The organism is Pseudomonas sp. B611 (genome assembly GCF_055407965.1).
In genome coordinates, this window is sequence record NZ_JBUZST010000004.1 from 402,908 (window position 1) to 460,015 (window position 57,108).

The following is a 57,108-nucleotide window of genomic DNA, read 5'->3' on the forward strand; positions in this document are numbered from 1 at the left end:
CCCAGTTGGCTGACCAGCTCGCTCTCCGACGGCACGCGGTAATGGGGCGGCCAGTTGCCGTTGAGAATCTGCTGGCTGATCATCTGTTTGACGCGGGCATACAAGGGCGCCGGACTTTCGTCCATGTGGGCAGCCAGCGAAGACTTGGCAGGCGGAGTCGGCACAGGGAATCCTTGCAGGGGGGAAAGATGCATAGATTGCCGGAGTTTACCGAGCAGGCAAACGTCTGTATATGTATATACAAATAAACACACGACCGGGGTGCCTTGATCATGTCCGCTTTCTTTGCCGAACGCGCACTGCTGCCTAATGGATGGGCCAATGATGTACGTCTTGAAGTCAGCGCCGATGGCCTGCTGACACAGGTTGCGGCCAATGCCAGTGCAGAGGGCGCCGAACGGCTGAGAGGCCCGGTGTTGGCGGGTATGCCGAATTTGCACTCCCATGCATTCCAGCGCGCCATGGCCGGTTTGGCCGAAGTGGCGGGCAACCCGAATGACAGCTTCTGGACCTGGCGCGACCTGATGTACCGCATGGTCGGCAAGATCAGCCCGGAACAATTGCAGGTGATCGCGCGCCAGCTGTATATCGAGATGCTCAAGGCCGGCTACACCTCAGTGGCCGAATTCCATTACGTGCACCACGACGTGAGCGGCCAGGCCTATGCCGATCGCACCGAGCTGTCGCGGCAGATCAGCCAGGCGGCGGCCAGCAGCGGGATCGGCTTGACGTTGTTGCCGGTGCTCTACACCCATTCAGGTTTTGGTGGGCAAGCGCCGAACGAGGGCCAGCGCCGGTTTATCAACAGCACCGAAAACTACCTGGACCTGCAAGCGCGCCTCAAGCCGATCCTCGCCGCGCAACCGGCGCAAGAACTGGGCCTGTGCTTCCACTCCCTGCGCGCCGTCACGCCGCAACAAATCAGCGCAGTGCTGGCGGCCAGCGACAAGGCTTGCCCGGTGCATATCCACATCGCCGAACAGCAAAAGGAAGTCGACGACTGCCTCGCCTGGAGCGGCAAACGCCCGCTGCAATGGCTGTATGACAATGTGGCAGTGGATGAGCGCTGGTGCCTGGTGCATGCCACCCACGCCGATGCGCATGAAGTCACGCGCATGGCCAAGAGCCGGGCGATTGCCGGCCTGTGCCTAACCACTGAAGCCAATCTGGGCGACGGGATTTTTCCGGCGGTGGATTTCCTGGCGCAGGGCGGGCGCATGGGGATTGGGTCCGACAGCCATGTGTCACTGAGCGTGGTGGAAGAATTGCGTTGGCTGGAATACGGGCAGCGCCTGCGCGATCAGCGGCGCAACCGGTTGTATCGCAGTGATCAGCCGATGGTCGGGCGGACGCTGTTTGATGCCGCGCTGGATGGTGGTGCCCAGGCGTTGGGCCAGCCGATTGGGCGCTTGGAAGTGGGCAAACGTGCAGACTGGATTGTGCTGGATGGCAATGATCCGTACCTGGCGACGGCTAGCGAGGATGGGATTCTCAACCGCTGGTTATTTGCGGGAGGGGATCGGCAGGTGCGGGATGTGCTGGTGAATGGGAAGTGGGTGGTGCGGGATGGGCATCATGCTGGCGAAGAAGACAGCAATATCGCGTTTACACAGGTACTAAAGGACTTACTCGGTTAAAACTGTGGGAGCGGGCTTGCTCGCGAAAGCGGTGTGTCAGTCACTGCATCTGGTGCTGATATACCGCTTTCGCGAGCAAGCCCGCTCCCACATTTTGATCCGCGTTGATTCAGACTTATTGCGAAGTCTTCGCCATCTGCTTGTCCGACGTACGCCAGATCAACCGCGTGGTGTCATACCCCTGCTGTCGCGCCCTGCTCAGCAGGTCTTCGCGGGTGTCCGCACTGACCGTCGGCGTACGCGACAAGATCCACATATAACGCCGGCTCGGGCTGCCAACAATGGCGGTCTTGTAGTCATCGCTGACATACAACACCCAGTAATCGCCCTTGGCGACGCCCGGCAGCAGCGACGTGAACCAGTTGTTGAATTCCACCCAAAGCTTGTCGGTCTTGCCCGGCACTTGCGGGGTGGCGGTGCCTTTGGCTTCTTCCCACTTCCATTCAGTCGTCAGGCAGCGGTTGAACACCGACATGTCGCCATCCGGCAACAGGGTGTAACGGGCTTCGGACTGCGCGCAGTTGCGCTGGAAGTACATCGGCAACCGCGCCAGCTCGTACCAGGTGCCCTGGTAACGCTTGAGGTTGACGTTGCTCGCGGTCTTGGGTTGCAGATCATCGCCAGAATGGCTGGCGCAGCCTGCCAAAAACAGGCTGGCGCAAAGGTATAAAACAAAACGCATCATTCTTCTTCTCCCGCAGGCTCGCGCCCCGGTTTACTTCAGGCCTTGCCCGGAAAACATCAGAACCTTGTCACCGGCATATTGAACGCTGATAAAGCTGGTTTTATCGCCCCAGGTGCAGCTGGACATGCCCAGTGCGCCGGAACAATCGGTCGGCTTACCCAACAGCGACTCCACCTCGGCCTTGGCCATGCCAGCCGACAGCTTTGCGTAGTTTTCTTGGTTGACCTTGCTGCAAGCGGCCAACAGCACGCAAAAAGTCAGCAGGGCGAGACGGCGTAACGACATGGAAAAACTCCTGGAGGGACGAAGCAGCATGGGGGTCTGCCAGAAGCTTAGAAGGGAAAAGGGGTTTCTGGTTCCCGATGGAGGGGGGTATTTATTTTTTCTGTGAACTGGCCCTTTTCAATGCATTTGCGAACACCTAGATATCATCCTTTCATCGGACGCCACCTATACACGACCAAATTAAGACTAAAATGAGTCTCATCGCCAAGCGAGGGCCCACCCATGAAGTTTTCATCTCAGATCAAACCGATCAGCTACCTGAAAAGTCATACCGCCGAGATCGTAAAAACACTCACTGAAAGCCGAGAACCACTGGTTATCACCCAAAACGGTGAAGCAAAACTGGTGGTGATGGATGTGAAGAGCTTTGAGGAGCAAGCAGAAACCATGGCCTTGTTGAAGCTGTTGGCTTTGGGCAATCGGCAAATTGAATTGGGGCAGTTCCAGGACATGGAGGACGTGTTCGCCGAACTGGATAGGGACGACGCTCAATGACATTCAGGGTTGTGATTCTCCACTCGGCAAAAAGCAACCTCAAAGATATCAAGTCATACGTCATTCGACAGTTCTCGACATCGACCTGGCAACACACCTATGACGCGCTTAAACAAACAATGCGTCGGCTAGAAACCCACCCCCATGCGGGCTCGATACCAGAAGAAATCGAGAAGCTGAACCTCAGCCAATATCGACAAGTCATCAGTGGGATGAACCGGATCATCTACGAAATCCGAGACCAGACTATTTACGTGCACGTCATCGCCGACACCCGGAAAAACTTGCAGGCGTTACTGCTAAAAATCCTGACTCAATAAATAAAAAAGCCCCGAAACGCGTTCAACGTTTCGGGGCTTTTTCCAGCACAAGCTCTTACTTCTTGTGATACGCCGTCACACGCTCAACTTCTTCCTTCGAACCCAGGAACACCGCCACACGCTGGTGCAGGCCTTCCGGCTGGATGTCGAGGATACGCTGGTGGCCGTCGGTGGACGCGCCGCCCGCTTGCTCAACCAGGAACGACATCGGGTTGGCTTCGTACATCAGGCGCAGCTTGCCCGGCTTGGACGGCTCGCGGCTGTCGCGTGGGTACATGAACAGGCCACCACGGGTCAGGATGCGGTGCACGTCGGCAACCATCGCAGCCACCCAGCGCATGTTGAAGTTTTTCTTCAACGGGCCTTCTTCGCCCGCCATCAGCTCGCCGACGTAGCGGGTCACCGGCTCTTCCCAGTGGCGCTGGTTGGACATGTTGATCGCGAATTCCTGGGTAGCGGCAGGAATGGTGATGTCTTCGTGGGTCAGCACGAAGCTGCCCATTTCGCGGTCCAGGGTGAAGCCCTTGACGCCGTCGCCCAGGGTCAGTACCAGCATGGTCTGTGGGCCGTAGATCGCGTAGCCGGCAGCAACCTGCTGGGTGCCTGGCTGCAGGAAGGCTTTCTCGTTCAGCGGCTCGTTCTGGCTCAGGTATTCGTTCGGGCAACGCAGTACCGAGAAGATGGTGCCAACCGGTGCGTTGATGTCGATGTTGGACGAACCGTCCAGTGGGTCGAACACCAGCAGGTACGCGCCTTTCGGGTATTTGCCCGGGATCTGGTAGGCATTGTCCATTTCTTCGGACGCCATGCCGGCCAGGTGACCGCCCCATTCGTTGGCTTCGAGCAGGATCTCGTTGGAGATCACGTCGAGTTTTTTCTGGACTTCGCCCTGCACGTTTTCAGTGCCCATGCTGCCCAGGACACCACCCAGTGCGCCTTTGGACACGGCGTGGCTGATTTCCTTGCAAGCACGCGCCACCACTTCGATAAGGAAGCGCAGATCGGCAGGCGTGTTGTTGCTGCGGGTCTGCTCGATCAAATAGCGACTCAAGGTAACGCGGGACATGTAAGGCTCCGGAGAATGGGGGGCTTAAAAACCCGCGCAGTTTAACGCGAGTCGGGGCTTATTTCCTCTAATCAGAGGATTTAACGCCAATAGAGTTCACGGTTTGGCCTGGGGCTTGCGCAACAAACTGTAGGCCATGCCTCCCAGCGCCGCCACGCCGAGCAGGAGCACGGCCCACAGACCGAGCTTCTTCCAGTCGGCAGCGGCTTCAGGCGCAGCGGCAACGGCGGCTGTTTTGACCGCCACCTCGCCGGCTACCTGAGCGTGCCCCAGCGTCTTGAAGCGCTCGGCACTGTAGTCCGGGATCAACGTGGTCAACGGCAGGTTCGCCGCCTTCACCGACGCGTTGCCCAGCGCCAGGGTAAACGGCGGCTCACCCCGCGCCAGGAACACCAACTGCGTGGCGCGCACCGCAAAGTGCAGGGCCGGCGCCTCGACGCCCAGGCCGCCGCCGCGCTCGTCCACCTGCAACTTGAGCTCAGTGACCACCTGCCCCGGCAACGGCAACTCATCCTGCACCACGTCCTGGCCGTTCTGGGTCAGGCGATAGAGCAAACCGTTGCTCAACGGTTGCCAGGCCTGCTGGCTGTCGCGACGCCCGGACAGCGTCACGGGCGCCAAGGTGTTGGACTGGTTCAATGCGACACGCAGGCGCTCGATGTTCAGCCCGGTCGGCAACTGCCAACTGTATTCGCCCGCCTTGAGCCGCGTGCCCGCCAACGGCTGCGACCACACCAGTGGCATCGGCAGGCTGCTGCTCGTGGCGCTGACCAGCTTGGCCGAGGTCAACTGCGGCGCGGCATGGCCTTGCCACACCAGGCGCAGGTAACGCGCCGACCGCCCGGGCAGGTTTACTTCACGCTGCTCGACCCGCTCGTCGGCAAACGACAGGCGCGCCACTTGCCCGTCGCCCCAAGACGCCCAGTGTTGCAAATCGTCACTGGCCTCGATGCTGAAACGCTGGAAACCCTCTTGCTCGCGGCTCCAGTCCAGACTCAGTTGCTGCAACGGCGCCTTGATCGCGCTGGCGTCCAGCACCCAACCGCGCAACACCTGCTGCGCCTGCGGCGTGGAGGGGCGGATTTCCAGCAACGTGCCCTCGCGGGTGGACTTCATCACCACGCCTGGCAAAGCCTCGTGGGTGTCGGCGGCGTACAGGGGGAACCACTTCACGTCCGCCACATTGCGGTTTTCGCTACGCTGCGCGGGTTGGCGGGACAGCGCGTAGGCCTGCGCCTCCCCGGCGGCGTTGAACACCCGCACGTCGCTGAGATCCGCCTGACGCGCACGCAATTGCACCGCCAACGGCAACTCCAGGCGATACCAAGGCCCGGCGCCGCTCACCGCCAGCGGCACCTGGACCGCGAAGTCGGCCGGCGTTTCCTGGGCGTAGGCCGCCGAACACAGCAGCCACACTGCCAACCCACTCAGACTCAGCTTGCCCATCAAGACGATGCTCCCTCAGTTTCCACACGCTTGGGCGGCAGCGGCGCGAAGTAGCCCACCACCAGCAACAAGCCGCCCACGCCGATAAACGACACGATCCGCGCCAGCCCGCCACGGTTGCTCAATTCGACAAAAAACAGCTTGGCCACCACCACGGCAATCAGCGCCGCACCGATCAGCCATACTTCGCGACGATGGCGCAGGTGGCCGCCGATCATCAGGCCGAGGGCGATCAGCGTCCATACGATCGACAGGCCGGCCTGCACCAGCATCGATTCGAGCAACGCATCCAACTGGAACGGCACACCGCCCCAATGGTGCGCAGCGCGCATGACCAACGCGGTAAAGAATGCGAACAACGAAATGCCCGCCACACCCTGGGCGATCAACTCCACACGCGGCCCACGCTCCGGCGCTGCGCTGCGCGACCACAGGTAGATGCCCAGCAGCGCGAACAGCAGGCCCAAATCCAGCGGATTGAGCAGCGGCACGTAAGGCAGCGGCTCAGCCGTGCCGTCGCTGAAGATATTTGCCAACCAGAACCAACCGAGCATCAGCACCGCCAATGGCAGCGCGGCCAGCACGCGGTATTCCCGTGGATACGCCGCCACCGGCCACGGCCAGTGGCGCGGCGCCGCGGCCAGCACCAGGTACAGGCTGGGCAGAATCGCCCAGGCGAGCCAGCGCCAGGCGTTGTACTGATCCGACAGCAGCAACAGGCCGTAACGCAGCTCCAGCGCCAGCACGCCGATCAACATCCAGCAGCCCAACACGTGGGCCGCGCTCAGCACCTTGGCAGGAACCGTCGCCGCCAAGCGCCGCAGCGAGATGAAATGCACGGCGAACACCGCCAACCACGCCAGCCAGCCAAACTGCGCCGCCGGGTGGTAATAGGCGTGGGCAGACACCAGCAACACCACGCCCGCCGCTGGCATCAACAAGGTGCACAGCATGCCCAGCGCCGCCCAGTTCAGGCGAGCGGCCAGCAGGGTCCAGATCGCCACGCTCACGGCGGCGATCGCCAACAGGAACGCGCCTTGCAGTTCGCGCGGGACAAAACGCAGCACTTCACCGACCAGCGCCAACGCCCACCACGCTGCGCCCCACACCATCAGCAGGTCGGACAAGCGTTGCAGTTTCAGCACGTCAAACACCGGCGCATGGGGTTCACGCTGCAAGCGCCAGGCGCCGACCAGTGCGGCCAGGCCCAATACCAAGGGCGTCCAGAAACCGCTGTGGGTCAACGGCCGCAAGCCTTCGCTGGTCAACGGCCCCAGCAGTTCCGGCACCGACAGCAGGAATGAACCACCGCCGATCAGTTGCAGCAGCAAGCCGAATACAAAGCTGACGCGCTGTTGCAGGTACAGGCTCAACCAGATGATCAACAGACCACTGGCCGCCCACACGCCGCTGGCGCTCTCCCACGGCAGCACAAACAGTACCGCAAGATTGATCAACACCAAGCCTGCCAGCAGCACCACCGACAGCCCACGCAGCAAACGCACATCGCCGCGCACCATGTCGTCGCGCGCCGCCAGCAGCATGCCGCCGATCAAGGCCAGGCCGATCAGCGACGCGGTGAGCAGTCCACTCCAGCCCGCACTGAACACCGCAGCGCCTTCACCGCCTTGCAAGCGCAGCAGGAACAACGCGCCGCCCAACAGTTGCACGGCGAACGCGGTGAAGAGGAAGGTACGCGAGCCGATGCGCAGGCCGACAAACAGCGTCGCCAGACCGGCGATGGCCCAACTGATGGCGGTGCCTTGGGTCTGCAACAGCAACGGCGCCAGCAAATACAAGAAGCTCAAACCCAGGCATGCCAGCACTGGTAGACCTTTGCGCTCCCAGTCTGCCGCCTGATCGGGAGAGGCTTTGCGCAGTTGATCGAAGCTGAACAGCAACGCCGCGCCCAGCAGCAGGGCGCCCAACGGTGCGCCATCGAGCAAAGTGTGTTCGCCGACGCGCAGCTCACTGAGGAAGGCCAACGCCGAGCCTAGTTGCAGCAGTAAGCCGAACGCCCGCGCCAATGGCCGCTGCTGGCGCAAGCCAAGCCAGAAGATCCCGGCGCCTTCCACGGCCCAGGCGGCAGCAGTCCAGCGTGCATCGAGCCCCAAAGGGATCGCGAGGCTGGCAAAGATCACACCCAAAGCCAGACAGGTTTCGGCCAACAACAACGCGCGGCCACCACTGAGCAGTCGCGCCAACCCCATGTAGATAATACCCAGGCCAAGCGCACTGAACGCGGCAGCAAACTCAAGATGCTGCACCAGCGCGAATTGCAAGCCAAAGCCCACCAGCGGTGGGCCGAACAGCATGCTGCCGTCGACATAATCACCCTTGGCAGCCGACCAGCGCAGCAACGCGTCACGGCCTTCAGGTGCGTCACCCCTCTCCAACAACTTACGGCGGGCGAACAACAGGCCGATGGCCAGGTACATCAGGAAAAACAGGATCAGGAACGGCTCGGTACTCCACAACAGTTCCGGCGTGTAGGAGCGCATGCCCCAGGCGAAGCCGATGCCGAAGGTGCCGACGAAGCCGATCAGATTGAGCAAGCGCCAGGCCTTGAACCAGGCGATGGCGAGGATGCCGGCGTTGAGCAAGGCGAAGTAACTGAACAACGCCACATGGTTGCCGGCGCCGGTGGACGTGAGGATCGGCGCCGCGAAACCGCCGAGCGCAGCGGCGCAGGCCAGGCCCAGGGCGTCCTGGGTAATCGCCAGGATCGCTGAGAACACCGTGACCGCCACCAGCAAACCCAGCGCCGCGCCCGGATCGATCAGCGGATGCAGGCGCATCGCCGCGAACACCGTGAGGTACAGCACCGCGATCCCGGTGCCTTGCAGCATCAAGCCGTAGTTGCTGTTGCGCAGGCGCAGCCACCAGCCCAGGCCCAACAGGGCGATGGCCGCGGCGGCAACACCGGCGTAGCGCACCTCAATCGGCACCACCATGCCTTCGGTGGCATAACGCAGCAAGAAGGCCAGGCCGAGGAACAACAGCACCACGCCGACCCGCAACACGGTGTTGCCGCCAAACAACCAATTGCGCGCGCCGCTGATAGCGCGTTCGATCAGGTTGGGGCCACGGGGGATTGCCGGCTCTTTATCCGGGCGTAGCGTTGGGGCCCAGGCGTCTTCCGGCAATGGCCGGCTCGTTTCGGCAACCACAGCGACGGGCGCCAATTCGGCCGGCAGTTCCCAGACAAGCTCGGGCGCCTTGGCTACGGGGGTTGGTTCGGGGATTGGGGGTTCGACGATGGCGCTGCTTGGTGGCGCGGGCACTTCCAATTGCCGCAAACGCTCACCGAGGGCGATCAGCGCCTTTTGCGTGGTTTCCAGCTGGCTTGCCTGCTTGTCTGCCTGGGCCGACAGCTGCGACAGGCGAATCGCCTGGCCAAGCCCCAGGCCCAGCAGCGCACCGATGCCGGCGTCACTGAACGACTCGTCGAGTGTCCAGCCGAGCGCGAGGCCAATCAGCATGAAAATCCATTGCATGGTCGATAATCCCTAGGCAAACCGGAGCCTAGTATATCGACGCGAGAGCAATGTGGGAGCAGAGCTTGTGTGGGCTTATGTGGGAGCGGGCTTGCTCGCGAAAGCGGTGGGTCAGTCACAGATGAGTTGCCTGACACGCCGTCTTCGCGAGCAAGCCCGCTCCCACACAAGCCCGCTCCCACATTTTGATATTGCGGGGTTTAGTCGAGGGCTTTCCAGATCTCGGTGGCGTATTCGCGGATGGTTCGGTCGGAACTGAACCAGCCCATCCGCGCCGTATTGAGCACCGCCGAACGCCACCACGCCTTGGAGTCGTGCCAATGCGCTTCGACCCGCGCCTGGGCGTCCCAGTAGGAATCGAAGTCGGCACACACCAGGAAACGATCGTAGTCGACCAAGCCGTCGATCAAGCCCACATAACGCCCCGGATCATCCGGCGAGAACACCCCGCCACGGATCGCTTGCAGCACATCGTTGAGGCGATGGGACGCTGCAATATCGGGCCCGGCGTTGAATTCGCCAGCATGTTTACGCGCTTCGACCTGCTGCGCGCTGAGGCCGAAGATAAACATATGCTCGGCACTGACTCGCTCGTGCATCTCCACGTTGGCGCCGTCCATGGTGCCGATGGTCAGCGCGCCGTTGAGGCCGAACTTCATGTTGCTGGTGCCTGAGGCTTCAAAGCCGGCGGTGGAGATCTGCTCCGACAAGTCCGCCGCCGGAATGATGCTTTCTGCCAGGCTGACGTTGTAGTTGGGCAGGAACACCACCTTGAGCAGGCCGCGCACGGTGGGGTCGTTGTTGACGGTGCGGGCGATGTCGTTGGTCAGCTTGATGATCAGCTTGGCCTGGTGATAGCTGGCGGCCGCCTTGCCCGAGAAGATCTTCACCCGTGGCACCCAGTCGGTGCCCGGTTCGGCGCGGATCGCCTGGTACAGCGCCACGGTGTGCAGCAGGTTGAGCAGTTGGCGCTTGTATTCGTGGATGCGCTTGACCTGCACGTCAAACATCGCCGCCGGGTTGACCGAAATGCCCAGGCGTTCGTGGATGATTTCTGCCAGTGCCCTTTTACTGTGCAGGCGTTGCTCGGCGAAGGCCTTGCGGAACGCCGGTTTGTCGGCAAACGGTTCGAGCTCGATCAGGCGCTGTTCGGGCTTGTCGAGGATGTCCGGGCCAAGGGCTTCCACCAGCATCTCGGTGAGTTTGGGGTTGGCCTGGTACAGCCAGCGGCGGAAGGTGATGCCGTTGGTTTTGTTGTTGATGCGCTCGGGGTAGAGCTTGTGCAGTTCGGAGAACACCGTGCTGCGCATCAACTGGGTGTGCAAACCCGACACGCCGTTGACGCTGTGGGAACCGAGGAATGCCAGGTTGCCCATACGCACGCGGCGGCCGTTGTCTTCTTCGATCAGCGACACGGCGCGCAGTACGTCGAAGTCGTGGATGCCTTTGGCGCGCAGCGAGTCGATGTGCTGGGCGTTGATCAGGTAGATGATTTGCATGTGCCGGGGCAGCATGCGTTCCATCAAGCCTACAGGCCAGGTTTCCAATGCTTCGGGCAACAGGGTGTGGTTCGTGTAGGAAAGGGTTTCGACGGTGACCTGCCAGGCCGCATCCCAGGCGATGTCGTGCAGGTCCACCAACTGGCGCATCAACTCGGCCACGGCGATGGACGGGTGGGTGTCGTTGAGCTGGATCGCGGCGTGTTCGCCCAGGCTGAGCACCGAGCCGCGCATGTTCTTGTGGCGGCGCAGCAGGTCTTGCAGGGAGGCGGCGACAAAGAAGTATTCCTGGCGCAGACGCAGTTCCTGCCCCGCTTCGGTGCTGTCGGCCGGGTAAAGCACCCGGGAGATGCTTTCGGCACGGGCCACTTCGGCGACGGCGCCGAGGTGGTCACCGGCGTTGAAGCGTTCCAGGTGCAGGTCTTCCACGGCGCGGGCACGCCACAGGCGCAGGGTGTTGACGCTGGCACCGCGCCAGCCGACCACCGGGGTGTCGTAGGCAATGGCGCGTACGGTTTCGTTGGGGGTCCAGATCTGGATCAGCTTACCGGCGGCATCTGGCCGGGTTTCGACGCTGCCGCCAAAGCCAATGGAATACACCACTTCAGGGCGCTCGAACTCCCAAGGGTTACCGAAATCCAGCCAGTGTTCGGTCTGCTCCTGTTGCCAGCCATCGACAATCGCCTGGCGGAACAGGCCGTGTTCATAACGGATGCCATAGCCGTGGCCGGCAATGCCCAAGGTCGACATGCTTTCCATGAAGCACGCCGCCAGACGGCCCAAGCCACCGTTGCCCAGCGCTGCGTCGGGCTCCAGCAGGCGGATGCGCTCAAGGTCCACCCCCAGCTCTGCCAGGGCTTCGCGGGCTATCTCCAGCACGCCGAGGTTGCTCAGGCTGTCGTAAAGCAAACGGCCGATGAGGAACTCCAGGGAGAGGTAATAAACGCGCTTCTGGCCTTTGCGATAAATGCGCCGCGTGTGGTCCATCCAGTGGTCGACCATCTGGTCGCGTGCAGCCAGGGCAATGGCTTCGAACCAGTCGTGGTCGAAGGCGTGATCCGGGTCCTTGCCCACCGCGTAGGTGAGTTTGGTCAAGACGGCATCGCGGAATGCGGCTACCTCTGCTTCTCGTGCAAGTGGTTCCTGAGACATCAGATGCGACCTCGGGCGAGATAGAAGGAGTTGCTAGAGCCTAGACGGTCTGACAGACGGTGACCGCTCTGGTTCGGCACTTTTTTAACGCATTTACCTTTGCTGGTTTTTGATGCATTGGCCGTGCCTGCTTTGGCTCAAGCGCGCCTTCTGGCTGAAACCCAGAAAATATTGTTCAAAAAATCACCAATCCCGGTATGATCGCGCGCCCGGATACAGCCCCACCTTTTGGAACCCTGATGAAGCCTCAACTGATCGCCGCCGCGGAACTCGACCGTCTTGAAACGTGGCAGAAATACTCCGCGCACATGTGCGGTGGCTGCGTGTCCAGCTGCTGCACGCTGCCGGTCGAAGTGAAGGTCAAAGACCTGATCCGCATTGGCCTCGTCGATGAGTTCGAACTCGGCGACCCAGCGAAGAACATCGCCAAGCGCTTGCAGAAGGAAGGCATCGTTGAGCGCTTCAATTCCAAGTCCGAGATTTTTACCCTGCAGCGCATGAGCAACAACGACTGCCTGTTCCTGGATCGTAAGACGCGCTTCTGCACTATTTATGACAAGCGCCCGGACACCTGCCGCAACCACCCGAAGATCGGGCCGCGGCCGGGGTATTGCGCGTATAAGCCGAAGGAAGTGGTGCGCGAGACCAAGTTCAAGACGCTCGATAAGTTCTGATCCGATCGTTCCCACGCTCCCGCGTGGGAATGCAGCCAGGACGCTCTGCGTCCGCCTTTAAGAGCGGGACGCGGAGCGGCCCAAGAGGCATTCCCACGCGGAGCGTGGGAACGATCATCCACAAATCACAGGCACAAAAAAACGCCCCCGGCCTTTCGACCGGGGGCGTTTTTCATTCAGCCTGAGTTAACTCAGTTCTTGGCTTTCTTGGCAGCGCGGGTACGCTCGCCTTCGTCCAGGATCTTCTTACGCAGGCGGATCGACTTAGGCGTAACTTCGCACAGCTCGTCGTCCTGGATGAATTCCAGGGCCTGTTCCAGGGTGAAGCGAACAGGTGGAACCAGAGCGATGGTTTCGTCTTTACCCGAAGCACGCATGTTGTCGAGCTTCTTGCCTTTGGTTGGGTTGACGCCCATGTCGGTGTCACGGCTGTTCAGACCAACGATCTGACCGTTGTAGATCTCTTGACCGTGTTCAACGAACAGCTTGCCACGCGCCTGGAGGGTTTCCAGGGAGTAGGTCAGTGCCTTGCCGGTTTCTACCGAAACCAGAACGCCGTTCTGACGGCCGGACATTTGACCGGACTTCATCACGTCGTAACGGTCGAAGATCGAGGTCAGGATGCCAGCACCGTTGGTCAGGGTCAGGAACTGGTTACGGAAACCAATCAGACCACGAGCAGGGATGTTGTATTCCAGACGTACACGGCCTTTGCCATCCGGCACCATGTTGGTCAGGTCGCCCTTACGCAGGCCCATCTCTTCCATGACCTTGCCCTGGGATTCTTCAGGGGTGTCGATGGTCACGTTTTCGAACGGTTCGTGCTTGTTACCGTCAACAACGCGGATGATCACTTCTGGACGACCAACGCCCATTTCGAAGCCTTCGCGACGCATGGTTTCGATCAGTACGGACAAGTGCAGCTCGCCACGGCCCGATACTTTGAACTTGTCAGCCGAGTCGCCTTCTTCAACGCGCAGTGCAACGTTGTACAGCAGCTCTTTGTCCAGACGTTCCTTGATGTTACGGGAAGTCACGAACTTGCCTTCTTTACCGCAGAATGGCGAGTCGTTTACCTGGAAGGTCATGGAAACGGTTGGCTCGTCAACGGTCAACGGCTTCATCGCTTCAACGTTCAGCGGGTCGCACAGGGTGTCGGAGATGAACAGCGAGTCCATACCGCTGATGCACACGATGTCGCCAGCAGCCGCTTCTTCAACGTCTACACGGTGCAGACCGTGGTGACCCATCAGCTTCAGGATACGACCGTTACGCTTCTTGCCGTCGGCGTCGATAGCCACAACCGGAGTGTTCGGCTTGACGCGACCACGAGCGATACGGCCAACGCCGATAATGCCCAGGAAGCTGTTGTAGTCCAGTGCCGAGATTTGCATCTGGAACGGACCGTCACGGTCAACAGCTGGCGCAGGTACGTTGTCGACGATCGACTGGTACAGCGGGGTCATGTCTTCAGCCATGTCGGTGTGGTCCAGACCGGCAATGCCGTTCAGGGCCGAGGCGTAGACGACTTTGAAGTCCAGCTGTTCTTCGGTGGCACCCAGGTTGTCGAACAGGTCGAAGATCTGGTCCAGAACCCAGTCCGGACGCGCGCCTGGACGGTCAACCTTGTTGATCACCACGATTGGACGCAGGCCGGCTTCGAAAGCCTTCTTGGTCACGAAACGGGTTTGCGGCATAGGGCCGTCTTGGGCATCAACCAGCAGCAGAACGGAGTCAACCATCGACATTACGCGTTCTACTTCGCCGCCGAAGTCGGCGTGGCCCGGGGTGTCCACGATGTTGATGTGGTAGCCGTTCCAGTTGATAGCGGTGTTTTTAGCCAGGATGGTAATACCGCGCTCTTTTTCCTGGTCGTTGGAGTCCATCACGCGCTCGTCGTTGAGCTCGTTGCGCTCCAGGGTGCCGGATTGACGCAGGAGTTTGTCTACCAGGGTGGTTTTACCATGGTCAACGTGAGCAATGATGGCGATGTTACGTAGATTTTCGATCACTTGTGTATCTCGATCAGAGGATTCGGTGTGCTGACAGGTCGTGGCAGCGATTAACAGTAGAGTCAGGCCTTGCCGTTACAGCTTGACGGCAGAGTCGGGGGGCCGGTGACGCAGGCCACAGGCAAACAGCCCCGGGCTCTTAGCTCGGTCGATAAACGCGCACATTGGCATGCCCCTCACTGAGCAAATGGTGGGCATGCAGGCGACTCATCACGCCTTTGTCGCAATACAGCAGGTACTGACGGCTGTTATCCAGTTCCTTGAAACGCGCGTTCAATGCATAAAACGGCAGCGTTTGTACGTCGATGCCAGCGATTTCCAGCGGCTCATCTTCAGCGGCATCCGGGTGACGGATATCGATGACGATCTGGCCGGCCAGGGCTTCGCTGACTTCTTCGATCTTGATGTCCTGGCCCAATTCGTCGATCACGCGATCGATAGGCACCAGCTTGGCGTTCTCGAGCGCACGCTCCAGAACGGCCATGTCGAACTGTTGTTCTTCGTACTCCACGCGGTTGCGCTTGGCGTGGGTCTTGGGGTTCACCGAAATGACCCCGCAATATTCAGGCATGTGCTTGGCAAAGTCGGCCGTGCCGATTTCTTCGGCCAGGTCGATGATGTCCTGCTTGTGGCTGGCGATCAGCGGGCGCAAGACCAGCTTCTCGGTGACGCAATCGATCAGCGACAGGTTCGGCAGCGTTTGGCTGGAAACCTGGGAGATGGCTTCACCGGTCACCAGGGCGTCGATCTGCAATTGATCGGCGATCCGCGACGCAGCGCGCAACATCATACGCTTCAATACCACGCCCATATGACTGTTATCGACTTTACCGAGAATTTCTCCCAGCACTTCCTCAAACGGCACGCTTACAAATAGCACGCGTTGGGAGCTGCCGTACTTCTTCCAGATAAAGTGCGCGACTTCCATCACGCCCAATTCGTGTGCACGCCCACCCAGATTAAAGAAGCAGAAGTGGCTCATCAGGCCGCGGCGCATGATCTGGTAGGCCGCCACCGTGGAATCGAAACCGCCGGACATCAACACCAGGGTCTGTTCCAGGGCGCCCAGCGGGTAGCCGCCGATGCTGTTGTGCTGGCTGTGGATAACAAACAACCGTTGGTCGCGAATTTCCATGCGCACTTCAATTTGCGGCGCTTTCAGGGAAATTCCGGCGGCGCCGCACTCGCGACGCAGCTTGCTGCCGACGTATTTCTCGACGTCCATGGAGCTGAAGGTGTGCTTGCCGGCGCGCTTGCAACGCACCGAAAAGATCTTGCCTTCGATCTCGCTGCCGAAGTGCTGCTTGCACTTCTCGGTGATGTCGTCGAAGTCGCCCAGCGGGTACTCATCCACCTGCAGGAAATGCGCGATGCCCGGCATGCAGCTCAGGCGCTCGGTCATGTCCTTCAAGGCTTTGGCGTCGGTGATGCGGGTTTCCAGCTCGAGGTTGTCCCACACGCCGTTCACCACCACAGCCGGGTCCAGGTCACGGAGCACGGCACGGATGTTCTTGGCCAACTGACGGATGAAACGCGTCCGTACCGGTCGGCTTTTGATGGTGATCTCGGGGAAGACTTTAACGATTAATTTCATGGAAACAGCGCGCGCCGGGCCTGCTGAAAAAGGGGGGCGCGGATTATAGCGGAAATCGCTCAAGGTTTAACCAGTTAATATGCATCGGACTGCGCACGCACTAAAGCAGTGCATTTTCAGGCATCGACGCAACATTGCGGTGCGCCATTTCCGGGCTTTTGTCGCATTGCACCTTTATAGGGGCGTTTTTGGACCAAAAAACCCATGTTGGCGCACTGGCATGCAATTTGCTCTCTTGTGAGGCAGGTTGCCATGGCGGACTATCCGCGCCGGCATCACCCACATTCTAAGGGCTAACTCCACTACCCCAGCCCGAAGCCACCCGGAGGACACTATGTCGAAGTCGGTTCAACTCATCAAAGATCATGACGTTAAATGGATTGATCTGCGCTTCACGGACACCAAAGGCACTCAGCACCACGTGACCATGCCGGCTCGTGACGCGCTGGAAGACGACTTCTTCGAAGTCGGCAAGATGTTCGACGGTTCCTCCATCGCTGGCTGGAAAGGCATCGAAGCCTCCGACATGATCCTGCTGCCGGACGACGACTCTGCCGTTCTGGACCCGTTCACCGAAGAGCCAACCCTGATCCTGGTCTGCGACATCATCGAACCTTCGACCATGCAAGGCTACGATCGCGACCCGCGCGCCATCGCCCACCGTGCCGAGGAATACCTGAAGACCACCGGTATCGGTGACACCGTTTTCTGCGGTCCTGAGCCTGAGTTCTTCATCTTCGACGAAGTGAAGTTCAAGTCCGACATCTCCGGTTCGATGTTCAAGATCTTCTCCGAGCAAGGCTCGTGGATGTCCGACCAAGACATCGAAGGCGGCAACAAAGGCCACCGTCCAGGCGTCAAAGGCGGCTACTTCCCAGTACCTCCGTTCGACCACGACCACGAAATCCGTACCTCCATGTGCAACGCACTGGAAGAAATGGGTCAGGTCGTTGAAGTTCACCACCACGAAGTGGCAACTGCTGGCCAGAACGAAATCGGCGTCAAGTTCAACACCCTGGTGAAGAAAGCCGACGAAGTTCAAACCCTGAAATACGTTGTCCACAACGTTGCTGACGCCTACGGCCGCACCGCGACCTTTATGCCGAAGCCGCTGTACGGCGATAACGGTTCGGGTATGCACGTTCACATGTCCATCGCCAAAGATGGCAAGAACACCTTCGCTGGCGAAGGTTATGCCGGCCTGTCGGAAACTGCCCTGTACTTCATCGGCGGTATCATCAAGCACGGTAAGGCCCTGAACGGCTTCACCAACCCGGCGACCAACTCCTACAAGCGCCTGGTACCAGGCTTCGAAGCCCCGGTCATGCTGGCCTACTCGGCTCGCAACCGTTCCGCTTCGATCCGTATTCCTTACGTCAACAGCCCACGTGGCCGTCGTATCGAAGCACGTTTCCCGGACCCGGCTGCCAACCCATACCTGGCTTTCGCAGCACTGCTGATGGCTGGCCTGGACGGTATCCAGAACAAGATCCACCCTGGCGACGCCGCCGACAAAAACTTGTACGACCTGCCGCCTGAAGAGGCCAAAGAGATCCCACAAGTGTGCGGCAGCCTGAAAGAAGCCCTGGAAGAGCTGGACAAGGGCCGTGCGTTCCTGACCAAAGGCGGCGTGTTCAGCGACGACTTTATCGATGCCTACATCGCCCTGAAAAGCGAAGAAGAAATCAAGGTCCGCACCTTCGTACACCCACTGGAATACGAGCTGTACTACAGCTGCTGATCCGGTAGCGCTGCTTAACGTGGCGTGACAAAAAAGGCCTCCTTCGGGAGGTCTTTTTTTTGCCCAAGATTTTGGGCTTACGCCGCACCCAATCTGCGAATCCAATTAAACATGTGGGAGCGGGCTTGCTCGCGAATGCGGTGGATCAGCATCAGATGTGGTGACTGACACACCGCCTTCGCGAGCAAGCCCGCTCCCACAGTTGATTTGTGTACATCCAGTGAATTTATAGCTTCCTGAACAAGCTTCACAAAACCGCACTATATTGGTGCGGCAGACTGCACCCTTCCCACCGGCCAGCCCATTTTGGTTCGAAACTTCCCGGGCAAGCTGGCAGAACGCCACAGATTCGCGCCCTAAACCCCCATTCCAGGGCATTTACGCTTCTTTTCGGAGCCTTGGTTTGGTTTTTGCATTTTCCTTGTATCAGCGTGTGCCTCAAGCCCGCGCCTTGCTCCAAAAGAGGTCCTGATGACCATCAGCGATGCACTGCACCGTTTGCTACTCGACAACCTGACCACCGCGACCATCCTGCTCAATGACGACCTGCGTCTTGAGTACATGAACCCGGCGGCGGAGATGCTCCTGGCCATCAGCGGCCAGCGCAGCCATGGGCAGTTCATCAGCGAATTGTTCACCGAGTCGGCCGAAGCCTTGAGCTCGTTGCGCCAGGCGGTAGAGCAGGCACACCCGTTTACCAAGCGTGAAGCGATGCTCACCGCCCTCACCGGCCAGACGCTGACCGTCGATTACGCCGTGACCCCGATCCTCAGCAACGGCACGACCCTGCTGCTGCTCGAAGTGCACCCCCGCGACCGCCTGCTGCGCATCACCAAGGAGGAAGCGCAGCTGTCCAAGCAGGAGACCAGCAAGATGCTGGTGCGCGGCCTGGCCCATGAGATCAAGAACCCGCTCGGCGGCATTCGCGGCGCCGCGCAGCTGCTGGCCCGCGAGCTGCCCGACGAGAACCTCAAGGACTACACCAACGTCATCATCGAAGAGGCCGACCGCCTGCGTAACCTGGTGGACCGCATGCTCGGCTCCAACAAGCTGCCGTCGCTGGCGATGACCAATGTGCACGAAGTACTGGAGCGCGTCTGCCAGTTGGTCGAGGCCGAAAGCCAGGGCTGCATCACCTTGGTGCGCGACTATGACCCAAGCATTCCCGATGTATTGATCGACCGCGAGCAGATGATCCAGGCGGTGCTCAATATCGTGCGCAACGCCATGCAAGCCATCAGCAGCCAGAACGAGCTGCGCCTGGGCCGCATCAGCCTGCGCACCCGCGCCCTGCGCCAGTTCACCATCGGCCACGTGCGCCATCGCCTGGTGACCAAGGTCGAGATCATCGACAACGGTCCGGGCATTCCTGCGGAACTTCAGGAAACCATCTTCTTTCCCATGGTCAGCGGCCGCCCGGACGGTACCGGGCTGGGCCTGGCCATTACCCAGAACATCATCAGCCAGCACCAGGGTCTGATCGAATGTGAGAGCCATCCTGGCCACACCACGTTCTCGATCTTTCTGCCTCTGGAACAAGGAGCCCCATCGACATGAGCCGTAGTGAAACTGTCTGGATCGTCGATGACGACCGTTCTATCCGCTGGGTCCTCGAGAAAGCCTTGCAACAGGAAGGCATGACCACCCAGAGCTTCGACAGCGCCGACGGCGTGATGAGCCGCCTGGCACGCCAGCAGCCCGACGTGATCATCTCCGACATCCGCATGCCCGGTGCCAGTGGCCTGGACCTGCTGGCACGCATTCGCGAGCAGCACCCGCGCCTGCCGGTGATCATCATGACGGCGCACTCGGACCTGGACAGCGCTGTCGCGTCCTACCAAGGCGGCGCGTTTGAATACCTGCCCAAGCCGTTCGATGTGGACGAGGCGGTGGCGCTGGTCAAGCGCGCCAACCAGCACGCCCAGGAACAGCAAAGCCAGGAAGCCCCACCGGCCCTGACCCGCACCCCGGAAATCATCGGCGAAGCGCCGGCGATGCAGGAAGTGTTTCGCGCCATTGGGCGCTTGAGCCATTCCAACATCACCGTGCTGATCAACGGCGAGTCCGGTACCGGTAAAGAGCTGGTGGCCCACGCCCTGCACCGTCACAGCCCCCGGGCGGCTTCGCCGTTTATCGCGCTGAACATGGCGGCGATTCCCAAGGACTTGATGGAATCCGAGCTGTTCGGCCACGAAAAAGGCGCGTTCACCGGCGCAGCCAACCTGCGGCGCGGGCGCTTTGAACAGGCCGACGGCGGCACGTTGTTCCTCGACGAAATCGGCGACATGCCGGCCGACACCCAGACCCGCCTGTTGCGCGTACTGGCGGACGGCGAGTTCTATCGGGTCGGCGGGCACACACCGGTCAAGGTCGACGTGCGCATCATCGCGGCGACCCACCAGAACCTGGAAACCCTGGTGCACGCGGGCAAGTTCCGTGAGGACTTGTTCCACCGCCTTAACGTGATCCGCATCCACATCCCGCGCATGTCGGATCGTCGCGAAGACATCCCGACCCTGGCCCGCCACTTCCTCAGCCGCGCTGCCCAGGAGCTGGCCGTGGAGCCGAAGCTGCTGAAAAGCGAGACCGAGGAGTACCTGAAGAACCTGCCATGGCCGGGCAACGTGCGCCAGCTGGAGAACACCTGCCGCTGGATCACCGTGATGGCGTCCGGGCGCGAAGTGCATATCAGCGACCTGCCGCCGGAGCTGTTGAGCCTGCCGCAGGACTCGGCGCCAGTGACCAACTGGGAGCAGGCGCTGCGCCAATGGGCCGACCAGGCGCTGGCTCGCGGCCAGTCGAACCTGCTGGACAGCGCCGTGCCGGCGTTTGAGCGGATCATGATCGAGACGGCCTTGAAGCACACCGCTGGTCGCCGTCGCGATGCGGCGGTGTTGCTGGGTTGGGGGCGTAATACCCTGACGCGCAAGATCAAGGAGTTGGGGATGAAGGTCGACGGTGGCGATGATGACGAGGGCGATGACACCTGACATCTCTCTAACCTCCACCGAAAATCCAATGTGGGAGCTGGCTTGTGTGGGAGCGGGCTTGCTCGCGAATGCGGTGTATCAGGCACAGATGTTCTGTCTGACCCACCGCTTTCGCGAGCAAGCCCGCTCCCACATTTGGTTCCGCACAAGGTTCGGAGACTGTGCACCGCTTGAATGCACCGTGAACCGGCATCGGGCACCGACTCAAGGCCTGGAATATCGGCCTGATTGAACACTCTTCGAAGCCCGAAAACACCAAAGCCCCGTATTCCGGGGCTTTGCGCTTTCTGTGAAAAGTTTTTTGCACAACCTGGCCACTCTGGCACGCGCCCTGCAGTAACCCTTGTACAACCCAGTTTCGGGGACCTTGGTACAGGCAGGCCGAGAATCCCCTCTTTACACCCGGGGTGCTTGATGCGAACCGCGTCGCGCTCCACACCGCTTTGGGGAACCTTGGTACAGGCAGGCCGGGGATTCCCTCTTTAACACCGAAGCCCTTGCGGCTTCAGCCCGTTTTGGGAGCCCTGGTACAGGCAGGCCGGGAACTCCCTCTTTTATTGCTCCTGGAGATGGATCTCCAACCGCCAGCGGCCTTCGGCCTTCTCGCCCTTCCACTCCCCGCGCAACGGCCGAGCCGCCACCAGGTTCAGCAGCAGGCCGCCATCGGTCTTGCGGATGCGCCAATTCACATCCTTGTCATTGACCTTGAGTTGCCCACTGGCGGCCTTGCCCTGGGCGTCGAACAGCAGCGCCACGGTGCCGTCGATATGCTCGCCGTGCAGTTTGGGTTCGCTGTTGAACCACACCACCACGCCGTCCGCCGCCGTTTCAACCTGTTGCAGCTCCACCGGGTCTGAAGTGGTCAGGCGACCGATCATCAGCCCCACCATCAAGCCGACAATCGCCAAAGAGCCCATCACCCTCGGCATTAGCTTCGGTCTTGGGTCCTCTTCGGGGGTAGAATGCAGCGCATCTTTACCTTCGGAGCCGTGCATGTTTCACGTCATCCTTTTTCAACCAGAAATTCCGCCGAATACCGGCAACGTTATCAGGCTGTGCGCCAACAGTGGCTGCCACCTGCATTTGATCGAGCCTTTGGGCTTCGACATGGACGACAAGCGCCTGCGCCGCGCCGGGCTGGACTACCACGAGTACGCCACGCTCAAGCGCCACGCCGACCTGGCCAGTTGCCTGGAAAGCCTGGGGCACCCACGGCTGTTCGCGTTTACCACCAAGGGCTCGCGACCGTTTCATGATGCCAGCTTTGCCGAAGGCGACGCCTTCCTGTTTGGCCCCGAGAGTCGCGGCCTGCCGGCTGAGGTGCTGGATGCCCTGCCCGATGGCCATCGCTTGCGATTGCCGATGCGTGAAGGGTGCCGCAGCTTGAACCTGTCCAACACCGTAGCGGTCGCCGTCTATGAAGGTTGGCGTCAACTGGGTTTCAAGTAATACACAAAACAAAATGTGGGAGCGGGCTTGCTCGCGAAAGCGGCGTGCCAGTCACTGAAGATATCGACTGACATACCGCATTCGCGAGCAAGCCCGCTCCCACATTTGATCGGTGTCGCTGTTCAGAACCGCTTACTGAACAGTCGACGAACCTTCCTGTTGCATGCGCTGCAGCTCTTGCGCGTACAGGGCATCGAAGTTCACCGGTGCCAGCATCAGCGCTGGGAACGAGCCACGGGTGACCAGGCTGTCCAGGGTCTCACGGGCATACGGGAACAGGATGTTCGGGCAGAACGCGCCCAGGGTGTGGCTCATGGACGCTTCGTCCAGGCCCTGGATCAGGAAGATACCGGCCTGTTGCACTTCAGCGATGAAAGCGACTTCTTCGCCGTTCTTCACGGTCACCGACAGGGTCAGCACGACTTCATGGAAGTCGCCTTCCAGTGCCTTCTGACGGGTGTTCAGGTCCAGCGCAACGCTTGGGGTCCATTCCTGACGGAAGATCGCCGGGCTTTTCGGCGCTTCGAACGACAGGTCACGCACGTAGATGCGCTGCAGCGAGAACTGTGGGCCTTGGTCTTGCGCAGCTTCGGTGTTCTGTTGGTCAGTCATCGCAGATCCTTGTGATCTTGGGGTCTTTTAGGGGTTAGGCGAGCAGCGCATCCAGCTTGCCGGCGCGCTCCAGGGCAAACAGGTCGTCGCAGCCACCGATGTGCTTGGCGCCGATCCAGATCTGCGGCACGGACGTGCGTCCCGCCTTCTGGGCCATTTCGGCACGCACCTGGGGTTTGCCATCGACCTTGATTTCTTCGAAGGCAACGCCCTTTTTCTCCAGCAAGGCCTTGGCCCGCATGCAGTAAGGGCACCAATCGCTGGAATACACGACAACCTGGCTCATATCACTTCACCAGCGGGAGGTTATCGGCTTTCCAGCTGCCGATACCGCCGGACAGTTTGGCGGCGGTGAAACCGGCCTTGAGCATTTCGCGGGCGTGGGTGCCGGCGTGCTGGCCTTGGGCATCGACCAGGATAATGGTCTTGGCCTTGTGTTTTTCCAGCTCGGCCAGGCGTGCGATCAGCTTGTCCTGTGGAATGTTCAGGGCACCGACGATATGGCCGGCGGCAAAGTCCTTGACCGGGCGGATGTCCACGACAACGGCCTCATCCTTGTTGACCAGCGCGGTCAGCTCCGATGTGCTCAGGCTGCGGCCACCACGGCTCATCTCGTGAGCGATCAGCAGCGCCAGCAGGATGACGAAGGCACCCACGAGCAGATAGTGGGCAGTGGCAAATGCAATCAGGTGATCAACCATCAAGGAGGTTCCAGGGCGTTAAAATGGCGGTAAGTATACACAGCCGTCGGGGGCGGCCAACCCCCGTAAAGCGGTGACGCGGTCGGAACTTCGCTTTAAACTGCCACTCCCTTTTCAATCGCCTTCCTTTATTACCGCCACGAGAGGATCTATGACTACTACGCCTAAACCTTTGGTCCTGATAATTCTCGATGGCTTCGGACACAGTGAAAGCCACCACGACAACGCGGTATACGCGGCCAGGAAGCCCGTACTCGACCGCCTGACCGCGACGATGCCCAACGGCCTCATCTCCGGCTCCGGCATGGACGTCGGCCTGCCGGACGGCCAGATGGGCAACTCGGAAGTCGGCCACATGAATCTCGGCGCCGGACGAGTGGTCTATCAGGACTTCACTCGCGTGACCAAAGCGATCCGCGATGGCGAGTTCTTCGAGAACCCGACCATCTGCGCCGCCGTCGATAAAGCCGTGGCTGCCGGCAAGGCCGTGCACTTCATGGGCCTGTTGTCCGATGGCGGCGTACACAGCCACCAGGACCACCTGGTCGCCATGGCCGAACTGGCCTACAAGCGCGGCGCCGACAAGATCTACCTGCACGCCTTCCTCGACGGCCGTGACACCCCGCCGAAAAGCGCGCAATCGTCCATCGAACTGCTGGACGCCACCTTTGCCGCCCTGGGCAAAGGACGCATCGCCAGCCTGGTGGGTCGCTATTTCGCCATGGACCGCGACAACCGCTGGGACCGCGTGTCCCAGGCCTACAACCTGATCGTCGACGGCCAGGCCGAATTCAACGCCGCCACTGCCCAGGAAGGCCTGGAAGCCGCCTACGCCCGTGGCGAGAGCGATGAATTCGTCAAGGCCACCACCATCGGCGAGCCGGTGAAAGTGGAAGACGGCGACGCTGTGATCTTCATGAACTTCCGCGCCGACCGCGCCCGCGAGTTGAGCCGTGTGTTTGTCGAAGACGGTTTCAGCGAGTTCGAACGCGCGCGCCAGCCGAAAGTCCACTACGTCGGCCTGACCCAATACGCCGCCAGCATCCCGGCCCCTGCCGCGTTCGCGCCGGGCAGCCTGGAAAACGTACTGGGCGACTACCTGGCGAAAAACGGCAAGACCCAGCTGCGCATCGCCGAAACCGAAAAATACGCCCACGTGACCTTCTTCTTCTCCGGCGGTCGGGAAGAACCGTTCCCGGGCGAAGAGCGCATCCTGATCCCGTCGCCAAAAGTCGCCACCTATGACCTGCAACCGGAAATGAGCGCGCCGGAAGTCACCGACAAGATCGTCGATGCCATCGAACACCAACGTTATGACGTGATCGTGGTCAACTACGCCAACGGCGACATGGTCGGCCACAGCGGCAACCTTGCCGCCGCGACCAAGGCCGTGGAATGCCTGGACGAATGCGTCGGCCGTATCGCCGAGGCGCTGGAAAAAGTCGGCGGCGAAGCGCTGATCACCGCTGACCACGGCAACTGCGAGCAGATGTCGGATGAATCCACCGGCCAGGCCCACACCGCCCACACCACCGAGCCGGTGCCGTTCATCTACGTCGGCAAGCGTGATCTGAAAGTGCGTGAAGGTGGCGTGCTGGCAGATGTGGCGCCAACCATGTTGAAGCTGATGGGGCTGGAGAAGCCGGTGGAGATGACCGGTACTTCGATCCTGGTCTGATCTCCAACACACCACAATTCCCTTGTGGGAGCGGGCTTGCTGTGGCGAGCAAGCTTGCTTGCGCTGGGGTGCGAAGCGCCCCAAAAAAGCCGGAGACTGCTGCGCAGTCAACGGGAGCAAGCTCCCTCGCCACAGCAAGCCCGCTCCCACAGGGGTTTTGTGCTGTTTGGAAGATATCTTTTTGCCATACCCCCGCCACTCAGCACCTATCTTGCCCCCCAGCCCGAATTGGGCGTTTTTTTTGCAGCAGTTGGCGGGCATACTAGGCCGTCCCTTTCCCCTGGTGTCGCCCGCCTCTATGCTTCGCGCCTTGATTACCCTTGCCCTTGTCTGCCTGCTCCAACCGGCGTTTGCCGATGAGCGCGCACAAACCCAACAACAGTTGGACGCTACGCGTCAGGACATTACCGAGCTGAAAAAGCTGCTCGGGAAGCTCCAGGAAGAAAAATCCGGGGTGCAGAAAGACCTGCGCGGTACGGAAACCGAGATGGGCAAGCTGGAGAAGCAGGTCCAGGAGCTGCAAAAAGAATTAAAGAAGAGCGAGTCGGAACTGGAGCGACTCGACGCTGAGAAAAAAAAACTCCAGGGCGCACGCGTTGAACAGCAACGCCTGATCGCAATCCAGGCCCGCGCCGCTTATCAGAGTGGCCGCCAGGAATACCTCAAGCTGCTGCTGAACCAGCAGAACCCGGAAAAATTTGCGCGCACCCTCACTTATTACGATTACCTGAGCCAAGCGCGTCTCGCGCAACTGAAGGGCTTCAACGAAACCCTGCGCCAGTTGGCCAACGTCGAACAGGAAATTGCCGACCAGCAATCACAGCTGCTCGACCAGAAAACCGCCCTCGACACCCAACGCGATCAGTTGGAACAAGTACGCAAGGAGCGCCAACAGGCCCTGGCCAAGCTCAATGACGACGTGAAGGCCCGCGACGCCAAGCTCCAGGCCCGCGAGCAGGACCAGGCCGACCTGGGCAAAGTCCTCAAGACCATCGAAGAAACCCTGGCCCGCCAGGCACGTGAGGCTGAAGAAGCGCGCCAGAAAGCGCTGATCGCCCAGCAGGAAGCCGAAAAAAAGCGCCAGCGTGAGGCCGAGCTGGCAGCCACCACGGACGCGCCGGCACCGCGTAAACCGGCACATGCAGCGCCTGGCCCGCTGGTTTCCAGCGCCGGCGAGAACTTCGGCGGCCCTTTTGCATCAGCCCGCGGCAAACTTCCATGGCCAGTTGATGGTCGACTACTGGCACGCTTTGGTGAAACCCGTGGCGATGACACCCGCGCCAAGTGGGATGGGGTGATGATCAGCGCTTCCTCCGGCAGCCAGGTCCACGCCGTCCACGGTGGCCGTGTGGTGTTTGCCGATTGGCTGCGGGGCGCCGGTTTGTTGGTGATTTTGGACCACGGTAATGGCTATTTGAGCCTTTACGGCCACAATCAGACTTTACTCAAGTCGGCAGGTGATGTTGTAAAAGCCGGTGAATCCATCTCCACTGTCGGTAACAGTGGTGGCCAGGACACCCCGGCGCTGTACTTCGCTATTCGTCAGCAGGGTCGCCCGAGCGATCCTGCACAATGGTGCCGTTCCCAAGGATAGGGCCGCATCTACATTAGGAGTTCGTTCGACATGCTGCATTTGTCCCGCCTCACTTCGCTGGCCCTGACCATCGCCCTGGTGATCGGCGCGCCTCTGGCTTTCGCCGCACCGACCGCACCGGCTGCACCCGCAGTGACCACCAAGGCGCCGTTGCCGCTGGACGAGCTGCGCACCTTTGCCGAGGTGATGGACCGGATCAAGGCAGCCTATGTCGACCCTGTAGACGACAAGACCCTGCTGGAGAATGCCATCAAGGGCATGCTCAGCAACCTTGACCCGCACTCCGCCTACCTCGGCCCGGAAGATTTCGCCGAGCTGCAGGAAAGCACCAGCGGTGAGTTCGGCGGCCTGGGCATTGAAGTCGGCTCCGAAGACGGCAACGTCAAGGTGGTCTCGCCCATCGATGACACCCCGGCGTCCAAGGCTGGCATCCAGGCCGGCGACTTTATCGTCAAGATCAACGGCCAGCCGACCCGTGGCCAGACCATGACCGAAGCCGTGGACAAGATGCGCGGCAAGATCGGCCAGAAAATCACCCTGACCCTGGTGCGCGATGGCGGCACGCCGTTCGACGTGACGCTGACCCGCGCGACCATTGTGGTCAAGAGCGTGAAGAGCCAGTTGCTGGAGTCGGGCTACGGCTACATCCGTATCACCCAGTTCCAGGTCAAGACCGGCGACGAAGTGGCCAAGGCCCTGGCCAAGCTGCGCAAGGACAACGGCAAGAAGCTCAACGGCATCGTGCTCGACCTGCGCAACAACCCGGGCGGCGTGTTGCAGGCGGCGGTGGAAGTGGTCGATCACTTCATCACCAAGGGCCTGATCGTGTACACCAAGGGCCGTATCGCCAACTCCGAGCTGCGCTTCTCGGCCACCGGCAACGACCTCAGCGAAAACGTGCCATTGGCCGTGCTGATCAACGGCGGCAGCGCCTCGGCGTCGGAAATCGTCGCCGGCGCCCTGCAAGACCAGAAGCGCGGCGTGCTGATGGGCACCACCAGCTTCGGCAAAGGCTCGGTGCAAACCGTGTTGCCGCTGAACAACGACCGTGCGTTGAAGATCACCACCGCGCTGTACTACACGCCGAACGGTCGCTCGATCCAGGCCCAGGGCATCGTGCCGGACATCGAAGTGCGCAAGGCCAAGATCACCAGCGAGGCCGACAGCGAATACTACAAAGAGGCAGACCTGCAAGGTCACCTGGGCAATGGCAACGGCGGTGCCGACCAGCCAACCGGCAGCGCCGCCAAAGCCAAGCCGATGCCGCAGGACGATGACTACCAGCTGGCCCAGGCGCTGAGCCTGCTCAAGGGCTTGAGCATCACCCGCAGCCGTTGATATGCGTTTTGCCCTGATCATCGCTGTGCTGTGCAGCCTGGCCGGAGTCGCTCACGCGGCCCCGGCCAGCGAAACGCATAAAGCCTACCTGACCCTCATCATCGACGACCTCGGGCAAAACCTGCCCCGGGATCGTCGCGTGCTGGCCCTGCCTGGGCCAGTGACCACGGCGATCATGCCCGACACGCCCCACGCCGCCGAATTCGCGCGCGAGGCGCACAAGGCCGGCAAGATCGTGATTCTGCACATGCCCATGGACCCGGCCACCGGCCCGTTCGCCTGGCACCCCGAGCTGCCCATCGAAGAACTCGGCAAGCGCCTGGACGCCGCTTTCAAGGCCGTGCCCTACACCGCCGGCATCAACAACCATATGGGCAGCCGCATGACCGCACAGCCTGGCGCCATGGCCTGGTTGATGGCCGAGTTGCAACGGCGCAATAAGTTCTTTGTCGACAGCCGTACCAGCGCGCAAACCGTGGCCGCCGCAGAGGCGCAGAAGATTGGCCTGGCGAGTGTCTCGCGGGATGTATTCCTTGATGATGAACGCACCGAGGCGGCGATCACCACGCAGTTGCAGACCGCAATCAGGCTCGCCCACAAGCAGGGTTCAGCCGTGATGATCGGCCATCCCTACCCCCAGACCCTGGCTGTGCTGGAGCGTGAACTGCCCAAGCTAAAAGCCCAGGGTGTGGACTGGATCGATATCAAGCTAATGATCAGCGTGCGCAGCAACCAGGCCATGGCCGGGCATGGCAAACACGGAACTTATCTGCCTGCGCCTAGATAACCACCACTCACGCCGCACGCCGTCCTGAATAGTGAACCTTTGGCTCACTCTTAGAGGACGCTTCATGAACATCACCCCCTTGGCTATCTCCTGGCTGCTGCTGAGCAGCCTGTCGAGCATACTCTGCGCCGCCCCCCACGATTTTGGTGAAGGCTTGGTCAATGCCAGCCCTGCGCGCCTGCTCACCAATGCGCGCCGCGAACACAGCCACTGGAACGGCGTTGGCCGTATCCGCAACGAAACCCAAGCGCTCTGCACCGCCAGCCTGCTGGACACCCGCAGCGAAAACGGCGAATCAGGCCCGGCCTACGTGGTGACCAGCAGCCATTGCCTGCATCGCCTGAACGGATCGGTACAACGTGACCTGCCGATCAAGGGCAGCATCAGTTTCAACTACTTCGACGACACGCTCGAAACGATCAAGATTTATCCACTCAAAACCCTCAAATGGGGCAGCAGCCAGGGCGTCGACCTGGCAATAATCGAACTGCAGACCTCGCTGAGCACCTTGATTGCAGCCGGTATCCAGCCGTTGAAACTGGCCGAAGAGGTACCGGCCGACGGCACCGACATCCTCGCCCTGATGGCACCCGCGTGGGATACCCTCCACCTCTCGGCCTGCGTCCAGCAGCGCTCCCGCGAATTGGTGGAACAACCGTTCGTGTGGCGCGTCACCATGAAGAACCAATGCCAGGGTGTAGGTCACGGCAGTTTTGGCGGCCCCTTGCTGGACCGTGCCAGCAACACTCTGTTTGGCATTCTCAGCACCAGCACCCGTGATCAGCCACAAGAACGTAAATGCCAACGTAATGCACCGTGCGAAATCAACGACGGCATGCCCACCTGGCATGCTGAAACCAATTACGGCAGCCCGGTTACCTTTTTGAATCACTGCTTCGTAAAGGGTCAATTACAGTCTGACGCTGACCAGTGCGACCTCTACCCGACCACCACCATCACGTTCACCAACCCGGAGCCGATCCAACAGTATTTCGTGCAGAGGCCAGGCTTTAAAAGTAAGGATATCGTGCCGCGGTGGAACCTGACCTTCACCACCAACACACCGTTTTACCGCTACAAAACCACGCGCCGCGCTGCCGACTGCGAAAGCCCGGCACTCTACAGCGCGCCCATCAGCGCTCAGAACGCGCACATCAACGACCCCATCGGCCCACAAACCGGCCTGCACATGTTGTGCATCGTCGGCCTCGACTCCTTCAATCAGCAAGGCTCCAACGGCATGATGAAAAATGCCCTGACACTTGCCGTAGAACTCGCCGAACCCGGGCCTGCGCGCACACCAGACCTCTCGATCAATCTGGATAAAGCCGGTTTGCTGGCCTACACCGTAGCCTGGAACCTCGCGCCCCCGTTCTTGAACCGCTACACGTATAAATACGGTCCTGCCTCAACCACCGACTGCCTGCGGCCCTCGGGCTATTTATCGATACCGCCCGCCCTCGACGACGAGGACGACAACAGCGACGTAATCGACTTGGTATACCCGCTGAACGATTCCGACTCCAAGGGTCTGGAAAAATACACGCAGTTGATCACCGCCCGGGAAACGCCTTACAAAATTTGCACCTATGCCTATGACCAGGCCGACCAACCTTCGACACTCCGGGTTGACCTGCTCAAGCCGCGCTAAGTCCAAGTTTGCGCAACGTCTAAATAGCTACCACTCTGCGCTCTGGGCTTGCTTGATAGTGAGGGCTTCAATAAACGGGAGCCCCTCCATGAGCACGTTGCAATTCAAAGACCTACTCATCAGCTTTACCAGCGAATATCTACCGCTGTGGAACGACCTGGGTTCAGGCGCACACAAAGCTGTCAGCCTATGGCGTCCCAGCACCACCGCCGATGCCTTGACTGGGTTTTTCCCCATGGGTGACATTGCCACTGACAGCTATCGAAATATCAATCAACGCAAGGTCGTCGCCGTGGTCAGTGACGCCAACGGTGCTGGCGGCACTGCGCTGCGTTCGCCGAACGATTATGAATTGGTGTGGAAGGATACGAACTCAGGCGCACGGAACGACTTCTCCCTCTGGCGACCGCTGGCGCCTGAGGGCTACGTCGCAATGGGCCTGGTGTGCGGCGTGGGCTATGAGAAACCTTCGCGCAATGCCCTGCGATGCGTGCGGGACGACTTGGTGGTGAGCGCGCAACCGGGGGCACTGATCTGGAATGACTACGGCAGTGGTGCTTCCATGGACTTCAGTGCCTGGTCAATTACAGTGCCCGACGCCCTACCCGGAGAAATCTACCTGGCGCCTGGGACCTTTGTCGGCAACGCTCGCTATGCCAAGCCAGATCTGCCGACCTATGCACTGCGCATGGCATTCACCGCGCAGCTGACGCCACCACCGCCCCCACCTACGCTTACCGGTTATGAACGTCCTACGGAGGAAGCAACCTCCCACGCCCCCCAGGTATGTGAACTCCCATGGTTCTGCGTGAAAGATCCGGAACTGAGCGCAACCGAACAGCTGCTGAACTCGCCAACCTATCGTCTGGAACGCACCGATCGCTACGTACTCACCGGTTTTGGCAATAACAGCAGTGACACCAACCGGCCCTCTATGTGGACGACGGTCAAGGGTGAAGTCGGCGATTACTCCTTTGCGCTGGCTGCGATATCCCGCGTCACGCTGTGGACCAGTTGGCCCGTAAGCACCCGCCTGTTCGAGCTGGGTTTCTCGGCAAATCTGGAACCTGCGTTCACTCACACCCAACGATCTTCCAAAGGCTGGTTACATTCGTCGCCCTTGGAAATCATCACTTACCTTCCGGCAAGAAAAGCCGTGGCTGCCTACGTTATTCAGAGTGAGTACCGCCTTCTGCGCCAGGACGGCAGCCAACTGGCAAGCAGTGTCAGTTACGTCAACGGCGATAAAATGTACATGAGCGAATTTCCCAGCGACAAAACAACTGCCAGCGAGCAACCGTTCGTTGAACCGACACCCGCGCAACCTCCGCTAGAGGTATCGAGCCATGAGCTCATCGACAAGACCCTCTTGCCTTAATTGATCGAGTGCCGCTTGCAGTTTGTCGACCACTTCATCCGGCACTTGCTTGTTGAGTGCCAGGTATAACTGAGCACTGTTGAAGCGCAACACCGTCTTGAGTTGGGTCACCCCGACCTGGCGGGCCAGATAACGGCCCGCCGGATCACCGGTGGCCCAAAGGTCTATCTGGCCATCCACCAGCTTTTGCGCATTGTCCTGGTCACGCAGGGCGACGATAGGGCTGAGCCCCTGCTTCTCGAGCGTTTGCGCGATGGCGTCGCCCTTGTAGGCACCAACTTTGTAGCGACGGGCATGCTCAAGGTCGGCCAACTGGATCTTGCTGTCGGCCTTGGCCAGCAGCACCCAATCGTCCGGGCCGATAGGACCGACCCATTTGAATAGCGCTTCACGATCCGGCAAGCGCGCCATCACAAATACGCCATAACCGGGCTTTTCCAGGGCGAGTTTGTAGATTCGCTCCCAAGGAAATCGCAGGGTGAGGTTGTAGGAAATGCCGGCTCGCTTGAAGGTCTCGCGCACGATGTCCACGGCGATGCCTTCGATGTTGTCTTCCTTGGCGAAGTTCTTGCCGTTTTTCGCCATGTTGTAGGGCGGGAAGTTTTCCGTCAGCAGCACCAGGGCGGTGCCGGATGACTCCTCGGCACGGGCCGAGCCCGTCAACAGGATGGACGTACTGGCGAGGGCGAGCAGCAGCTGTTTGAACATGAAGGGATACCGGAATCCATGGCAAGCGCAGAGAGTGCCGCGCACTTGCCATGGTGTCCAGCGGCGTTTAGCGAACGACGATACCGCGCGCCGCCATGTAGGCTTTTGCCTCAGGAACGGTGTATTCGCCAAAGTGGAAAATACTCGCCGCCAGCACCGCGCTGGCATGGCCTTCGATCACACCGTCGGCCAAATGCTGCAGGTTGCCGACGCCGCCGGAAGCGATCACCGGAATCCCCAACGCATCGCTGATGGCACGGGTTACGCCGAGGTCGAAGCCGTTTTTCATGCCGTCCTGGTCCATGCTGGTCAGCAGGATTTCACCGGCGCCCAGGCCTTCCATCTTCATCGCCCACTCCACCGCGTCGAGGCCGGTAGGCTTGCGACCGCCGTGGGTGAAGATCTCCCAGCGCGGGGTTTCGCCCGGGCCGGAGACTTTCTTGGCGTCGATGGCCACCACGATGCATTGCGAGCCGAAGTGCTGCGCGGCTTCGCCGACGAACTCCGGGTTGAACACGGCGGCGGTGTTGATGGAAACCTTGTCCGCGCCGGCATTGAGCAGGTTGCGGATGTCTTGCACGGTGCGCACGCCACCGCCCACGGTCAGCGGGATGAACACCTGGCTGGCCATGCGCTCGACGGTGTGCAACGTGGTGTCGCGGCCGTCGACGCTGGCGGTGATGTCGAGAAAGGTAATCTCGTCGGCACCTTGCTCATCGTAGCGACGGGCGATTTCCACCGGGTCACCGGCGTCGCGGATGTTCTCGAACTTGACGCCCTTGACCACGCGACCGTTGTCGACGTCCAGGCAAGGGATGATGCGTTTGGCCAGCGCCATGGTCAGTCCTCAGCCGTTGTAGGCATCGCAGTAAGCCTGGGCTTCGGCGACGTCCAGGGTGCCTTCGTAGATCGCGCGGCCGGTGATGGCGCCGATGATACCGGGGGCCTTGGCGTCCAGCAGCGACTTGATGTCGCCCAGGTTGTGGATACCGCCGGAAGCGATCACCGGGATCTTGGTCGCAGCGGCCAGCGCGGCGGTGAACGGCACGTTGCAGCCCTGCATCATGCCGTCTTTGGCGATGTCGGTATAAACGATGGCGGACACGCCGTCAGCTTCGAACTGCTTGGCCAGGTCGATGACCTGCACGGTGCTGATTTCAGCCCAGCCGTCGGTGGCGACGAAACCGTCTTTGGCGTCCAGGCCCACGATCACTTTGCCTGGGAACGCGCGGCAGGCTTCGGCAACGAAGGCCGGGTCTTTGACCGCCTTGGTGCCGATGATCACGTAGCTTACGCCGGCCTTGACGTAGTGCTCGATAGTTTCCAGGGAGCGGATACCGCCACCGATCTGGATCGGCAGGTGCGGGTAGCGCTTGGCGATGGCGGTGACCACTTCACCGTTGACCGGCTGGCCTTCGAAGGCGCCATTCAAGTCCACCAGATGCAGGCGACGGCAGCCCCCTTCCACCCATTTGGCAGCCATGCTCACCGGGTCATCGGAGAACACGGTGGAGTCTTCCATGCGGCCTTGACGCAGACGTACGCAGGCGCCGTCCTTGAGATCGATAGCGGGGATAATCAGCATCTGGCAAACCTTATTCGATATTCAGCAATGCTTGGGAAATCAGGGTTTCTCAAGCGACCACAGGTCGCTTTCGATGCTTTCGAACCGCTCTTTGAGCAGCGTCTGCGCATCGAAAATCGCCCGGTTGTAATAGTGCGGCGCCACTTCAGCGGTGAACAGTTCGAGGATCTCGGCGACCTCGAACGAACCCAGCTTCAGCTCGAAGCGATCTTCCATGAACCGCTTGATCTTGAGGGTAGCCTCACTCTCCTGTTCAGGCGTGAGGTTCAAGAGCGGTAACTTCGGCTTCTTGGCCATTTACCAGCGCCCGTTCCAGGCGGCGAAGTTCTGCAGCAATTGCAGGCCATGGGTATGGCTCTTCTCCGGATGGAACTGCACGGCAAAGCGCGAGCCTTCGGCCAGCGCGGCGGCGAAATCGACACCGTAGTGCCCGCCGCCCACCACCTGGGCCGGGTTGCCGGCGGCGATGTAATAGCTGTGCACGAAGTAGAAGCGCGCCAGGTCCGGGATGTCATGCCACAGCGGGTGATCCACCGTCTGGCTGACTTCGTTCCAGCCCATGTGCGGGACTTTCAGGTGGGCGCCGTCTTCGTGCAAGTCCTTGCCGAAGAACTTCACCTGGCCAGGAAACAGGCCGATGCAGTCCACGCCGTCGTTCTCTTCACTGCGGTCAAGCAAGGCTTGCATGCCCACGCAGATACCGAGGAACGGACGGTCCTGGCTGACTTCGCGCACCAGGCTGTCAAAGCCCAGGCGGCGGATCTCGGCCATGCAATCGCGAATCGCGCCAACGCCGGGGAATACCACCCGGTCGGCTTCGCGAATCACGTTGGCATCGCTGGTGATCAGCACCTTGCCGGCACCTACGTGTTCGAGGGCCTTGGCCACCGAATGCAGGTTACCCATGCCGTAATCGATAACGGCGACCGTCTGCATTACAGGACGCCCTTGGTCGAGGGCATTTGCCCGGCCATGCGGTCATCCAGCTCCACGGCCATGCGCAAGGCGCGGCCGAAAGCCTTGAACACGGTTTCGATCTGGTGGTGGGTGTTGGTGCCACGCAGGTTGTCGATGTGCAGGCTGACCAGGGCGTGGTTGACGAAACCCTGGAAAAATTCCTGGAACAGGTCGACGTCAAAGCCACCCACGGTGGCGCGGGTGTACGGCACGTGCATCTGCAGGCCTGGGCGGCCGGAGAAGTCGATGACCACACGCGACAGCGCTTCGTCCAGCGGGACATAGGCGTGGCCGTAGCGACGGATGCCTTTTTTGTCGCCGATGGCCTTGGCAAACGCCTGGCCGAGGGTGATACCGACATCCTCCACGGTGTGGTGGTCGTCGATATGCAGGTCGCCTTTGCTGACGATATCCAGGTCGATCAGCCCGTGACGGGCGATCTGGTCCAGCATGTGCTCAAGAAAAGGTACACCGATATCAAATCGGGCCTTTCCGGTGCCATCCAGGTTGATCGAGGCTTTGATCTGGGTTTCCAGAGTGTCGCGCTCGACGGACGCCTTACGTTCGGCCATCACCAGCTCCGCAAAATCATTGGGCGAAAAAGGCAGCCATTATAGGGGCGCGGGCGCTAAACAGAAACATCGGAGGGGATAAGACTGATGGAGTGTCGGGGATAGACATGTGCATACAAGCAGGTGCTCCAGGATGGTGCACCTGCCTGTATTCAACTTAGTGGAACAGTACCGCCGTCTTCTGCAGGGTCACCCACACACCCCACGCCAACGGAATACCTACCACCAACCAGGCGGCAATCGCCAATGGCACAGTACCTGGCGCGGCTTTCCACTCCAGGGAAGTGCTGGCGTCGGCGCCTTTGTCATGGCCCAGTGCCTGTTCGGCGGCCAGTTCGGCGTCGGTCATGAAGTACTTGTCGGCCACCGGACGCACCAGCAGGTTGCAGATGAAGCCCAGCACCAGCAGGCCGGCGAGGATGTACAAGGTGATGTCGTAAGCCGCAGCGCGTTCAACGCCGATGCTCAGCTGATACTCACGCAGGTAGTTCACCAACACCGGGCCCAATACACCCGCCGCTGCCCAGGCGGTCAGCAGGCGACCGTGGATCGCACCGACCATCTGCGTACCGAACAGGTCGGCCAGGTACGCCGGAACCGTGGCAAAACCACCGCCGTACATCGACAGGATGATGCAGAACGCCGCCACGAACAGCGACACGTTGCCCAGGTGGCCGAGGTTCGGGATCAACGCGTACAGGGCAAAACCCAGGGCGAAGAACACGAAGTAGGTGTTTTTACGGCCAAGGTAGTCCGAGAACGACGCCCAGAAGAATCGGCCGCCGATGTTGAACAGGCTCAACAGGCCGGTAAAGCCTGCGGCGATAGCTGCGATAGAGGCCAGTTGACCGGCATCCAGTTGGCCAAACGGCACATCCACGCCCAGCAGCTTGCCGCCGAACACTTCCTGCAGCAGTGGCGAGGCCATGCCGAGGATGCCGATACCGGCGGACACGTTCAGGCACAGCACCAGCCACACCAGACGGAATTGCGGAGTTTTCCACGCCACATTCACGTGTACGTGACGGTGAGTGATCATCGCGTTGCTGGCTTTTTTTGCCGGCGCGGTCCAGCCCTCAGGCTTCCAGCCGGTCGGCGGAACGCGATAGGACAAGGCGCCACCGATCATGAACACGAAGTAAATCGCAGCCATCACCAGGAAGCTCTGCCATACGCCCACGCTGTCCGGCGTGGCGAAGTGGCCCATCAATGCCGCTGCCAGCGGGGCGCCAACCATCGCGCCGCCGCCGAAGCCCATGATCGCCATGCCGGTGGCCATGCCGCGCTTGTCCGGGAACCACTTGATCAGGGTCGAGACGGGCGAGATGTAACCCAGGCCCAGGCCGATACCGCCAATGACCCCGGAGCCGATCCACATCAGCCAGATCTGGTGGGTGTAGATACCCAATGCCGAGATCAACAGGCCGCCACACCAGCACAGCGCCGATACAACGCCAGCCTTGCGTGGCCCGGCATGTTCCAGCCAGCCGCCCCAGATCGCTGCCGAGCAGCCCAGGAAGATGAAGAACAAGGTGTAGATCCAGCCCAGCATGGAGATGGGCCAGTCACATTGGGACGAGAAGATTTGCGCGATAAAACTCATGTCTGGCGCGCAGGCGAGCGGCTTGGTGACGCCCAGCGCTTTCGACAACGGCAGCCAGAACACCGAGAAACCGTAGGCCATGCCGATGCACAGGTGGATGGCCAAGGCGGCCGGCGGAACCAGCCAGCGGTTGAAGCCGGGCTTGGCGATGATGCGCTCCTTGGACAGGAACGCAGGCTGTGCGGCAGTTGAAGCTGCCGCAGTGCTAGTGCTCATTGGTGTTTCCCCCAGTTATTAGTATGCGTCCGTCAGGCGCTCTCTCCCTCGGCCTTGCACGCAAAGCGTTGGCCGTTGTTGTTGAGTGAAGCTCCATTAATGCGCGACGCTATGTCGCAGAAGGCAGACGAACCGGCGAAGATTAGCACCTGTGGATGACAGAAAAACCAAACTGACATCACCTTTTTCGGGATATCTGTTTTGTTTGACGCCAAAATCCCGTTTTGCTAGGCCTGGATACAATGTAACGATGAGGGAACTGACGTACGGTTACGGGCGTTATACTCTGCGGCTAAATTTTGAAATCGACATACAAGGACTCGCCCATGAAAGCGTTCGGCAAAATCCTGGGTCTGGTACTTCTCGGGCTGTTGCTGATCATTGTGGCGCTGGGCTTTGCCCTGACCCACCTCTTCGATCCCAACGACTATAAAGACGAGATTCGCCAGATTGCCCGCGACAAGGCCCACATCGAGCTGACGCTCAATGGCGACATCGGCTGGAGCCTGTTCCCCTGGCTCGGCCTTGAGTTGCACGAAGCCAGCGTGGCCACCCTGACCGCTCCGACGCAACCGTTCGCCGACCTGCAGATGCTCGGCCTGTCGGTACGCGTGCTGCCGCTGCTGCGCCGCGAAGTGCAGATGAGCGACGTGCGCGTCGAAGGCCTGAACCTGCGCCTCAACCGCGACAAGCAGGGCCATGGCAACTGGGAAGATATCGGCAAGAACGCGCCTGTCGCGTCCACCGAAACAACCGCGCCAGCCGCCACGCCGGCCGAGCCCGCTGCCGAGCCCAAGCCGGAGAAGCCGCCACAGCCAATCCGCCTGGATATCGACAGCCTGACCATCAACAACGCCCGCGTCGAATACAACGACGAGCAGACCGGCAAGCAATTCAGCGCCGAAAGCATCCAGCTGAGTTCCGGCGCGATCCACGACGGCGCGAGCATCCCCGTGAAGCTCACCGCATTCTTCGGCAGCAACCAGCCGGTGATGCGCGTCAAGACCGAGCTCAACGGCAACCTGCGCATCCAGCGGGCGCTCAAGCGCTACCAGTTCGAAGACATGCGCCTGAGCGGCGAAGCTACCGGCGAGCCGCTGCAAGGCAAGACCGTGACCTTCTCCACACAGGGGCAGGTGTTGGTGGATTTGGCGGCGAACGTCGCCGAATGGACCAACCTGAAGCTATCGGCCAACCAATTGCGCGCCTTGGGCGAGCTGAAGGTCAACGACCTCGACAAGACCCCACAACTGAGCGGCGCCCTGTCCATCGCCCAGTTTGACCTGGCCAAGTTCCTCGACAGCGTAGGCCAGCCGTTGCCGCCGATGGCCGAGGGCAGCCTGAGCAAGGTCGAGCTGGTCAGCCGCCTCAGCGGCACGCCCAGCCGCGCAGCCCTGGACGACCTGAACCTGAAGGTCGACGGCAGCACCTTCACCGGCCGCATCGCCGTGGATGACTTCGCCAAGCAATCCCTGCGCGTGCAACTCAAGGGTGACACCTTCAACGCCGACAACTACTTGCCGGCCAAGTCCGAAGCCGCCAAAGGCGCATCCGCCGCACGCCAGGCCGAAGTGCAGAACAGCGAAGCCGGGGCCATGGCCGCCGGTGGCACCACGCCGCTGCCGGACGCACCCACCAAGGCCGCCTGGAGCACTGACAAGCTGCTGCCACTGACACGCCTGCGCACATTGGACGTGGATGCCGACCTGGCATTCGGGCAACTGACCCTGAGCAAGCTGCCGATCCAGAACGCCGTGCTCAAAGCCACCGGCATCGACGGCCAACTCAAGCTCAACACCTTGAGCGGCGGCCTCTACAACGGCACCTTCCAGGCCAACGGCAGCCTCGACGTACGCCAGGATATCCCGCTGCTGGCGCTGCAAAGCCAGATCAAGCAAGTGCCGGTCGAACGCATCCTGCAAGCCCAGGGGCAAACACCACCGGTGAAGGGCCAGATCACCCTCGACAGCAACCTCAGCGGCCGCGGCAACAGCCAGAAAGCCCTGATCGACAGCCTCAACGGCACCGCCAGCTTTGTGATCAACAACGGCATGCTGCTCAACGCCAACCTTGAGCAACAGCTGTGCACCGGCATCGCCCTGCTCAACCGCAAGACCCTGAGCAGCACGCCACAAGGCAAGGACACGCCGTTCCAGGAACTGCGCGGCAACCTGACCTTCCGCAACGGCGTCGCCAGCAACCCGGACCTGAAAGTGCGCATCCCCGGCCTGACGGTCAACGGCAACGGTGACATCGACCTGCGCGTGCTGGGCATGGACTACCGCGTGGGCATCCTCGTCGAAGGCGACCAACGCGCAGTGCCAGACCCGGCCTGCCAGGTGGGCAGCAACTTCCAGGGCATCGAAGTACCGCTGCGCTGCCGCGGCCCGCTGGAACTGGGCGCCAAGGCCTGCCGCCTGGACAAGGACGGCCTCGGCCAGGTCGCTATCAAAGCGGCTGGCAACAAGCTCAGCGACAAACTTGAAGAGAAGCTCGACAAGGTCAACCCGCAGCTCAAAGACGCGCTCAAAGGCCTGTTCAAACGATGAGAAGCGAGCAGTTTTCAACGGCGGTACTGGACTGGTACGACCGCCACGGTCGCCATGACCTGCCCTGGCAACAGGGCATCACGCCGTACCGGGTGTGGGTCTCGGAGATCATGCTGCAACAGACCCAGGTGAGCACCGTGCTCAACTACTTCGACCGTTTCATGGCCTCGCTGCCGACGGTCGAAGCCCTGGCCGCGGCACCGGAAGACGAAGTGCTGCACTTGTGGACCGGCCTGGGTTACTACACCCGCGCACGCAACCTGCAAAAGACCGCGAAGATTGTCGTGGCCGACTATGCCGGCGAGTTTCCCCGGGACGTGGAAAAACTCACCGAGCTGCCAGGCATCGGCCTGTCCACCGCTGGCGCGATTGCGAGCCTGAGCATGGGCCTGCGTGCGCCGATCCTCGACGGCAACGTCAAACGCGTGCTGGCGCGCTTTACCGCGCAAGAGGGCTACCCGGGCGAGCCCAAGGTGGCCAAGCAGCTATGGGCCACCGCAGAGCGCTTCACGCCCCATGATCGGGTCAACGCCTACACCCAGGCGATGATGGACATGGGCGCCACCCTCTGCACCCGCAGCAAACCCAGCTGCCTGCTCTGCCCACTGGAAAAAGGCTGCGAAGCCCACATGCTCGGCCTGGAGACGCGTTACCCGATCCCCAAGCCGCGCAAAACCATCCCGCAGAAGCGCACGCTGATGCCGATGCTGGCGAACGCCGAGGGCGCAATCCTGCTTTATCGCCGCCCATCGACCGGACTATGGGGTGGACTGTGGAGCTTGCCGGAGCTGGACGACCTGCAAGACCTCGAACACCTCGCCCACCAGCATGCGCTGGAACTGGGCAAGCAACAGGCACTGCCGGGGCTGGTCCACACCTTCAGCCACTTCCAGTTGGCCATCGAGCCCTGGCTGGTGCAGGTCGAGGAATCCGCCCATCACGTGGCCGAGGCCGACTGGCTCTGGTATAACCTCGCCACCCCGCCGCGCCTGGGCCTTGCCGCCCCGGTCAAGAAACTGCTGAAGCGCGCGGCCGACGTTTTGAATGCAGGAGTGTCGTCATGACCCGCACCGTAATGTGCCGCAAGTACAAAGAAGAACTGCCAGGCCTGGAACGCCCTCCGTATCCGGGCGCCAAGGGCCAGGACATTTTCGAGCACGTCTCTGCCAACGCCTGGGGCGACTGGCTGAAACACCAGACCCTGCTGATCAACGAAAAACGCCTGAACATGATGAACGCCGAAGACCGCAAATACCTGGCGGGCGAAATGGACAAGTTCTTTTCCGGCGAGGATTACGCCAAGGCCGACGGCTACGTGCCGCCTGCTCAATAATTGATCAAAAACCGGGGTCGGCACGTAAGCGACGGTAATAATTAAATATTTTTTGAAAACTTGCTTGACGACCCCCTGAAAAACCCGTTTAATGCGCCCCGTTGCCCAGATAGCTCAGTCGGTAGAGCAGGGGATTGAAAATCCCCGTGTCGGCGGTTCGATTCCGTCTCTGGGCACCACTAATTAGTTTTAGGTGGTGCGAACATCATCTGAAACACACAAGAAACCCGCCTAGTGCGGGTTTTTTGTTGTCTGGGTTTTTGTGCAGAAATTTCACTTATCCGAATGGCGATTTAGAGATAGTGAATTTATCTGCCGTGGCCTCGAAGCTGATTCCACAAGGGCTACGCCACTCACTTTTTGAGATAACACTTCGCCCAGCTGGAGAAATCCTCCAGCATCGTCACTTAAGCAAAAACACCATCAACGCATTGTCATTCAACCGCCCACTGAACACCGGCGCCTGATGCTCCAGCGGCATCCCCGCCAGCAACGCCGTTTCCTTGCGCGCCACGATCACCCATGAAGGCCGTGGCAACGCGCCCAGCCGCTCGACCTCGCCAGCACCGACAAACAGCGGCTGCTCATCGTGGTCCAGGTTCATCATGTAGCGCACCGCCCAGGTGTCACGACCCAGATTGAGAAACACCAGTGGCCCCGGCTGCGTGACGCGCAGCGCCTCCACCAGGCCAACGAAGGTGCGGGTGTCAAATTGCAGGTCCTTGGCGCGATCCACTACAGTCACCAGCACCAGCCATTGCGCGACCAAGGCGATTGCACTGAGCCACACCAGTCGACGCCAGGCGATTACTGCCGCCACTTGCAGGATCAACAACGCGCCAATCAACAGCGGCAACGAAACGTTCGGCCAGTAACCGTGCTTCTGCCACCCATGCCGACAGACAAAGACTACAACCACGCACAACGCCGGTAGCGCCGCGACAAGCCCTTCGTAGCACCTGCGCACGCCAACGAGCCAACCTTGCGCCTGAAGCAGCCCGTAGGCGGCGACAGCGGCAAACAGCGGCACCATGGGCAAGATGTAATAAGCACGCTTGAAGTGCGGCACCGACAGCCCGAGCAAAATCATCAGGCCGCAAGCACCGAGCCGCACCACCAACTGCACATCGTCATTCACAAAGCGCTCGGCCCAGCGATGGCGCAGCGCAATCAACGTCGCCAGCGCCAGCGGCACTACAGGAAAGTAGCGGTACACACTCAACTGGAAGTAGAAGTAGAACGGCTCACCACTTTCATCGAGGCGCCCGCCGACCTGCATCTTGAACACTTCGTCGGCAAAGGCATCGCCACCGCTGATCCGCGCCAGCTTCACCAGCAGCCACCAGCACGCCGCCAACAGCAGCAGGCCTACCGCGCCGTGGATCAGCACCTGCCTGACCCGCTGCCCGGGGCGGCTCAACGCCCAGTACACGCACACCACGCCACAAACTTCGATCAACCCCAGCGGCCCGCGAATGGCAAAGCCGAGAATGAACAAGGGGAACACTGCCAGTTGGCGCCACCGCGATCCCAGGCGCTCGCCCGTGTGCAGCAGGTAGAAACTACCGACACACAACAGCGACACCATCTGATCCAGGCACACCGAGCGCGACTTATCGAGCAACTGCGCAGTGAGCAGCGTCAGCAGCACCGTCAGCAGCGCCCATTGGCGACTCGACGGGACCAGCAGGCGATAGATCAAGGCAACCACCCCGGCGGATGCCAGGGCTGTGGGCAGGATATTCGCCAGGTGATTGGGCGCACCGAACAGCCGGGCAAATACAAAACTGAAGAAGGTCGCGGTGCCGGGATAGTCCGCGTAAGGCTGGCCATAGGTCGTCGGGAAAAAACTCACACCGTGGCGAAACATTTCCTGCAGGAACAGCGCCCAGCGTCCGTCAAAGCCCTGGGGCTGCTGGTCCCAGATGCCCAAGGTAAACAGCAATAAGGCCAGCAGGAAAATGCCCAGGGACTCCAGGCGAAAACGGTTGCGGTGATCCATCGGTAGACCTGTCAGGTGAAGGGCGCCGACCTATGGTGCCGACCACCCTGCTGAATCGCGCCTGAACAGACCCACACTTACCGCCGCGCGGGCCACACCAACGCCGGGATCAGGCGGATGTAGATCAACTCACCCACCAACTCGATCAAGGTTTGCAGGATCACCACCGTCGCCGCCAACCCGCGCACATCCTCGGGCAGGGCCAGCGCCAAGGGCAGTACCACCAACGAGTTGCGCGTCGATGCGCTGAACGTCACCGCGCGCGCCGTCGCCGCAGGCAGCGCGAACAGGCGTGCAGCCAACATCCCCACCAACGGCGCCAGCAGCAGGAACCCCACGTAGACCGGAACCACCGGCATCAACACACTGAAATCACGCACCACTGAGGTGATCTGCGACGCAATCACCACAAACAGCACCAACGCCATCGCCGGCACCGGCAGCCAGGCCCAGGCGTTGTTCCACGCATTGACGACCGAGGATCTCCGTGCCAGGGATGTGGTCAGCACTGCCAGGATCATCGGCAGCACAATCAACAACAGGAACGCCTCGACAAACGGCCCCGCCTCGACCACCACCCCAGACTGCGCCCCCAGCATCAACCCCAGATACACCGGCAACAGCGCCAACTGCAGCAGCAACAACACCGGCGTCGCCGCCAGCATCAACCGCGAATCGCCCTTGCCGATATGAGTAAACACCACCACATAGTCGATACAAGGCGTGAGCAACACCAGCAACGCGCCCACCAGCAATGCCGGGCGTTCTACCAGGCCACGGGTCAATGCCCATACCAGCAACGGCACCAGGATGAAGTTGGCCAGCAGCAAGGCTGACAGGAAACGCTTGTTGCCCAAGCCTTGGCGCAGGTCCAGAAACGGGATTTGCAGGAACATCGCATACATCAGCACGGCGATGGCGGGCGTGACCAGCATGCCCAGACCGCTGGCTGATGAGGGCACGAGCAAGCCGAAGGCCGCGGCTAGGAGGACAGCGACGAAGTAGAGGGGGATCTGATGGTGTTCGAGGGTGTCGCGGGTCATTACGGCGCTCTAGCTGATCGCAAAGGCAACTAGCCTATGCATCAACTACCGCAAGGTCGAGCCTTACAACGGCTTAGCGAGCTGTACGGCGAGCCTCGCGCCTCTCCTCCAGCATTCTCTCGACTTCAGCCATAACCTGCTCATGCGGAATATTTGGGCGAGGATCATCAATCGACGCCTGCACCTTGGCCCGAAACCAACGGTCGTAGCTGGCAGCCTGCTCTTCTGTTTCAAACTCTGAAACGATAGGAGAAAGTGGGATGCTCATAGAGACCTCCGAGTTGGGTGCCTGCCAGTCTAATCGGTCCATGGTCGGGTGTCGTTCCTCTCGGATGTATGGCTCTATGAGTGAGCGCCGAGATTAGTGAACCCACCAAAGGCAGGACAAGTACTGGCAAACTGGCCAACTGTTACTAAAAAAATAAAAACGATTAAAGGCAGAGCCCCAATGAATTTGAATGACGCCTCTTCGCGAATGCCCGACGTGACACGCACGCCAAGTCAAAGCACCCCATTCAAAGAACCCACCGCCGACAACCACCTCCTCGGCGGCTTCACCTGGCGCCACCTGCGTACCGACTTCGACCGCCCCATCGTCATCATCAACGCCGCCACCTCCCTGCGTTGCCGCTATTACTCGCGCTTCGCTGATTACCTGTTTGCCAACGGCCTTGACGTCATCACCTACGACTACCGTGGCATCGGCGAGTCCCGCAGTGGCTCGCTACGCGGCTTCAAGGCTTCCTGGTCGGATTGGGGCACGCTGGACTTCGAGGCGATCCTGCGGCGCGCCCAACGGGAGTTTCCCGGGCAACCCATCGACGTGGTGGGCCACAGCTTCGGCGGCTGCGCGGCAGGCCTTGGCGCGTCGGGCACGGTGATCCGGCGCATCGTTACCGTCGGTGCACAGTTTGCCTATTGGCGCGACTACGCAGCACGTGGGCGCTGGCAGATGGTTGCCAAATGGCATGTGCTGATGCCATTGCTAACGGCCCTCTGCGGATACTTCCCCGGCAAGCGCCTGGGCTGGCTGGAAGACACACCAGCAGGCGTGGTGCGGGACTGGAGCACTCCGACGCCCCGCTATGAAACGCGGCCCAGCGGACGAGACCTGGGTGAGCTGCCATTCAGCCGAGTGACGGCGCAACTCCTGGCCATCAGCCTCACCGATGACCCATTCGGCACCGTGTCAGCCATCGAGCGGCTACTCGGCTACTTCGACAACAGCGAGCGCAGCCATCTGCGGATTGCGCCTGAGGACATCGGCGAAAAACAGGTCGGGCATTTCGCATTTTTCCGCAGCGAGTATCAGGACCGCCTGTGGCCGATTGCACTGGCGTGGCTGCAAAACGGCCAATTACCGGCGGATACACTTGGGATTTCCGCCAACCTGCGCTTCAATACCCCACTCTGAACCCTAGGACGTCACACCCATGGCCTCGCCAAACAAGCAGCAAAAACGCGCCCAACGGGCCAAGACCAAGGCCAAGCAAAACCGCACCCAGCGCGCCGTCGCGAGCAAACCGGACGCCTTTGCCGGCGATGACAGCCGCATTGACCTGGAGTCAGTGGATTTGACCGAGCTGTTCGTCGAGATGCGCGCCGCAGGCGAGATCAGCCAGCAGGCATTGTGCGCAGCGTTCCTGTCGCACCCGTTGCTGGCACTGGTGCTGGAACAGGAAGGCGAAGAAGAAGCCACCGACTTTATCCTGGCGGCGCTGATCGAGTATCGGCAGTGGGCCACGGATAGCGATGATGAAGCGGCTGCGCTGGCGTGGATTGAATCGCCAGAGTTCCAGGCGGATTACGTTGCGGCATCCCAGGCACTGGCTAACTCCGAAGACTGACGCAAAACCAAATGTGGGAGCGGGCTTGCTCGCGAATGCGGTGGATCAGCCAACTGATTCAGTGACTGACACTCCGCGTTCGCGAGCAAGCCCGCTCCCACATTTTTGAACGCATTCCGTCAGTTAGTGACTGCGGCGCCTACTCTCTGCGCCTTGCGACGACTGGACACCAGCAACCCCGCCGCCACCACCAGCAAGCTCAACACACCCGTCGCAATAATCTCGACCCGATGCGCTTCCTGGAACAGCATGATGGTCAACGTACCGACGATGAACACCATCACCGCGTAGGTCAGGCCCGGGAACAGCCACATCTTGAAGACAATCTTCTCACCCGCCGCTGTACGCTTCTGGCGCATACGCAGTTGCGACACCGCGATCACCAGGTACACCAGCAGCGCGATCGCGCCGGAGCTGGCCAGCAGGAATTCAAACACGGCAGCCGGAGCCACATAGTTGGCGAACACCGCGAGGAACGCCGCGCCGGTGGACAGCATCACTGCCCAGTAAGGCGTGCCGCTCTTGTTGGTGCGCTTGGCCACAGCCGGTGCATCACCACGACGACCCAGGGAGAACAGCATGCGCGACGCGGTGTACAGCGCCGAGTTCAGGCAGCTGGTCACGGCAACCAAGACCACAATATCGACGATCATCTTGGCATTCGGGATGCCCATGCGTTCCAGCACGGTCTGGTAGGAACCTACGGCCGCCAGGGTCGGATCGTTCCATGGCACCAGGGACACCACAATGAAGATCGACAGCAGGTAGAACAAACCAATCCGCCAGATCACCGAGTTGGTGGCCTTGGTGATTTGCTGGCCAGGGTTCTTCGATTCGGCGGCAGCGATGGTGACGATCTCGGTGCCCATGAAGGAGAACATAGTGGTAAGGATCGCGGCCAATACCGCGCCCATGCCGTTCGGCATAAAGCCCTGGGTATCGAACAGGTGCGAAACGCCGCTGACCTGGCTGGTCGGCAGGAAGCCGAAGATCGCGGCCAGGCCGAGGATCACAAAGCCCACGATGGCCACGACCTTGATCAGCGCAAACCAGAACTCGAACTCGCCGTAGTTCTTCACACTGAACAGGTTGGTCGCTGTCAGCAGCAAGGTGATAACCAGCGTAAACGCCCAAATGGCGATATCCGGGAACCAGGCGTGCAGGATGGTCGCGGCGGCGTTGGCTTCCAGCGGGATCACCAAGACCCAGAACCACCAGTACAACCAGCCGATGGTGAAACCGGCCCAGTGACCGATGGCGCGGTCGGCGTACGTCGAGAATGAACCGGTGTCCGGTGACGCCACGGCCATTTCGGCCAGCATGCGCATCACCAATACCACCAGCGTACCGGCGGCGGCGTAGGCCAGCAACACAGCAGGGCCGGCGGCAGCAATCGCGTGGCCGGAGCCGACAAACAAACCGGCGCCAATAACGCCGGCAATCGACAGCATGGTGACGTGACGCGGTTTGAGCCCCTGTTCGAGGTCATTGGAGCTTTGCGTACTACTCATTGACACACCTTTGCGAGGAATTGCGAAAACGGTCCGCCCGGCCTGTGCTCTTTCTCGTGAAAAGAAACCAACAGGGCGTTCTTTATTTTTTACGCAATATTTGCGCCAAAATGTTACAGGCCCCCGATTGACGCGGCCTGTAGGATAATTCAACAGCCATCGCAACTCATTGAGAACAATGAGATTCCGCTATAGCGTTACCGTGCGACTCACTTTTAAACGAAAGAGCGCACCAAAAACACACACAAAAAGTACGTGACGCGCCATAACGGGGCTGATATGCACCGTTTGCCCGATTGACCCTTCCAACCCCCGGCCAAAGCTGGCACCATCGCGCCCTTTTTTACGCGAAGCCTGCCCGTTTACGGGTTCAAACGTCTGTTCGGTTGTAGATGGCGCGACACGCTACTGTGCCGATGCGACACCCTGCCGCAGACCACCTGTTAACCGTCCGCAGCGCTGTTGGCTGTCATCCAAACGCTATGCTAGCTTGGCGCCTCGCCAGGAAGGCGGCCCAACAGCAAGCACGCAACGAACACAATGAGGACCGCACATGGCCGAGGCCACGCCCGCGCTTGAAATCCGCAACTTGCATAAACGCTATGGTGAGCTGGAGGTACTCAAAGGTATCTCGCTGACCGCTCGCGACGGCGATGTGATCTCGATCCTGGGTTCCTCCGGTTCCGGCAAGTCCACGTTCCTGCGCTGCATCAACCTGCTGGAAAACCCGCACCAGGGCCAGATCCTGGTCGCCGGCGAAGAACTCAAGCTCAAGGCCGCGAAAAACGGCGAGCTGATGGCCGCCGACGGCAAGCAGATCAACCGCCTGCGCAGCGAAATCGGTTTTGTGTTTCAAAACTTTAACCTGTGGCCGCACATGAGCATCCTCGACAACATCATCGAGGCGCCGCGCCGTGTACTCGGCCAGAGCAAGGCCGAAGCCATCGAGGTGGCCGAAGCCCTGCTGGCCAAGGTCGGCATCAGCGACAAGCGCCACGCCTACCCCGCGCAATTGTCCGGTGGCCAACAACAACGGGCCGCCATCGCGCGAACCCTGGCGATGCAGCCTAAAGTCATCCTGTTCGACGAGCCCACATCGGCCCTTGACCCGGAAATGGTTCAGGAAGTACTTAATGTGATCCGCGCACTGGCCGAAGAAGGCCGCACCATGCTGCTGGTCACCCATGAAATGGGCTTCGCCCGTCAGGTATCCAGTGAAGTGGTGTTCCTGCACCAGGGCCTGGTCGAAGAGCAAGGATCGCCACAGCAGGTGTTTGAAAACCCGCTTTCGGCGCGCTGCAAACAATTCATGTCCAGCAACCGCTAACGGAGCAACATGCATGCAGAACTATAAAAAATTCCTACTGGCTGCGGCCGTCTCGATGGCGTTCAGCGCCACGGCCATGGCAGAAACCCTGAAAATGGGGATCGAAGCGGCCTACCCGCCCTTCAACAATAAAGACGCCAGCGGCAATGTCGTGGGCTTCGACAAGGACATCGGCGACGCCCTGTGCGCCAAGATGAAAGTCGAGAAGTGCGAAGTGTACGTGTCCGATTGGGACGGCATCATCCCGGCCCTGAACGCCAAGAAGTTCGACTTCCTGGTGTCCTCGCTGTCCATCACCGATGAACGCAAGCAGGCCGTCGACTTCACCGACCCGTACTACTCCAACAAGCTGCAGTTCATCGCACCCAAAGCCACCAAAGACTTCAAGACCGACGCCGGTTACCTGAAGGGCAAGATCATCGGCGCACAACGCGCGACCCTGGCCGGTACGTACCTGGAAGACGAGCTGCCGGACACCACCGCCAAGCTCTACGACACCCAGGAAAACGCCTACCTCGACCTGACGTCGGGCCGCCTCGACGGCATGCTCGCCGACAAGTACGTGCAGTACGAATGGCTCAAGAGCAAAGACGGTTCCGCCTACGAGTTCAAGGGCGACCCGGTTGTAGAAAGCGACAAGATCGGCATCGCCGTCCGCAAGGGCGACCCACTGCGCGAGCGCCTGAACAAAGCCTTGGCGGAGATCAAGGCAGACGGCACCTACAAGAAGATCAACGACAAGTATTTCCCTTTCAGCATCGAATGATCTGAACGGTATGCCCGGCGCGCTCACTAGAGCGCGTCGGCTTTTAGCAATGCCTTGCGATATGAAAACACCATGAATTTCGATCTCTACGGATTCGGCCCGGCGCTTGCCGCTGGCGCGCTGATGACCGTCAAACTGGCGCTCACGGCCCTGTGCCTGGGGCTGGTGCTCGGCCTGGCCGGCGCCCTGGCCAAGACGTCCCCGTACAAGCCGCTGCAATGGCTTGGCGGCACTTACTCGACCCTCGTTCGCGGCATTCCCGAACTGCTGTGGGTACTGTTGATTTATTTCGGCACGGTCAACCTGATGCGTGCCCTGGGCGAGTTCTTCGGCAACCCCGACCTGTCCCTCAGCGCCTTTGCCGCCGGGGTGATCGCCCTGGGCCTGTGCTTTGGCGCCTACGCCACCGAAGTGTTCCGTGGCGCGATCCTCGCCATTCCCAAGGGCCACCGCGAAGCCGGTGTAGCACTGGGCCTGTCGAAGTTTCGCATCTTCACCCGCCTGATCATGCCGCAGATGTGGCGTATCGCCCTGCCGGGCCTGGGCAACCTGTTCATGATCCTGATGAAGGACACCGCGCTGGTGTCGGTGATCGGCCTGGAAGAAATCATGCGCCACGCGCAGATCGGCGTAACCGTGACCAAGCAGCCCTTCACCTTCTTCATGGTCGCGGCCTTCATGTACCTGGGCCTCACTGTCCTGGCGATGACCGCCATGCACTTCCTGGAAAAACGCGCCGCCCGCGGCTTTGCAAGGAGCACCCAATGAGCGGCGACTACAGCTGGCTGGCGCATTTCGATCTGGGCCTGAACTGGGCCGTGATCATCAAGTGGCTGCCCAAGCTGGCCCAGGGCGCGATCCTGACCCTGGAGCTGGTGGCCATCGCCGTGATCGCCGGCCTGCTGCTGGCGATTCCGCTGGGTATCGCCCGTTCCTCGCGGCGCTGGTACGTGAGTGCCCTGCCCTACGCCTATATCTTCTTCTTCCGTGGTACGCCGCTGCTGGTGCAGTTGTTCCTGGTCTACTACGGCCTTGCGCAGTTCGATGCGGTGCGGGAGAGTTTCATGTGGCCGTACCTGCGTGATCCGTTCTGGTGTGCCACCGCTACCATGACCCTGCACACCGCCGCCTATATCGCCGAGATCCTGCGCGGCGCGATCCAGGCCATCCCGCCCGGTGAGATCGAAGCAGCGCGTGCCCTGGGCATGTCCAAGCCGAAGACGCTGTTCTACATCATCCTGCCACGCGCCTCGCGCATCGGCCTGCCGGCGTACAGCAACGAAGTGATCCTGATGCTCAAGGCCAGCGCCCTGGCCAGTACCGTGACCTTGCTGGAGCTGACCGGCATGGCCCGCACCATCATTGCCCGCACCTACTTGCCGGTGGAAATCTTCTTCGCCGCCGGGCTGTTCTACCTGTTGATGGCCTACATCCTGGTGCGCGGCTTCAAGCTGCTGGAACGCTGGCTGCGCGTCGATGCGTGCCAGGGACGTTGAAGCGCGCTTTAAAGCGCTGGATACCTTCCTGATCGAACACCAAGGGCTGTGGCGACCACGGCCCTTCACTCACCGGCAACTGCCCTGGGAAGCCGAACACCCCGCGCTCTCCCAGTGGCTGCGCCAACGCTCGTTGGCCGACGCCGAAACCGCCCACAACCATCCCCATGACCTGCCCGCCCCCGTACCTTTTCCACAACTGGCCAGCCAGGCGTTGGCGCTCGGAGCTGTGGATAAGTTACCGACGATGCCCCTTGAACCGGCTCGCCATCGCCTGAATGTCGATGTGCCCGGGCGCAAATGGCAACAGATCGAAGCCTTCGGCGCGGCGCTGGGATTTGGCGCAACGCCGACACACTGGCTGGATTGGTGCGCCGGCAAGGGCCACCTCGGCCGCCGCTTGCTGCAAAGCGGGCAACACCTGACCTGCCTGGAATATGACCCCGCACTGATCGCCGCCGGCCAGGCCTTGAGCGAACACCACGGCCTGCCCGTGACCCACCGCCTGCAAGATGTGATGGCCGACGTCGCGCTCAGCGCCGAGCACACGCCCGTTGCCCTGCACGCCTGCGGCGACCTGCACGTGCGCTTGCTGCAACTGGCCAGCAGCGCCGGCTGCAAACAACTGGCCCTGGCGCCCTGCTGCTACAACCGCATCGGCGCAGAGCGTTATCAAGCCCTGTCCAGCGCAGGCCAGACGTCGGCATTGCAGTTGTCGATCGATGACCTTGGCCTGCCCCTCAGCGAAACCGTCACTGCCGGCGCCCGCGTGCGCCGCCAGCGCGACATCTCCATGGCGCGGCGCCTGGGCTTCGATCACCTGCAACGGCAACTGCGCGGCTGCGACGACTACTTGCCCACCCCATCACTGCCCAGCGCCTGGCTGGATAAGCCCTTCGCCGACTACTGCCGGGAATTGGCGGCACTCAAAGGGTTATCCACAGGCGGGCAGGATTGGCTGGCGTTGGAGGCGCACGGTTGGCGGCGGCTGGCCGAGGTCAGGAACCTGGAATTGGTGCGTGGTCTGTTTCGGCGCCCGCTGGAGCTATGGCTGGTGCTGGATCGGGCACTGTTCCTGCGCGAAAACGGCTACAGGGTTGAGGTGGGCAGTTTCTGCGACGCGACGTTGACGCCGCGCAACTTGATGGTGCTCGCCGAGCGCGATTAAAGGGCAAAATTGTCGCACCCAAGCCTGTGGATAACTCTGTTGATGAATTTTATACAGCGCCTGTAGCCGTCTGCGTTACAGGCCAAAAGCCAGGCTGATCATTTTTTGTTCACAAAATAAAACACACGCAAAACAGGTAGTTGCGACGTGTTGAGAACAGATCCACAAAATCGCTGTTTAATCCCGGCTGCAACCAACCAATTGTGCATAAGCATCTGGCATCCTGCCTATAACGCGACTAATGCCTGTCAGTTAAGGGCGAACACTGTACCTGTGGCGAGGGAGCTTGCTCCCGTTGGACTGCGCAGCAGTCCCAGCTTTTTAAACAAAGAGCTGGGGCCGCTTCGCGGCCCAACGGGAGCAAGCTCCCTCGCCACAGGTTGCTCTCTAAGCCTTGTGATTCGGGACAATCTGGCATTACGGCTCAAGGCGTGGTTTTTGCCCGGGTCAGTGCACGGCAAAGCTCGTTGATATCGTCGCTGGCGAGGCTCTGGGCCACGTTATCCAGCGGGTCCGAACCAAAGGCCAAGGCTTCGCTGAAGGACAGGTCACGGTGCACGACATCCAGCAGTTGTTCGCCCAGGCGCAGCTTGAATGCTTCGACCATGTCCAGGCTGAACGCCGAATGCTCATCCAGCTGGTTGATCACGAAGTGACAACGCGGCGGGTGATGGCGCTCACGGTAGGGCGCCAACAAGGCCTCCATCTGGTCCAGCGTGCCGAGGCAGGCGGCGTCGGGCTGCACCACCACCAGCACGATGTCGGCGACGTTCAGCGCTTGGTGCAGGTACGCATTGTTACCCGCGGGGGTATCGATGATCACCGTCTGGAGCTCGCTCAAGCCCAGCACCGACAGGCGCTGCGCCAGCCACGTCGGCTCACGTGTGAGCCAGCGCTGGAGGTTTTCCTGCTGCTGCACATCGGTGTCGCCAAAGGGCATCACCTGGCAACCGGCAAACCCGGTTTGCAAGACGCTCTGCCATTGCCCATTGATCAAGCTGGTACGGCCGATGCCCGGTAGCTCATGGCCCACACCAAAGTGCTGGCGCAAGGCGTTCTGCGGGTCGAGGTCCAATGCCACCACCGACTCGCCCAGGCGCTGCAAGCCGCTGCTCAGGGCCGTGACCAGGGTACTGCGGCCAACGCCACCATTGACGGAGACCACAGCCATCACGGTCGGGTGCGGCGCGTTCGCATCAAAAGGCAGGGAATGTTCGTGGGTATAAGGCGTGTTGGCGCTGAAGCGCGAACCGTCCTTCGCATTCACGCGAGTGCCATCATCGAAGGGGATGGTGCCGAAAAAGTGCAGTCGAGCGTTGCGCCCTTCAGGGTCGCGGGACACGCCCTTGCCGAACAGGGCAAACAGATCATCAGTGCGGCTCATGGCCGGAGCTCCTTCACGGCGCGTTTAAAGACGTGGGAGGTCGGCAAGAAACAAGGGGCTTACCGCAGTCTTTTTGTAGGCGCTTTCGTTGGGCCATTTTGTGACAGAGATCAGGGAGTGTCATTATTTTGATGTTATTCTCAGCGTTCTTTCGGACGAGCGGAAAATAGCCAATTTACTGACGATTAAATCCCGTTATTTATGGCCCCGTGATTCCACCGTGCCATTGTTTTTTGCCCGCTATCACCGCACCATTGCCGCACCTTCCAGGCTGCAAGCTCGGGTATAGCTGTGGCGATACGCTTTAAAATCCCCCGGATTCTGTTCGGTTTTGCCATCACGCTGATGCTGGGTGGCGGGCTGCTGGGCGAGTTGCATGCCGATTGGGATTTCAACCAGATCAGCCGCCGTGCCGAGGCGCTCTATGGCCCGCTCGGAGCCGGCCGCCAACGCATCGATGCCTGGCAACAATTGCTGTCGACGCAAAAGCAGATCAGCGAGCTTGAGCAACTCAAGGTGGTCAACTTGTTCTTCAACCGGCAGATGAAGTACGAAGAAGATATCGACCTGTGGCACGAGATTGATTACTGGGCGACCCCCATTCAATCCCTGTGGAAAGGCGCCGGTGACTGCGAAGACTACGCCATCGCCAAATACTTCAGCCTGCGTAACCTCGGCATTCCGGCCGACAAGCTGCGTATTACCTACGTAAAGGCCTTGCGCCAGAACCGCGCGCACATGGTGCTGACCTACTACGCCAGCCCCGAAGCCATGCCGTTGGTCCTGGACAGCCTGATGGACCCGATCCTGCCCGCCAGCCAGCGCACCGACCTGCTGCCGGTCTACGCGTTCAATGGTGAAGGGCTGTGGCTGACCGGGGCTGCGGGCAACAAGAAAGTCGGTGACACCAAGCGCCTGTCGCGCTGGCAGGATGTCTTGAAGAAAATGACCGCCGAAGGGTTTCCGGCCAGTTCGGATAATTAACAGGAGCTACGATGTCACTGTTCAAACAATTGCTGATCGCTATCTGTGTGTTTCTCGTGGTCGCCTTCAGCGGTAGCTTCGTGGTCAGCCTGGAAAGCTCGCGTACCCAGTACGTCAACCAGCTGCGCTCCCACGCCCAGGACGCGGCCACCGCACTGGCGCTGTCGCTGACGCCGAACATCGATGACCCGGCGATGACCGAACTGATGGTCAGCTCGATCTTTGACAGTGGCTACTACGCCAGCATCCGCGTGATCGACCTGAGCAATGACCAGGTGCTGGTGGAGCGCGCCGCCGAACCCGACGCCAACGGCGTGCCGGCCTGGTTCGTAAAGATGATCGGCCTTGCGCCGGCCGGCGGCGATGCCATCGTCAGCCGTGGCTGGCAGCAGGCGGCGCGCGTGGAGGTGGTCAGCCACCCGATGTTCGCCCTGGCCAAACTCTGGCAGAGCGCCTTGGGCAGCCTCGGCTGGCTGCTGCTGTGCGGGGCGGCGAGTGCCATCCTTGGGGCGTTGCTACTGCGGCGCCAGCTCAGGCCGCTGGACTATATGGTCGAGCAATCCCATGCGATTGCCCGTCGTGAATTCCTCAGCCTGCCCGACCTGCCGCGCACCCCGGAACTGCGCCGCGTGGTGCAAGCCATGAACCAGATGGTGGAAAAGCTCAAGGCGCTGTTCCACGAGCAGACCGAACGCAGCGAGAAGCTGCGCGTGGAGTCCTACCAGGACAGCCTGACCGGCCTGGCCAACCGGCGCTATTTCGAGATGCAGCTCAGCTCCCGCGTCAGCAACCTGGAAGAACCCAGCTCCGGCTACCTGCTGATGCTGCGCGTCAACGACCTCGGCGGCCTCAACCAGCGCCTCGGCGGGCAACGCACCGACCAATTGCTGCAAGCCGTCAGCCAGCAACTGGTGCGCACCTGCGCCAAATACCCGGAAACCCACAACCTGATCACCCGCAGCCGTGGCGGTGAATTCGCGGTGCTCGCGCCAGGCCTGGTGCGTGACGAAGCCCTGCAATTGGCCCAGGAACTGGAAACCACCCTGCAAAGCCTGCACGAAACCGGCGCCACCGACATGCCCACCGTGGCCTACATCGGCCTGGCCCCCTACAACCCCGGCGACGCCTCGGCCGATCTGTTGAAACTGGCCGACCAGGCCCTGGCCCAGGCTGAAGCCAGCAGCGGCCAGAGCTGGGTGTGCCTGGAACACCACACCGCTGGCACCGTCAGCGATGACCCGCACAGCTGGCATACCCTGCTCGACAACGCCCTGAAACAGGGGCGTTTCCGCCTGTTCTTCCAGCCGGTGGTGAGCAGCAGCGATACCCAGCGCGTGCTGCATTACAAGGTGTTGTCGCGCTTGCTCGACAACGAGGACCAGACCATTGCGGCGGGTCACTTCCTGCCGTGGCTGGAGCGCTTCGGCTGGACCGCGCGCCTCGACCAAGTGATGCTTGATCTGGTCATCAAGCAATTGGCCCAGCACAACCAGTCAGTGGCCCTGAACCTCTCCGCCGCCACGTTGAACGACCCACAGGCCATGGAACAGATCTTCGAACGCCTGGCCCAGCACCCGGCGCTGGGGCCGCGCCTGACCCTGGAAATCGGCGAAGAGCAAGTGCCCGAGCAAACCCAGCTTGAGGTGATGCTGCGGCGCATGCGCAGCCTCGGCTACAGCCTTGGCCTGCAACGTTTCGGTGGGCGTTTCAGCATGATCGGCAACCTGGCAAACCTGGGCCTGGCCTACCTCAAGATCGATGGCAGCTACATCCGCG

Annotated in this window: 51 protein-coding genes and 1 tRNA gene (2 of these 52 only partly in view); 27 read left to right on the plus strand and 25 right to left on the minus strand. The window is 60.8% G+C overall.

The features are described 5' to 3' along the window. Positions 1–125, minus strand: partial view of a histidine utilization repressor gene (gene hutC / locus ACZRMO_RS12525; protein WP_463973085.1) — the 5' end (the start) only. The gene continues 586 nt to the left of window position 1, outside the view; the window shows 125 of its 711 coding nt (coding positions 1–125); the start codon lies at positions 123–125; its stop codon lies off the left edge, out of view. 147 nt (positions 126–272) lie between these two features. Here hutC and ACZRMO_RS12530 point away from each other — a divergent pair, with 147 nt between their 5' ends. Then, positions 273–1,637: a formimidoylglutamate deiminase gene (locus ACZRMO_RS12530; protein ID WP_463973056.1), complete on the plus strand. Its 1,365-nt coding sequence runs from the start codon at positions 273–275 to the stop codon at positions 1,635–1,637. Positions 1,638–1,752: 115 nt separating this feature from the next. Here the strand turns inward: ACZRMO_RS12530 and ACZRMO_RS12535 are convergent, their stop codons facing one another. Together ACZRMO_RS12535 and ACZRMO_RS12540 are read right to left on the minus strand one after the other, a co-directional pair. Then, positions 1,753–2,322, minus strand: a complete 570-nt coding sequence (locus tag ACZRMO_RS12535; RefSeq protein ID WP_463973057.1) for a lipocalin family protein — start codon at positions 2,320–2,322, stop codon at positions 1,753–1,755. 30 nt (positions 2,323–2,352) lie between these two features. After that, positions 2,353–2,607 (minus strand): hypothetical protein, encoded by a 255-nt coding sequence (locus ACZRMO_RS12540; RefSeq protein WP_017734861.1) that lies wholly within the window; start codon positions 2,605–2,607, stop codon positions 2,353–2,355. A 222-nt stretch (positions 2,608–2,829) separates the two neighbouring features. On the opposite strand from ACZRMO_RS12540, the gene ACZRMO_RS12545 reads away from it, so the two are divergent. Both ACZRMO_RS12545 and ACZRMO_RS12550 read left to right on the plus strand, forming a co-directional pair. Then, a complete protein-coding gene (locus ACZRMO_RS12545; RefSeq protein WP_207041334.1) occupies positions 2,830–3,102 on the plus strand; it encodes a type II toxin-antitoxin system Phd/YefM family antitoxin in 273 nt (90 codons plus the stop codon). Then, complete coding sequence (locus tag ACZRMO_RS12550; RefSeq protein ID WP_207041336.1) at positions 3,099–3,422, plus strand: type II toxin-antitoxin system RelE/ParE family toxin; 324 nt, start codon at positions 3,099–3,101, stop codon at positions 3,420–3,422. Before ACZRMO_RS12545 ends, ACZRMO_RS12550 begins: the two co-directional genes overlap by 4 nt. A gap of 55 nt (positions 3,423–3,477) precedes the next feature. Here ACZRMO_RS12550 and ACZRMO_RS12555 read toward each other — a convergent pair whose 3' ends face one another. The 4 genes from ACZRMO_RS12555 to ACZRMO_RS12570 form a co-directional block, all read right to left on the minus strand. Continuing rightward, complete coding sequence (locus tag ACZRMO_RS12555) at positions 3,478–4,488, minus strand: class 1 fructose-bisphosphatase (RefSeq protein WP_017734859.1); 1,011 nt, start codon at positions 4,486–4,488, stop codon at positions 3,478–3,480. Between the two features lie 96 nt (positions 4,489–4,584). Continuing rightward, entirely contained in the window at positions 4,585–5,934 is a 1,350-nt protein-coding gene (locus ACZRMO_RS12560) for a DUF3999 domain-containing protein (protein WP_463973058.1), read from the minus strand. Then, positions 5,934–9,431, minus strand: a complete 3,498-nt coding sequence (locus ACZRMO_RS12565; RefSeq protein WP_463973059.1) for a DUF2339 domain-containing protein — start codon at positions 9,429–9,431, stop codon at positions 5,934–5,936. Before ACZRMO_RS12565 ends, ACZRMO_RS12560 begins: the two co-directional genes overlap by 1 nt. A gap of 200 nt (positions 9,432–9,631) precedes the next feature. Continuing rightward, positions 9,632–12,082, minus strand: a complete 2,451-nt coding sequence (locus ACZRMO_RS12570; protein WP_463973060.1) for a glycogen/starch/alpha-glucan phosphorylase — start codon at positions 12,080–12,082, stop codon at positions 9,632–9,634. 239 nt (positions 12,083–12,321) lie between these two features. Between ACZRMO_RS12570 and ACZRMO_RS12575 the strand changes: the two genes are divergently transcribed. Beyond that, positions 12,322–12,756: a YkgJ family cysteine cluster protein gene (locus ACZRMO_RS12575; protein WP_017734855.1), complete on the plus strand. Its 435-nt coding sequence runs from the start codon at positions 12,322–12,324 to the stop codon at positions 12,754–12,756. Positions 12,757–12,947: 191 nt separating this feature from the next. Here ACZRMO_RS12575 and typA read toward each other — a convergent pair whose 3' ends face one another. Next, positions 12,948–14,768, minus strand: coding sequence for a translational GTPase TypA (gene typA, locus ACZRMO_RS12580; protein ID WP_124525406.1), 1,821 nt, complete (start codon positions 14,766–14,768; stop codon positions 12,948–12,950). A gap of 139 nt (positions 14,769–14,907) precedes the next feature. Continuing rightward, positions 14,908–16,362, minus strand: coding sequence for a tRNA uracil 4-sulfurtransferase ThiI (gene thiI, locus ACZRMO_RS12585; protein ID WP_124525405.1), 1,455 nt, complete (start codon positions 16,360–16,362; stop codon positions 14,908–14,910). A gap of 334 nt (positions 16,363–16,696) precedes the next feature. On the opposite strand from thiI, the gene glnA reads away from it, so the two are divergent. The 3 genes from glnA to ntrC all read left to right on the plus strand — a co-directional run bounded on the left by glnA (position 16,697) and on the right by ntrC (position 21,093). After that, complete coding sequence (gene glnA / locus ACZRMO_RS12590; protein WP_124525404.1) at positions 16,697–18,103, plus strand: glutamate--ammonia ligase; 1,407 nt, start codon at positions 16,697–16,699, stop codon at positions 18,101–18,103. A 471-nt stretch (positions 18,104–18,574) separates the two neighbouring features. Further along, positions 18,575–19,660, plus strand: coding sequence for a nitrogen regulation protein NR(II) (gene glnL, locus ACZRMO_RS12595; RefSeq protein WP_017734850.1), 1,086 nt, complete (start codon positions 18,575–18,577; stop codon positions 19,658–19,660). Beyond that, the gene (gene ntrC / locus ACZRMO_RS12600; RefSeq protein WP_463973061.1) at positions 19,657–21,093 is read left to right on the plus strand and encodes a nitrogen regulation protein NR(I); all 1,437 of its coding nucleotides are present in this window, start codon (positions 19,657–19,659) and stop codon (positions 21,091–21,093) included. Before glnL ends, ntrC begins: the two co-directional genes overlap by 4 nt. 554 nt (positions 21,094–21,647) lie before the next feature. Here the strand turns inward: ntrC and ACZRMO_RS12605 are convergent. Continuing rightward, complete coding sequence (locus ACZRMO_RS12605; RefSeq protein ID WP_463973062.1) at positions 21,648–22,088, minus strand: hypothetical protein; 441 nt, start codon at positions 22,086–22,088, stop codon at positions 21,648–21,650. On the opposite strand from ACZRMO_RS12605, the gene ACZRMO_RS12610 reads away from it, so the two are divergent. Beyond that, complete coding sequence (locus ACZRMO_RS12610) at positions 22,087–22,542, plus strand: tRNA (cytidine(34)-2'-O)-methyltransferase (RefSeq protein ID WP_003171120.1); 456 nt, start codon at positions 22,087–22,089, stop codon at positions 22,540–22,542. The two genes, ACZRMO_RS12605 and ACZRMO_RS12610, sit on opposite strands and share 2 nt — an antisense overlap. 132 nt (positions 22,543–22,674) lie before the next feature. Here ACZRMO_RS12610 and secB read toward each other — a convergent pair whose 3' ends face one another. The 3 genes from secB to ACZRMO_RS12625 are packed head-to-tail and all read right to left on the minus strand — an operon-like array spanning position 22,675 to position 23,855. Beyond that, entirely contained in the window at positions 22,675–23,154 is a 480-nt protein-coding gene (gene secB / locus ACZRMO_RS12615) for a protein-export chaperone SecB (protein WP_003171119.1), read from the minus strand. 34 nt (positions 23,155–23,188) lie between these two features. Beyond that, positions 23,189–23,440 (minus strand): glutaredoxin 3, encoded by a 252-nt coding sequence (grxC, locus tag ACZRMO_RS12620; protein WP_017734847.1) that lies wholly within the window; start codon positions 23,438–23,440, stop codon positions 23,189–23,191. A gap of 1 nt (position 23,441) precedes the next feature. Beyond that, positions 23,442–23,855, minus strand: a complete 414-nt coding sequence (locus tag ACZRMO_RS12625; RefSeq protein WP_463973063.1) for a rhodanese-like domain-containing protein — start codon at positions 23,853–23,855, stop codon at positions 23,442–23,444. A gap of 151 nt (positions 23,856–24,006) precedes the next feature. Between ACZRMO_RS12625 and gpmI the strand changes: the two genes are divergently transcribed. The 6 genes from gpmI (at position 24,007) to ACZRMO_RS12655 (ending at position 32,281) form a co-directional block, all read left to right on the plus strand. Then, positions 24,007–25,533 (plus strand): 2,3-bisphosphoglycerate-independent phosphoglycerate mutase, encoded by a 1,527-nt coding sequence (gene gpmI, locus ACZRMO_RS12630; protein WP_463973064.1) that lies wholly within the window; start codon positions 24,007–24,009, stop codon positions 25,531–25,533. 298 nt (positions 25,534–25,831) lie between these two features. Next, entirely contained in the window at positions 25,832–27,127 is a 1,296-nt protein-coding gene (locus ACZRMO_RS12635) for a murein hydrolase activator EnvC family protein (protein WP_017738359.1), read from the plus strand. Between the two features lie 30 nt (positions 27,128–27,157). Further along, complete coding sequence (locus ACZRMO_RS12640; protein WP_463973065.1) at positions 27,158–28,465, plus strand: S41 family peptidase; 1,308 nt, start codon at positions 27,158–27,160, stop codon at positions 28,463–28,465. 1 nt (position 28,466) lies between these two features. Beyond that, positions 28,467–29,252: a divergent polysaccharide deacetylase family protein gene (locus ACZRMO_RS12645; RefSeq protein ID WP_463973066.1), complete on the plus strand. Its 786-nt coding sequence runs from the start codon at positions 28,467–28,469 to the stop codon at positions 29,250–29,252. A gap of 64 nt (positions 29,253–29,316) precedes the next feature. Continuing rightward, positions 29,317–30,903, plus strand: a complete 1,587-nt coding sequence (locus ACZRMO_RS12650) for a serine protease (protein ID WP_463973067.1) — start codon at positions 29,317–29,319, stop codon at positions 30,901–30,903. 88 nt (positions 30,904–30,991) lie between these two features. Continuing rightward, positions 30,992–32,281 (plus strand): Vps62-related protein, encoded by a 1,290-nt coding sequence (locus ACZRMO_RS12655; protein ID WP_463973068.1) that lies wholly within the window; start codon positions 30,992–30,994, stop codon positions 32,279–32,281. Here the strand turns inward: ACZRMO_RS12655 and ACZRMO_RS12660 are convergent. The 7 genes from ACZRMO_RS12660 to ACZRMO_RS12690 form a co-directional block, all read right to left on the minus strand. Continuing rightward, a complete protein-coding gene (locus ACZRMO_RS12660; RefSeq protein ID WP_463973069.1) occupies positions 32,234–32,989 on the minus strand; it encodes a substrate-binding periplasmic protein in 756 nt (251 codons plus the stop codon). The two genes, ACZRMO_RS12655 and ACZRMO_RS12660, sit on opposite strands and share 48 nt — an antisense overlap. A 67-nt stretch (positions 32,990–33,056) precedes the next feature. Next, on the minus strand, positions 33,057–33,827 hold the full coding sequence (gene hisF / locus ACZRMO_RS12665; protein ID WP_003171107.1) for an imidazole glycerol phosphate synthase subunit HisF: 771 nt from the start codon (positions 33,825–33,827) through the stop codon (positions 33,057–33,059). 9 nt (positions 33,828–33,836) lie between these two features. Next, a complete protein-coding gene (gene hisA, locus ACZRMO_RS12670; protein WP_078740239.1) occupies positions 33,837–34,574 on the minus strand; it encodes a 1-(5-phosphoribosyl)-5-[(5-phosphoribosylamino)methylideneamino]imidazole-4-carboxamide isomerase in 738 nt (245 codons plus the stop codon). Between the two features lie 39 nt (positions 34,575–34,613). Beyond that, positions 34,614–34,871 carry a DUF2164 domain-containing protein gene (locus ACZRMO_RS12675; protein ID WP_124525394.1) on the minus strand — a complete coding sequence of 86 codons (258 nt, stop codon included), beginning with the start codon at positions 34,869–34,871 and terminating at the stop codon, positions 34,614–34,616. Beyond that, the gene (gene hisH, locus ACZRMO_RS12680) at positions 34,872–35,510 is read right to left on the minus strand and encodes an imidazole glycerol phosphate synthase subunit HisH (protein ID WP_124525393.1); all 639 of its coding nucleotides are present in this window, start codon (positions 35,508–35,510) and stop codon (positions 34,872–34,874) included. Further along, entirely contained in the window at positions 35,510–36,103 is a 594-nt protein-coding gene (gene hisB / locus ACZRMO_RS12685) for an imidazoleglycerol-phosphate dehydratase HisB (protein ID WP_003218037.1), read from the minus strand. The genes hisH and hisB overlap by 1 nt, the downstream gene beginning before the upstream one ends. A gap of 157 nt (positions 36,104–36,260) precedes the next feature. Continuing rightward, on the minus strand, positions 36,261–37,922 hold the full coding sequence (locus tag ACZRMO_RS12690) for an OFA family MFS transporter (RefSeq protein ID WP_017738353.1): 1,662 nt from the start codon (positions 37,920–37,922) through the stop codon (positions 36,261–36,263). A gap of 326 nt (positions 37,923–38,248) precedes the next feature. On the opposite strand from ACZRMO_RS12690, the gene ACZRMO_RS12695 reads away from it, so the two are divergent. The 4 genes from ACZRMO_RS12695 (at position 38,249) to ACZRMO_RS12710 (ending at position 41,983) form a co-directional block, all read left to right on the plus strand. After that, positions 38,249–40,471, plus strand: a complete 2,223-nt coding sequence (locus tag ACZRMO_RS12695; protein ID WP_463973070.1) for an AsmA family protein — start codon at positions 38,249–38,251, stop codon at positions 40,469–40,471. Beyond that, entirely contained in the window at positions 40,468–41,535 is a 1,068-nt protein-coding gene (mutY, locus tag ACZRMO_RS12700; protein WP_463973071.1) for an A/G-specific adenine glycosylase, read from the plus strand. The genes ACZRMO_RS12695 and mutY overlap by 4 nt, the downstream gene beginning before the upstream one ends. After that, on the plus strand, positions 41,532–41,804 hold the full coding sequence (locus tag ACZRMO_RS12705) for an oxidative damage protection protein (RefSeq protein ID WP_017738350.1): 273 nt from the start codon (positions 41,532–41,534) through the stop codon (positions 41,802–41,804). Before mutY ends, ACZRMO_RS12705 begins: the two co-directional genes overlap by 4 nt. Before the next feature lie 103 nt (positions 41,805–41,907). Then, positions 41,908–41,983 (plus strand) — tRNA-Phe (locus ACZRMO_RS12710). 224 nt (positions 41,984–42,207) lie between these two features. Here the strand turns inward: ACZRMO_RS12710 and ACZRMO_RS12715 are convergent. The 3 genes from ACZRMO_RS12715 to relB all read right to left on the minus strand — a co-directional run bounded on the left by ACZRMO_RS12715 (position 42,208) and on the right by relB (position 45,117). Continuing rightward, positions 42,208–43,806 carry a hypothetical protein gene (locus tag ACZRMO_RS12715; protein WP_463973072.1) on the minus strand — a complete coding sequence of 533 codons (1,599 nt, stop codon included), beginning with the start codon at positions 43,804–43,806 and terminating at the stop codon, positions 42,208–42,210. A gap of 77 nt (positions 43,807–43,883) precedes the next feature. Beyond that, on the minus strand, positions 43,884–44,849 hold the full coding sequence (locus ACZRMO_RS12720; RefSeq protein ID WP_463973073.1) for an arsenic resistance protein: 966 nt from the start codon (positions 44,847–44,849) through the stop codon (positions 43,884–43,886). A gap of 73 nt (positions 44,850–44,922) precedes the next feature. Then, positions 44,923–45,117 carry a type II toxin-antitoxin system RelB family antitoxin gene (gene relB / locus ACZRMO_RS12725; protein WP_124525388.1) on the minus strand — a complete coding sequence of 65 codons (195 nt, stop codon included), beginning with the start codon at positions 45,115–45,117 and terminating at the stop codon, positions 44,923–44,925. A gap of 207 nt (positions 45,118–45,324) precedes the next feature. On the opposite strand from relB, the gene ACZRMO_RS12730 reads away from it, so the two are divergent. After that, positions 45,325–46,263 (plus strand): alpha/beta hydrolase family protein, encoded by a 939-nt coding sequence (locus ACZRMO_RS12730; RefSeq protein WP_463973086.1) that lies wholly within the window; start codon positions 45,325–45,327, stop codon positions 46,261–46,263. Positions 46,264–46,282: 19 nt separating this feature from the next. Then, complete coding sequence (locus ACZRMO_RS12735) at positions 46,283–46,696, plus strand: hypothetical protein (protein ID WP_463973074.1); 414 nt, start codon at positions 46,283–46,285, stop codon at positions 46,694–46,696. A gap of 119 nt (positions 46,697–46,815) precedes the next feature. On the opposite strand, the gene gabP is transcribed toward ACZRMO_RS12735, so the two are convergent. Further along, positions 46,816–48,207, minus strand: coding sequence for a GABA permease (gabP, locus tag ACZRMO_RS12740; protein WP_207041067.1), 1,392 nt, complete (start codon positions 48,205–48,207; stop codon positions 46,816–46,818). 553 nt (positions 48,208–48,760) lie between these two features. Here gabP and ACZRMO_RS12745 point away from each other — a divergent pair. The 5 genes from ACZRMO_RS12745 (at position 48,761) to ACZRMO_RS12765 (ending at position 52,964) form a co-directional block, all read left to right on the plus strand. Further along, a complete protein-coding gene (locus ACZRMO_RS12745; protein WP_017738342.1) occupies positions 48,761–49,534 on the plus strand; it encodes an ABC transporter ATP-binding protein in 774 nt (257 codons plus the stop codon). A 13-nt stretch (positions 49,535–49,547) separates the two neighbouring features. Next, complete coding sequence (locus tag ACZRMO_RS12750; RefSeq protein WP_017738341.1) at positions 49,548–50,300, plus strand: ABC transporter substrate-binding protein; 753 nt, start codon at positions 49,548–49,550, stop codon at positions 50,298–50,300. A gap of 72 nt (positions 50,301–50,372) precedes the next feature. After that, positions 50,373–51,068 (plus strand): ABC transporter permease, encoded by a 696-nt coding sequence (locus tag ACZRMO_RS12755; RefSeq protein WP_124525384.1) that lies wholly within the window; start codon positions 50,373–50,375, stop codon positions 51,066–51,068. 38 nt (positions 51,069–51,106) lie between these two features. Beyond that, positions 51,107–51,796 (plus strand): ABC transporter permease, encoded by a 690-nt coding sequence (locus ACZRMO_RS12760; protein WP_025999969.1) that lies wholly within the window; start codon positions 51,107–51,109, stop codon positions 51,794–51,796. Beyond that, positions 51,777–52,964: a methyltransferase gene (locus ACZRMO_RS12765; protein ID WP_463973075.1), complete on the plus strand. Its 1,188-nt coding sequence runs from the start codon at positions 51,777–51,779 to the stop codon at positions 52,962–52,964. The genes ACZRMO_RS12760 and ACZRMO_RS12765 overlap by 20 nt, the downstream gene beginning before the upstream one ends. Before the next feature lie 424 nt (positions 52,965–53,388). On the opposite strand, the gene bcsQ is transcribed toward ACZRMO_RS12765, so the two are convergent. Then, positions 53,389–54,348, minus strand: a complete 960-nt coding sequence (gene bcsQ, locus ACZRMO_RS12770; RefSeq protein WP_463973076.1) for a cellulose biosynthesis protein BcsQ — start codon at positions 54,346–54,348, stop codon at positions 53,389–53,391. A gap of 291 nt (positions 54,349–54,639) precedes the next feature. Here bcsQ and lapG point away from each other — a divergent pair, with 291 nt between their 5' ends. Both lapG and lapD read left to right on the plus strand, forming a co-directional pair. Continuing rightward, positions 54,640–55,332 carry a cysteine protease LapG gene (gene lapG, locus ACZRMO_RS12775; protein WP_124525381.1) on the plus strand — a complete coding sequence of 231 codons (693 nt, stop codon included), beginning with the start codon at positions 54,640–54,642 and terminating at the stop codon, positions 55,330–55,332. A gap of 11 nt (positions 55,333–55,343) precedes the next feature. Then, a protein-coding gene (gene lapD, locus ACZRMO_RS12780; RefSeq protein ID WP_463973077.1) for a cyclic di-GMP receptor LapD crosses the window boundary here: on the plus strand, positions 55,344–57,108 show its 5' portion. The gene runs 182 nt beyond the window's last position; the window shows 1,765 of its 1,947 coding nt (coding positions 1–1,765); its start codon is at positions 55,344–55,346; the stop codon falls past the right edge of the window.

What these genes read in the sequence shown, in the direction of transcription:
- hisH (WP_124525393.1), bottom strand. Translation starts at nt 35,510, where the DNA reads ATGCAGACGGTCGCCGTTATCGATTACGGCATGGGTAACCTGCATTCG.
- ACZRMO_RS12715 (WP_463973072.1), bottom strand. Translation starts at nt 43,806, where the DNA reads ATGGATCACCGCAACCGTTTTCGCCTGGAGTCCCTGGGCATTTTCCTG.
- ntrC (WP_463973061.1), top strand. Translation starts at nt 19,657, where the DNA reads ATGAGCCGTAGTGAAACTGTCTGGATCGTCGATGACGACCGTTCTATC.
- bcsQ (WP_463973076.1), bottom strand. Translation starts at nt 54,348, where the DNA reads ATGAGCCGCACTGATGATCTGTTTGCCCTGTTCGGCAAGGGCGTGTCC.
- ACZRMO_RS12720 (WP_463973073.1), bottom strand. Translation starts at nt 44,849, where the DNA reads ATGACCCGCGACACCCTCGAACACCATCAGATCCCCCTCTACTTCGTC.
- thiI (WP_124525405.1), bottom strand. Translation starts at nt 16,362, where the DNA reads ATGAAATTAATCGTTAAAGTCTTCCCCGAGATCACCATCAAAAGCCGA.
- ACZRMO_RS12540 (WP_017734861.1), bottom strand. Translation starts at nt 2,607, where the DNA reads ATGTCGTTACGCCGTCTCGCCCTGCTGACTTTTTGCGTGCTGTTGGCC.
- ACZRMO_RS12555 (WP_017734859.1), bottom strand. Translation starts at nt 4,488, where the DNA reads ATGTCCCGCGTTACCTTGAGTCGCTATTTGATCGAGCAGACCCGCAGC.
- ACZRMO_RS12765 (WP_463973075.1), top strand. Translation starts at nt 51,777, where the DNA reads ATGCGTGCCAGGGACGTTGAAGCGCGCTTTAAAGCGCTGGATACCTTC.
- ACZRMO_RS12655 (WP_463973068.1), top strand. Translation starts at nt 30,992, where the DNA reads ATGAGCACGTTGCAATTCAAAGACCTACTCATCAGCTTTACCAGCGAA.
- ACZRMO_RS12610 (WP_003171120.1), top strand. Translation starts at nt 22,087, where the DNA reads ATGTTTCACGTCATCCTTTTTCAACCAGAAATTCCGCCGAATACCGGC.
- ACZRMO_RS12550 (WP_207041336.1), top strand. Translation starts at nt 3,099, where the DNA reads ATGACATTCAGGGTTGTGATTCTCCACTCGGCAAAAAGCAACCTCAAA.
- ACZRMO_RS12625 (WP_463973063.1), bottom strand. Translation starts at nt 23,855, where the DNA reads ATGGTTGATCACCTGATTGCATTTGCCACTGCCCACTATCTGCTCGTG.
- ACZRMO_RS12660 (WP_463973069.1), bottom strand. Translation starts at nt 32,989, where the DNA reads ATGTTCAAACAGCTGCTGCTCGCCCTCGCCAGTACGTCCATCCTGTTG.
- ACZRMO_RS12750 (WP_017738341.1), top strand. Translation starts at nt 49,548, where the DNA reads ATGCAGAACTATAAAAAATTCCTACTGGCTGCGGCCGTCTCGATGGCG.
- ACZRMO_RS12635 (WP_017738359.1), top strand. Translation starts at nt 25,832, where the DNA reads ATGCTTCGCGCCTTGATTACCCTTGCCCTTGTCTGCCTGCTCCAACCG.
- ACZRMO_RS12560 (WP_463973058.1), bottom strand. Translation starts at nt 5,934, where the DNA reads ATGGGCAAGCTGAGTCTGAGTGGGTTGGCAGTGTGGCTGCTGTGTTCG.
- relB (WP_124525388.1), bottom strand. Translation starts at nt 45,117, where the DNA reads ATGAGCATCCCACTTTCTCCTATCGTTTCAGAGTTTGAAACAGAAGAG.
- mutY (WP_463973071.1), top strand. Translation starts at nt 40,468, where the DNA reads ATGAGAAGCGAGCAGTTTTCAACGGCGGTACTGGACTGGTACGACCGC.
- hisA (WP_078740239.1), bottom strand. Translation starts at nt 34,574, where the DNA reads ATGCTGATTATCCCCGCTATCGATCTCAAGGACGGCGCCTGCGTACGT.
- gpmI (WP_463973064.1), top strand. Translation starts at nt 24,007, where the DNA reads ATGACTACTACGCCTAAACCTTTGGTCCTGATAATTCTCGATGGCTTC.
- ACZRMO_RS12535 (WP_463973057.1), bottom strand. Translation starts at nt 2,322, where the DNA reads ATGATGCGTTTTGTTTTATACCTTTGCGCCAGCCTGTTTTTGGCAGGC.
- hisB (WP_003218037.1), bottom strand. Translation starts at nt 36,103, where the DNA reads ATGGCCGAACGTAAGGCGTCCGTCGAGCGCGACACTCTGGAAACCCAG.
- secB (WP_003171119.1), bottom strand. Translation starts at nt 23,154, where the DNA reads ATGACTGACCAACAGAACACCGAAGCTGCGCAAGACCAAGGCCCACAG.
- ACZRMO_RS12735 (WP_463973074.1), top strand. Translation starts at nt 46,283, where the DNA reads ATGGCCTCGCCAAACAAGCAGCAAAAACGCGCCCAACGGGCCAAGACC.
- ACZRMO_RS12570 (WP_463973060.1), bottom strand. Translation starts at nt 12,082, where the DNA reads ATGTCTCAGGAACCACTTGCACGAGAAGCAGAGGTAGCCGCATTCCGC.
- ACZRMO_RS12745 (WP_017738342.1), top strand. Translation starts at nt 48,761, where the DNA reads ATGGCCGAGGCCACGCCCGCGCTTGAAATCCGCAACTTGCATAAACGC.
- ACZRMO_RS12605 (WP_463973062.1), bottom strand. Translation starts at nt 22,088, where the DNA reads ATGCACGGCTCCGAAGGTAAAGATGCGCTGCATTCTACCCCCGAAGAG.
- ACZRMO_RS12755 (WP_124525384.1), top strand. Translation starts at nt 50,373, where the DNA reads ATGAATTTCGATCTCTACGGATTCGGCCCGGCGCTTGCCGCTGGCGCG.
- ACZRMO_RS12705 (WP_017738350.1), top strand. Translation starts at nt 41,532, where the DNA reads ATGACCCGCACCGTAATGTGCCGCAAGTACAAAGAAGAACTGCCAGGC.
- ACZRMO_RS12640 (WP_463973065.1), top strand. Translation starts at nt 27,158, where the DNA reads ATGCTGCATTTGTCCCGCCTCACTTCGCTGGCCCTGACCATCGCCCTG.
- ACZRMO_RS12575 (WP_017734855.1), top strand. Translation starts at nt 12,322, where the DNA reads ATGAAGCCTCAACTGATCGCCGCCGCGGAACTCGACCGTCTTGAAACG.
- glnL (WP_017734850.1), top strand. Translation starts at nt 18,575, where the DNA reads ATGACCATCAGCGATGCACTGCACCGTTTGCTACTCGACAACCTGACC.
- ACZRMO_RS12730 (WP_463973086.1), top strand. Translation starts at nt 45,325, where the DNA reads ATGCCCGACGTGACACGCACGCCAAGTCAAAGCACCCCATTCAAAGAA.
- ACZRMO_RS12545 (WP_207041334.1), top strand. Translation starts at nt 2,830, where the DNA reads ATGAAGTTTTCATCTCAGATCAAACCGATCAGCTACCTGAAAAGTCAT.
- ACZRMO_RS12530 (WP_463973056.1), top strand. Translation starts at nt 273, where the DNA reads ATGTCCGCTTTCTTTGCCGAACGCGCACTGCTGCCTAATGGATGGGCC.
- ACZRMO_RS12650 (WP_463973067.1), top strand. Translation starts at nt 29,317, where the DNA reads ATGAACATCACCCCCTTGGCTATCTCCTGGCTGCTGCTGAGCAGCCTG.
- glnA (WP_124525404.1), top strand. Translation starts at nt 16,697, where the DNA reads ATGTCGAAGTCGGTTCAACTCATCAAAGATCATGACGTTAAATGGATT.
- ACZRMO_RS12645 (WP_463973066.1), top strand. Translation starts at nt 28,467, where the DNA reads ATGCGTTTTGCCCTGATCATCGCTGTGCTGTGCAGCCTGGCCGGAGTC.
- ACZRMO_RS12565 (WP_463973059.1), bottom strand. Translation starts at nt 9,431, where the DNA reads ATGCAATGGATTTTCATGCTGATTGGCCTCGCGCTCGGCTGGACACTC.
- ACZRMO_RS12690 (WP_017738353.1), bottom strand. Translation starts at nt 37,922, where the DNA reads ATGAGCACTAGCACTGCGGCAGCTTCAACTGCCGCACAGCCTGCGTTC.
- grxC (WP_017734847.1), bottom strand. Translation starts at nt 23,440, where the DNA reads ATGAGCCAGGTTGTCGTGTATTCCAGCGATTGGTGCCCTTACTGCATG.
- gabP (WP_207041067.1), bottom strand. Translation starts at nt 48,207, where the DNA reads ATGAGTAGTACGCAAAGCTCCAATGACCTCGAACAGGGGCTCAAACCG.
- hisF (WP_003171107.1), bottom strand. Translation starts at nt 33,827, where the DNA reads ATGGCGCTGGCCAAACGCATCATCCCTTGCCTGGACGTCGACAACGGT.
- ACZRMO_RS12695 (WP_463973070.1), top strand. Translation starts at nt 38,249, where the DNA reads ATGAAAGCGTTCGGCAAAATCCTGGGTCTGGTACTTCTCGGGCTGTTG.
- ACZRMO_RS12675 (WP_124525394.1), bottom strand. Translation starts at nt 34,871, where the DNA reads ATGGCCAAGAAGCCGAAGTTACCGCTCTTGAACCTCACGCCTGAACAG.